Here is a 54766-nt window from a genome sequence, read left to right as displayed (position 1 = left end):
GCGCGACGGCACGTCCGTGGCGGGCAGCGCCCAGGTCTCGACCTCGATCCCCGTGCGCTCCGACCACTCGATGAGGCAGGCCTCCAGCGCCTCGGCCAGGCTCTGCCCCCCGCGCATCCGCGTCTCTTCCGACAATGGTCTCGCCTCTCTTGGCACCCCGGGCTCGCGCCGCACCCCAACTCCGGCGCTCCCAACCGCGCGGCACGCAATCCCCCCTCAAGGTTGCGTATGCCAGCGAATGAGGTTATGCCCGTCTCCCCTGGAAGTCAGGCTACCCGGCGGTCCTGTGGCGCGGACGGAGAAGATAGAAGGCCGTGTCCGAACGGCTACTCGCCCTTGTCAGCACGGTTGAGACGGGCGAGATAGGCGTTGTAGGAGTCGAGCTCCGGGTCTCCGGCGCCGGAGCGGTCGGCCCTGCGGTCGGTGCGCCGTGCCTGCCGGTCGTCGTCCTGATACCACTGCACCGCGATGGCCAGCAGCACGATCAGCGTCGGGATCTCGCCGAACCCCCACGCGATGGCCCCGCCGTCGCGCTGCGTCTGCAGCAGCGTGTCGCCCCAGGGGCGGCCGAGCTGTTCGTACCATCCGGAGGCGATCACCGCGCCCATCATCATCAGCGCGATGCCGAAGAACGCGTGGAACGGCATGGTGACGAAGAGCATCAGCAGCCGCCAGACGTGCGGGAGCCGGTGGGGCCCCGGATCGACCCCGACGATCACCCAGAAGAACAGGCACCCGCTGATGAGGAAGTGCAGGGTCATCCAGATGTGCCCGAGATGCTCCTGCATGGCCGACTCGAACAGCGGCGTGAAGTAGAGCGCGTACGTCGACGCCACGAAGATGGAGGTCGCCACCAGAGGGTGCGTGACGACCTTGGTGAACCGGCTGTGCAGGATCGTGGTGATCCACTCCCGCGGCCCGCGATCGCCCCTCTTCGATGCGGGCTTGAGCGCGCGCAGGGCCAGCGTGACCGGCCCGCCGAGCACGAGGAAGATCGGCACGACCATGGAGAGCGTCATGTGCTCGATCATGTGCACGTCGAACATGACCTTGGCGTAGCGGGCCAGCCCGCTCTGCGTGGCGAACACCAGCAGCGCCACGCCGAAGAACCAGGACGCGGTGCGGCCCCACGACCAGGCGACACCGCGCCGTGCCAGCCGGTAGACGCCGGCTCCGTAGAGCCCGGCCAGGACCGCGGCGACCACGGCGAAGAACAGGTCGAGCCACCACAGCGTGAACACGTTCGCCAGCGACAGCTCCGGCGGCATGGGGAAGCCCAGCAGCTCGAACGCCCGGTCGGCGGGCACGACGACCTCGGGCGGCCGCGTGCGCGACAGCGCCACGGCCAGCCCGACGGTGGCGAGCATGAGCAGCGTCTCGCCGCCCGCCAGCCGGGTGAACGCCCGGGGCCGGCCGGCCGCGAGGTCGGCCAGCGTGCGCTGCCTGTGCCAGTAGCCCACGTAGCCGAGCAGCACGAACGCCACGATCTTGGCCACGGCCAGCAGGCCGTATTCGGACGTCCACAGGTCGGAGACCGCGCCCAGCCGCGCCACCAGGCTGAACAGCCCGGACAACCCCACGCCGACGTAGCACCACACCGCCATCCGGGAGAACCTGGCGGCGGCCACCTCCAGCTGCGGCTGACGGCGCAGCGCGTGCGCGGCCAGCACGACGAGCCCGCCCACCCACAGGGCGAGGGCGAGCAGGTGGAGCGCCACCGACGAGGTGGCCAGGTCGTGGTTGGGCGAGGAGGCGCTGTGCCCGGTCAGCGGCGCGGGCAACATCGTCGCCAGCGCGAACACCAGCAGTCCCGCGGCGGCTCCCGCGGTGATGGCGCCGCGGGAGAACAGCGCGATCGCCACCCCGAACAGCACCACGAGCGTCAGCGCCACACCCTGCGTGGTCTGGGTGGCGTAGCTGGTCAGGATGGTGCGCTCGAGGATCTGCGGCACGGTCCTGCCGATGGACTCCGCGGCCCCGAAGAGGATCGCGAGGAACGCCGACCCGGCCCATGCCAGCGCCGACCACGAGCTGGCCTTGACGTAGTCGACGGCGGTCCCGCCGAGCACGCCCTTGTCGTTGGGCAGCAGCGCGGCGGCCATCAGCAGCAGGCCGACGGTGAGCACTCCGGACGCGTCCATGAGGAGCTTGGACAGCGGCAGCCCCCACCTGACGACCGCGCCGGCGTCGGGCAGCCCGGGAATGATCTTGGGGAAGGCGCTGCCTCCGGCCATCATGCCGATCACCAGGGCGGCGATCGCGGCCCCCGCGCCGGCGAGCGCGAGACGCGCCGCCCGGCTCATGGCTTCTTCTTCCGCGCGCTGAGCAGGAAGCCGATGCCGATGCCGACGAGCGCGCCGATCACGATGATCAGCCAGACGGGGAACATGGCGTCCTGCCCGGCCGACGCCTGCTCGGCGTCCGGCGACGAGGCCGCGGGCGCGGCGGGCTCGGACGCGACGCTGCTCGCGGGCGCCTGGCTCGTCGCCGCCTCCTGGCTGGGGCTGGGACCGGGGGACGGCGTCTGCGCCCCCTCGACCCGGAACGGGATCTCCCCTTCGATCGGATGGCCGTCGGAGGACACGACGCGATAGGCGATCGTGTATTTCCCGTCGGGCAGCGGACCCTTGACCGCCTGGCGCACGACCGCGCCGTCCAGCTCGGGCTTGCCGAGCTGGTGCTGGTCGTCACCGGGCCCCCGCACGATCACGAACGGCATGCGCACCTTGGCGGTGAACTCGAGCTCGACCTCGTCGAGGGCCTTGACCTCGGCGCCCTTGGCCGGCGAGCTGCTCTTGAGCGCGTCGTGGGCCAGGGCGGGAGCGGCGCCGGACACGAGCAGGGCGGCGGTGAGAATCGCGGCGAGCGCCGCGAACGAGGATCTCTTCATGGCACCTTCAAGGCTACCGACGCCGCTGCCCGGTCCGGACCCCGATGTATGGGCCCGCTGGACGGGCCGGTGCCGCCTACAGACCCGCGCAGGCCAGCGCCCGCTGGTAGGCCTCGACGGCCCCCTCCGCGTCGCCCAGCTCTTCGATCGTCTCGGCCGTGGCCAGCCAGGTGGAGGCGGAGCGGCGGGAGTCGGGCAGCGGGGTCAGCCAGTCGCGCACCGACGCCACGTGACCTGCGGCCTCGGCGGAGCGCCCGACGGAGCCGTAGGCCCGGCCGAGCAGGAGGTTGGCCTCGGCGCCCAGCACGTGCCCGTACTCGGGGACCAGGCCTCTGCCGATCTTGGCGTGCTCGACGGCCTTGTCGAGGTCGCCGGTCATGTATTCGGCGTAGGCCAGTTCCACGTGGACCCGGGCCTTGTCGATCGTGCTGGTGGAGGTCTGCTCGAACTCGGCGACCGTCGCGCGCAGCTCGTCGCGCACGGCGCCGGCCTCGGCGGGCCGTGCCTTGAGCCGCTGCTGCAGGAGCGCGAGGCGCATCCTGGCGACGCTGCGCGGATGGCCGTTCTCCAGTTGCACCGCCATGGCCCGTTCGGCGAAGGACAGCGCCTCCTCGTTGTGGCCGGTGTTGTAGGCGACGTTGGACGCCATCCAGTTGGCGGCCACGATGGAGCGTGGCGTGCCGAGCGCGTCGGCCGCGTTGAGCAGCTCGGCCGCGAACTGGCGGGCGCGGAGCAGGTCGCCCCGGTGCATGTAGGCCGACAGCAGGGTCGCGGCCAGCTCGACGAGCGGATCGGTCCACGGCAGGCGGGCGCTCCCGCCCAGCATCTGCTCCCCCACCGTGACGGCTTCGGTCAGCCGCTCGCTGTCGCGGTAGGCGCGGCACAGCACCATGGCGACCTCGATGCGCCGCTCGGGCGACAGCTCCTCCTCGCGGAGCCCGAGGAGGATGGAGATCGCCTCGTCGAGGTCGCCGGCCGCCTCGGTGGCGAGGGCCAGCCCGAATTCGGTGTCTTGACGAAGTGTGGGCAATCCTGTCAGGTTGCTGTTGGCCAGCAGCTCGCGGAACCGGGTGCGGGCCTCGGCGACCTCGCCGTTCTCGAGCGCCAACCGTGCGTAACCGAGAGCCAGCTCGATGTCCTCCATCTGCTCGGCGGTCACACCGTTGATCAGATAGGACAACGAACACTCCAGTTTCTGGGCCAAGAGCTCCAGAACGGCAGGAGTCGGGGTACGCTTGCCACTCTCGATCAACGAGACGTAGCTGTCCGACAACTCGGGATGCGCCAGCTGTGCCTGTGACAGGCCGCGTTGTCGCCGAACTGTCTTGATGCGGAGTCCGACCAGGTCAGATGTGGTCACAGTCGTCGCTCCCTGAGAAGATATAGTCCGAGCAACCCCCACATAGGCGAGGGAGAACCCCCATGCGTATGCGTATTGCCCTGTCGGCACTGGTCACCGCGATGATGGTCGCTGCGGCCCTTGCGGGCAATGTTACGGCCGCGAGTGCCGAAATGTCCCCCGTCGGAGCCAATCAGGATTCCAGCGACTGCTGCTGAGGTCGCCCGGCCAGAGGGGCACACTCCCGGCGTCGGGGGCGCGTACACCGCACCTCGCTCCCGACAACTCCCCGGGACCATGAGGCACGCCCTCGTCATGTGTGCCCCTCGACCCCGCTCCGAAGTGTTCCTCCAGCCCGGCCTTGATCCAGGATTTTATCCGGCGCCGTCTACATTTGATCTACAGTGATCGCTTCGACGACGCCGGCTCGGGGCGATCAAGGAGCGGGGAGGTCGCGTGAGCGAAGAGATCTACATCCGCCTGCTCGGCGCGGTCACCGGTGAGCGGCAGGCCGAACTCCATCGATCTCGGCCCCGCCCGGCAACAGGTCACACTCGCACTGCTCGCCTCCGTCCCCGCCAGGCCCGTCCCGATGCACCGGCTCGTCTCCGGCATCTGGGGCGACGACGCCCCGCGCAACGCCGAGCAGAGCGTCTACACCTACATCTCCGGCTTGCGCCGCGCCTTCGAGCCCTCGCGCGGCCGCCGCGAGCCCTCGCGGTTGTTGTCGGGCACGTCCGCCGGATACGTGCTTCGACTGCGGCCAGGGCAGGTGGACGCGGTGCTGTTCGGCGAGCGCGTCGCCGAGGCACGCAAGGCGCAGCGGAGCGGCGACGACCTGCAGGCCGTGCGCGCTCTCGACCAGGCCCTGCGGATGTGGCGCGGCATCGCGCTGAGCGGCCTGTCGGGCCCGTTCGTGGAGCAGGAACGCGACCGCCTGGAGCAGCTCAGGGTGTCGGCGATCGAGCAGCGCGCGGAGAGCCTGCTGCGCCTCGACCGCCACGCGGAGATCATCGAGGAGCTGCGCGACCTGACCCGCCAGCGCCCTCTGCGCGAGCGGGCCCGCGAGCTGCTCATGACGGCGCTCTTCCGCTCGGGGCGCCAGGCGGAGGCCCTGGAGACCTTCGAGGAGGGCCGCGCCGTCCTCGCCGAGGAGCTGGGCCTGTCCCCCGGCGAGGGGCTGCGCAGGTGCCACGAGATGGTGCTGCGCGCCGACACGGCCCCGCTCTCGCCGCCGGCGCCGCACCAGCTGCCCCGGCGGCTGGCGGTGTTCGTGGGCAGGGCGGATGAGACCGGCCGGCTGAAGGAGCGGCTGGCGCCCGGGCACGACGCGCCGCCCGCTCCCCTGGTGATCATCACGGGCTCGCCGGGCGTCGGCAAGTCGGCGCTGGCGGTGCAGGTCGCCCACCTGGTGGAGGAGCGGTTCCCCGACGGCCAGCTCTACGTCAACTGCCGGGCCGCCACGCCCGAACTGCCCGCGCTCACCGCCCTGGAGGTGCTCGGCCGCTTCCTGCGCGCGCTCGGCGTGCCGCCCCACGCCGTGCCCTCCGACCTCGACGAGGCGGCCGCCGTGTGGCGCAGCCGCCTGCACGGCCGGCGGGTGCTGGCGCTGCTCGACGACGCCGGGGACCTGGCGCAGATCCGGCCGCTGCTGGCCACGCCGTTCGGCAACTCGCTGCTGGTGACCAGCCGCGAGACCATGACGTGGGGCGACGACTACTTCCAGCTGGAGCTGGACCGCATGTCCCACGCGGAGTCGGCCACGATGCTGGCCGGGCTCGCCGGCGCGGGCCGGGTGGCGGCGGACGCTGGGCAGACGGCGAGCCTGGTCCGGTTGTGCGAGGGCCTACCGCTGGCCCTGAAGATCGCGGGCGCGCGCCTGGCCGCCCGTGCCGACTGGACCGTGGCGACGCTGGCCGCCCGGCTCAGCGACGAGCGGCGGCGCCTGCACGAGCTCGCCGTGGGCGACCTGGCGGTGCGGTCCAGCCTGGCGGCCGGCCACACCGCGCTCGAACGCGGCCGCCGGGCCGTCGACCGGCAGGCCGCGCGCATCCTCGCGCTGCTCGGCCTGCTGCACGTACCGGAAGCGACCGCCGAGGTGGCGGGCGCGCTGCTCGGCGTGCCGCCCGCCGAGGCGGAGCCGGGGCTGGAACGCCTGGTCGACGCCCACCTGCTCGACCGCGCCGGCCACGGCCGCTACCAGCTGCACGACCTCGTCCGCCTCTTCGCGGGCGAGCTGCGGCCGGACGGCGCCACGGACGCGCTCATCCGCGTGTTCTCCTACTACGCGGCCTCAGCGCGGCTGGCGAGCAGCGTCATCGACCCGCACCGCGTGCAGACCGCCGCCCCCGTGGACGCGGTTCCCCATCAGGTCTCCGGCTTCGAGGAGGCCAAGGCGTGGCTCTACGAGGAGGAGCCCATCCTGGTCGCCGCGGCCGCCCAGGCCATGGGCTCTCCCGACGAGGCGATCGCCAGGCTGGGGATCAACCTCGCGTTCGGCCTCGCCTGGCACCAGCAGCGGACCTACGACATGACGACGATGCTCGCGCTGAACACGCAGGCCCTGCGGGTCAGCGAGCGGCTCGGCGACGAGACGAACGCGCAGCTCGCCCACGACCACGTCGCCAACGCCCTGCGCATGACGGGCCGCACCGACGAGGCCGTCGCCCATCTGCGGGCCTCGCTGGCGATCGCCAGGCGCCGCGGCGACGCCTTCGGCGAGCAGCGCGCGATGGGCAACCTCGCCGTCGTGAACATCTCGGGCGAGCGCTTCGACGAGGCGCTCCCGTGGGCGGAACGCCAGCTCGCCCTGGCCAGGAGCATCGGCTCGCGGGTGGGCATCCGCTACGCGCTGCTGATGACGGGCAACGCCCACTGCGGCGCAGGGCGTCCCGAGAAGGCGTGCGAGCCCCTCCACGCGGCGCTCGACGACGCCCAGGAGGCAGGCGACCTCACCCATGAGGCGCAGATCCGCATGGGGCTCGGGGAGACCCATCTCGCCATGGGCCGGCCGGAGGAGGCGCTGGAGCAGCTCGTACGAGCCTCCGAGCTCATGACGCTGGTCGGCTACCGGATCGGGAAACTGCGCTGCCTGGTCGGGCTGTCGTACACGCACCGGGTCATGGGGCGGCCGGACCGGGCGCTGGCCTGCGTGACCGAGGCCGCAGGCTTCGGCGGCGCGCTCGGCAACCCGCGCTGGGAGCGGCGGCTCGCGGAGGAGCAGGCGGCCGTGCACGAGGCGCTGCACCAGGTCTGATCCGCTAGCGCGGCGGGCCCGTGTCCCTGAGCGCGAGGAAGAAGTCGACCCGGTCCGCCATCGCCGACAGGTCCCTGCCGGTCAGCTCCTCGATCCTGCGGACGCGGTAGCGGACGGTGTTGACGTGCACGTGCAGCCGCTCGGCGCAGGCGTTCCACGAGCCGGCGCAGTCGAGGTAGACGCGCAGGGTGCGCACCAGCTCCGACTGGTGCGTGCGGTCGTAGTCGAGCAGCGGCGCCAGCAGCCGGGCGGTGAACGAGCGGCGCACGTCGGCCGGCACGGTGGCCAGCAGCAGCGCGTGCGTGTAGATCTCGTCGCTGGTCACCACGCCGCCGGCGCGGGCCTCGGCCAGCCGTCTGGCGTGCCGGGCCTCCTCGACGCCGCCCTTGACGGCTGCGGCACCGGTCAGGGCGCCGCTCAGCCCGACGCTGACGCGCGTGTCCGGCAGGGCGGACAGCACCCGGACGCCGGCGCGCAGCCGGCCGGCGACCTCGGAGGCGGTGCGCTCGCGCAGCGGCACCACGGCGACCGCGCCCTCCGCCCGCGCCGCAGGATCCACCGCTGGGTCCACTCCCGGGTCCGCCTCCGGGCCCACCCCTGGTTCCGCCCCCGGGTCCACCGCAGGAACCACCGCCGCGACCGCCTCGCGGCCGAGCAGCTCCTCGACGACCCGGCCGCCGAGCGCGGACGGGCCGGGGACGCCCCGCCCGGACACGGTGGCGTTCACGATCGTGTACGGCTCCGCCGCGCCGATGCCGCACGTCCGCAGCCTGGCGTTCAGCTCCGGCAGGCCGGCCCCGGCGAGCGCGGCGGCGACGAGCTGCTCGACCAGGCGACGCTCCACCCTGCGCCCCTCCTCCATCCGGCTGCGTTCGAGCGCCACGCAGGCGGCCAGCTCGTAGCCGACGTCGGCCCGGCCGAGCAGGTCGCCGTCGCAGGCCAGCGCCCAGCCCGCGGCCCGGTGGCCGCGCCCGACCGCGAAGACCGTGGTGGCGCCGGCGAGCGCGGGCAGCCGGGGCGCCGTCAGGTACGCCGTCGCGAGGCGCACCGGGTCGTCGGCCGCGCCGACGAGGACCTCGCCCGACGCGGACACGACGGCGCCGGTGACGCCCAGCTCGGCGGCGGTCAGCCGGAACAGCTCGGGCAGGTCCGCGCCCTCGGCCATGGCCGCGACGAGCCTGCGGTGGCTGCCGAGCGCCTCGCGGACGTCCCCGGACAGGCGGGGCACGACCAGCTCGGCCAGCGTGCGGAAGGACACCTCGGTCGGCACCTCCACCAGGGGCAGCCCGGCGGCCCTGCAGGCGGTCACCAGGTCGCCGGGCACGTGGCCGAGCCAGGCCTGCCCGGCCCCGAGCGCGGCGACGCCGGCCTCGGCCAGCGCGGCCACGAAACGCGCCGAGTCGCCGGGCTCGTGCCACCACATGAGCCCGGTCAGGACCAGCTCGCCGCCGCCCAGGTAGCGCCCGGGCTCGGGCAGGTCGGTGATGTGCACGGTGCTGAACTCGCGGGCGGGGTCGCCGGCGAGCAGCGTGAGGCGCAGCTCCTCGATGGCCAGCAGGTCAGAGATCCGCATTTGGAGGAATATACAAGCAGGTGTGCACAACCGCTGACCCGGATTTGACGCCGGGCGCATAGGACGGAACCGGCGGCGGTGCTCTACTCGGAAGATGACGGAGACGGCGAGCACCACCACCGCGGGACAGGGCGTCGGTGAGAGCGCGCGGCGGCCGGACGCCGTGCTCAAGGTGACCGGCGAGTTCGCCTACGCCTCTGACCTGTGGCTGGACGGCATGGTGTGGGGCGTGACGCTGCGCAGCCCGCACCCGTCGGCGTGGATCCGCTCGATCGACGCGGGCCCGGCGCTGAAGATCGACGGGGTGCTGGCGGTGCTCACGCACGAGGACGTGCCGGGCGCCAGGTTCTTCGGGCTGGACCGCAGGGACCAGCCGGTGCTGGCCATCGACCAGGTCCGCTACCAGGGGGAGCCGGTGGCGCTGGTGGCCGCCGACCATCCGGAGACGGCCCGCAGGGCGGCTGCGGCGATCGTGGTGGACTACGAGGTACGCGAGGCGGTCACCGACCCTCGCCAGGCCAGGGACGTGGTCCGCCACCAGCCGGTACGCCGGGGCGACACGTTCGAGGCGGAGGTCGTCGTCTCCGGCGAGTACGAGGTCGGCATGCAGGACCAGGCCTTCCTCGGCCCGGAGTCGGGGCTGGCGGTGCCCGCCGAGGACGGCGGCGTCGACCTGTACATCGCCACCCAGTGGCTGCACGTGGACCGCGACCAGCTCGCCCCCTGCCTCGGCCTGCCGCACGACAAGGTACGCCTGACGCTGTCGGGAGTCGGCGGGGCGTTCGGCGCGCGCGAGGACCTTTCCATGCAGGTGCACGCCTGCATGCTGGCCCTGCGGCTGAACCGCCCCGTGAAGATCGTCTACGGGCGCGAGGAGTCGTTCTTCGGCCACGTGCACCGCCACCCGGCCCTGATGCGCTACGAGCACGGCGCCACCCGCGACGGCCGGCTCGTCTACGTCAAGGCGGACATCCTGCTGGACGGCGGCGCCTACTGCTCGTCCTCACCCGCGGTCGTGGGCAACGCCGCCTCGCTGGGCGTGGGGCCGTACGAGGTGCCGAACGTGCGTGTGGACGCCACCGGCGTCTACACCAACAACCCGCCGTGCGGCGCGATGCGCGGGTTCGGCGCGGTGCAGGCGTGTTACGCGTACGAGTCGCAGATGGACCGCCTGGCGGAGGCGTGCGGCCTGTCGCCGGTCGAGATCCGCGTCCGCAACGCCGTCGCGCAGGGCTCGCGCCTCATCACCGGCCAGCTGATCGACGCTCCGGCCCCGCTGGCCGCGATGTTGCGCGACCTGGAGTCGATGCCGCTGCCGCAGGGGCCGCCCGCCACGGACCTGCGGGCGCTGCCGGGCGGCGTCTCGCAGACGACCCACGGCGAGGCGGTGCGCCGGGGCGTCGGCTACGGCGTCGGGATCAAGAACATCTGCTTCTCGGAGGGCTTCGACGACTATTCCACGGCCCGCGTGCGTGCCGAGCTGGTCGGGGGCGAGCCGCACGTCACCGTGCACACGGCGGCGGCCGAGGTGGGCCAGGGCCTGGTGACGCTCCAGGCGCAGATCGCCCGCACGGAGCTGGGCATCGAGAACGTCACCGTGGCCACCGCCGACACCGCGGTCGGCTCGGCCGGCTCGTCGTCGGCCTCCCGGCAGTCGTACGTCACCGGGGGCGCGGTGCGGGCGGCCTGCGAGGCCGTGCGGGAACGGTTCGGCGGCCGGCCCGCCCGGGAGGCGCTGGAGAGGTCCGGGCCGATCGAGGAGACGCGTGAGTACCGGCACCGCCTTACGTACCCGATGGATCCGGTCACGGGGCAGGGCGACTCGCACACGCAGCTCGCGCTCTGCGTGCACCGGGCGGTCGTGGACGTGGACGTGGAGCTGGGCCTGGTCAAGGTGGTCGAGCTGGCGGCCGTGCAGGACGTGGGCCGGGTGCTGAACCCGCAGGCGCTGGAGGGCCAGATCCACGGCGGGTCCGCGCAGGGGCTGGGGCTGGCGCTGATGGAGGAGATCCAGGTCCGCGACGGCCTCGTGCTGAACCCGTCCTTCACCGACTACCTGATCCCCACCATCCTCGACATGCCGCCCATGCAGATGAAAATCCTGGAAAATCCAGACCCTGCGGCCCCGTACGGATTGCGCGGCGCCGGCGAGCCTCCGACCCTCTCCTCCACCCCGGCCATCGCGGCGGCGGTGCGCGCGGCGACCGGCCTCCGGTTGACTCGCGTTCCGATTAGGCCAGAAGATATCGCCTTGTTCGACAACGGGGAGGTTTCTCATGGCAAGCGCACGTGAGGCGGCCGAGGCGGAGTTCCGGCGTTTCGACGCCGACGGCGACGGCCTGCTGACCGCCGCCGAGATCCGCCAGGCCAACGAGGCTCTGGGCGGGCTGGGCGCGTCCGAGAGCGAGATCGAGGCGTTCATCGCGTCCGCCGACAACGACGGCGACGGGACGATCGGGCTCGACGAGTTCGTCGGCCTGGTAGGCCACGGGCGGCACGAGAAGGCGTGATCTCGTCCCCCGCCGGGTAATGGCCCGGCATGCCCCCTGATCGTTGGGGGGATGGCGTGCTCGACAGGTTCTTCGAGCTCACCGGGCGGGGGACCACCGTCGGCCGTGAGGTGCGTGGCGGGCTCACGACGTTCATGGCCATGGCCTACATCATCCTGCTCAACCCCATCATCCTGGCCGGCGCCAGGGACGTCACGGGCGCCCGGCTCTCGATCGCCGAGCTGACCACCTCGACCGCCCTGGCCGCGGCCGTCTCCACGCTGCTGATGGCCGTCGTCGGCAACGCCCCCTTCGGCCTGGCCGCCGGGCTCGGGCTGAACGCGGTCGTCGCCTACCAGGCCGCGCCGCACATGACGTGGGCGCAGGCCATGGGCCTGGTGGTGCTGGAAGGCCTGGTGATCATCGTGCTGGCCGTGACCGGCCTGCGCACGCTGATCATGAACGCGATCCCGCTCGCGCTCAAGCACGCCATCAGCGTGGGGATCGGGCTGTTCATCGCTCTGATCGGCCTGGTGGACGCCGGGTTCGTGGCGGCGGGCGAGGGCACGCCCGTGCAGCTCGGCGCGACCGGCCACCTCGCGGGCTGGCCGGTCACGTTGTTCTGCTTCGGCCTGCTCCTGATGATCGTCCTGTACGTCCGCAGGACCCCGGCCGCGATCCTCATCAGCATCGCCGTCACCGCCGTCCTCGCCATCGTGGTGAATTCGCTGGCCACCATCCCCCCGCAGGCGTGGGGCGTGGTCGCGCCGCGTGTGCCCGAGTCGCTGGTCTCGGCGCCGGACTTCGGGCTCGTCGGCGCGTTCGACCTGTTCGGCGGCTTCGCCAGGGCAGGGGCGCTGACGGCGACCGTGGTGCTGTTCACGCTGGTGTTGTCCGGCTTCTTCGACGCCATGGGCACGATCATCGGCGTCAGCGACGAGGCCGGGCTGATCGACGAGCGCGGGCAGGTGCCCCGGCTGGGCCGGATCCTGACCGTGGACGGCGTGGCCGGCATGGTGGGCGGCTCGGCCAGCGCCTCGGCGAACACCGTCTTCGTGGAGTCGGCCGCCGGCGTCGGCGAGGGCGCGAGGACCGGCCTGGCCAGCGTGGTGACCGGGGCGCTGCTGGGCGTGACGCTGCTGTTCACGCCGCTGGCCGGGGTGGTGCCCGCCGCGGCGGCCGCACCCGCGCTGGTGCTGGTCGGGGCGCTGATGATGATGCAGAGCAGGAACGTGCCCTGGGACGATCCGGACCTCGCCGTGCCGGCGTTCCTGACGATCGCGCTGATGCCGTTCACCTATTCGATCACGAACGGCGTGGGCGCCGGAGTGATCGTCTACACCCTCATCAAGGCGGCCAGGGGCCGCTTCTCGGAGATCCCGTGGCTGCTCTGGATCGTCTCGCTGGTCTTCCTGGCCTACTTCGCCATCGACGGGCTGGAGCAGCTGTTCACCTAACGGATGTCGGCGCTGTTGCAGGCCACGCCGTTGCGGTCGACGTCGGTGTACCAGCCGTATTCGGCGTGCGTGCCCTGGTAGTAGGGGCCGTCGCCGGCGGCCACGGCTTCCTTGCAGCTCGCGTAGCGGCGGTCGGTGGAGCGCGCTGCGCCGGTCTGCGTCGTGCCGGTGCCGCCGGTCTGGGTCGTCCGCGGAACGCCGGTGGAGGTGGGCCCAGTGGAGGTCGGCCCGGTGGAGGTGGACCCGGTGGAGGTCGGCCCGGTGGAGGTGGGGCCCGTGGACGCGGGGCCGGTCGGAACGGGATCGCTGGAGGCGGGGCCGGACGGGGTCGCGCTCGGCGTGCCGCCCAGCAGGCGCGCCACCAGCGCGTCGGCATCCTCCTTCGTGTATCCCGCGATGCTCATGCTGTCGCCGTCCATGTGCTGCGTGACGATGGGCGCGGCCAGCACGGTCTTGGGCACCTCGGGCTTCTCCGGCGCCAGCACGACGGCGACCTGCCGCTGCTCGGGCACCTGCTCGTCGATGAGCTGGACCAGCCGCTCCTTGAACGCCGGCGCGATCGCGATGCGCACGGAGTACTGGCCGTCCCTCTCGCGCACCGGCTCGATCTTCTGCACGGCGCCGACCGTGACGCCGTCCTCAAGGAGGTAGCAGGTGGTCTGCTCGGCGTCGAGCACGGCGGGGTCGCCGGGGCAGGGGGCGGGCTTGGCCTCCCTGACGGGGGCGAAGTGGATCGGCACGGACAGCCGCGTGGGCGGCGTGCCGCCTAACAGCGGGGTGTCGGGACTGCGGGTCATCAGGACCGCGACCGTGCCGAGCACACCTGCCACGAGCACGACGAGGACGAGCGAGACGATCAGCACGATGGTGGTGAGCCTGCTGGCCTGCGGCTCTCCCGGGTCCGCGTGTGGCGGCTCTTCGGGTTTGTCCATCGATGGCGACCTCATCCTGATGTTCGGGATGCGGGTGAGCTTATCGAGGACGGGCGGCACGCAGGTAATCAGCCGAACAATCCTCACTTCTCATCGCTATAGAAGGAAGACTGAGGGTAAATCACCATATTGGCGAAAAGAGTTGTCTTATGAAGGTCGGTGTACCCCGAGAGGTCAAGAACAGCGAATATCGCGTGGCCCTGACGCCCGCCGGGGTGCACGAGCTCGTCCGTCACGGCCACCAGGTCTACGTCGAGCGCGACGCGGGCGCCGGCTCGTCCATCCCCGACGCCGACTTCGCCGCGGCGGGCGCCGTGCTGGTCCCCGAGGCCGACGAGCTCTGGTCCGCGGCCGACCTGGTCATGAAGGTCAAGGAGCCGATGCCGGAGGAGTACCACCGGCTGCGCAAGGGCCAGGTGCTGTTCACGTACCTGCATCTGGCGGCGAACAAGGAGTGCACGCGAGCCCTGATCGACTCGGGCTGCACCGCGGTCGCCTACGAGACCGTGCAGACGCCCGGCGGCGCGCTGCCGCTGCTCGCGCCCATGTCAGAGGTCGCGGGCCGGCTGGCGCCGCAGGTCGGCGCCTACCACCTGATGCGCTCGGAGGGCGGCAGAGGCGTGCTGATGGGCGGCGTCTCCGGCGTGCGGGCGGCACACGTCGTGGTGCTCGGCGCCGGGGTGTCCGGCATGAACGCGGCCGCCATCGTCCTCGGCATGCAGGCCGAGGTGGTGCTGCTGGACAAGAACATCGACAAGCTGCGCCAGGCCGACCTGATCTATCAGGGCCACTGCCAGACGATCGCCTCCAACACGCTGGAGGTCGAGCGCGCGGTGCTGGAGGCGGACCTCGTCATCGGCGCCGTGCTGGTGCCCGGCGCGAAGGCGCCGACGCTGGTGAGCGACGACCTGGTCAGCCGGATGAAGCCGGGCTCGGTGCTGGTGGACATCTCGATCGACCAGGGCGGCTGCTTCGCCGGCTCCCGCCCGACCACGCACGAGCGGCCCACCTACCGGGTGCACGACTCGATCTTCTACTGCGTGGCCAACATGCCGGGCGCGATGCCGCACACCTCGACGTTCGCGCTCACGAACGTCACGCTGCCGTACGCGCTGGCCGTCGCCGACCGGGGCTGGCAGCGGGCCATGCGCGAGGACCCGGCGCTGGCGCTCGGCCTGAGCACCCACGAGGGCCGGCTGACCAGCCGGCCCGTGGCCGAGGCGCACGCGCTGGAGTGGACGCCGCCGGAGGACGTGCTCGCCTGAGCGCTCCTACTGCTGGGACTCGCCGGGCGTCGGGGAGGTGGTCTCCATCGGCGACTGCTGCTGGCCCGTGGGCTCGGGCGGCAGGGGCGCCTGGTCGGCCGTGGTGGTGACGGCGGCCTCGCCGCCGCAGGTGGCGCCGAGCTCGGGAGTGTCGGGCCCGTTCTGGTATTTCTTGATGAACGCCCCGAGCTTCGGGTCGCCCGCGTCGGTCAGCTTCAGCTGGTGACCCCACGACGAGACGACGATCGGCGACGGCAGGTTGGGGAACGGGCTCATCAGCATGTAGTCCTGCTGGCCCGTGGAGGAGGCGACCTCCGTCAGCGCGTCGAGCTGCGCCTTCGGCAGGTCGGGCCGGTAGGTGATCCAGATCGCCCCGTGTTCCAGCGAGTGCACCGCGTGCTCGCTGTGGATCGGCTTGTCGTAGATCGCGCACTGCTGCCAGTTGTTGTGGTGCTGGCCGCCCACCGGCGGCGTCTCCTTGTAGGCGACCTTGGCCCACACGTGCTGGCCGCCTTCGTACTTCGCGCTGGTCACCGCGTCGAGCGAGGTCTCACGGGCCTGTTTGACGAGGTAGAAGCCCACCACGCCGACGAGCACCACGACGATGAGACCGCCGGTGCCCCACATGAGCAGCGCTGCGCGGCGCTGTTTGCGCCGCTGCTCGGCCCGCATCCTGTCCAGATGCTCGCGCCGTGCCTGCGCCTTCTCCTTGGCCATCGTTCCTCCATCGGCGTACCAAACTCCGGTCACCCTATGCCCTCCGGGCGTATGGGGGTAATAAGAGCTCCATACGGGTCCGATCACGGGCGCTGCCCCAGGTGGGTACGCTGTACTGACCATGGAAACGCCCGCGCGGAAATCGTTGCTCGCCATCGCCGGCGTGCTGGTGCTGGCCGTGGCGGCGTTCCTGCTGTTCGGCCGCGGCGGCACCCCCGGCGACACCTCCCCTGAGGCCGGTTTCGCCCGCGACATGGCCACCCATCACGCGCAGGCCGTCGACATGGCGTTCAAGATCAGGGACAAGGGCCCCGCCCCCGAGATCGACAGCCTCGCCTTCGACATCATCAACACCCAGGCCAACCAGCGCGGCATGTTCCTGGGGTGGTTGCAGCAGTGGGAGCTCACGCAGTCGACCGACCAGCCCGCGATGACCTGGATGCGCGGTCACGGACACGGCGGCGCGTCACCCGCTCCCGGCGCCCCCGGGACCATGCCCGGCATGGCGAGCCCGCAGGAGCTGACCAAGCTCAGGCAGGCGCAGGGCAAGGACGCCGAGGTGTTCTTCCTGCAGCTGATGATCCGCCACCACGAGGGCGGCGTGGAGATGGCCGAGGGCCTGCTCAAGCTCTCCACGCGGGCCGAGGTGGTCAACATGGCCCAGAAGATCGTCGCCAGCCAGAGCGGTGAGATCGAGCTCATGACCAAGCTGCTCGAGAAGCGGGGCGCGCGGCCCTACCCGTCGATCCTGACCCCCCGATAGGGCCATGAGCCCCGACGTCGCCGTCGTGGGGTCCGGGCCCAACGGGCTCGTCGCCGCCGTCCTGCTGGCCCGCGCCGGGCGCAGGGTGCTGCTGCTCGAAGCCGCCGACCGGTTCGGCGGCGGGCTGCGCTCCGGCGAGCTGACGCTCCCCGGCCGGGTGCACGACCTCGGCGCGACGGTGATGGCCATGACCCTGGCCTCCCCCGCCTTCCGCGAGCTCCGGCTCCAGGGCGTCGAGTTCGCCCATCCGCCGGTCGCCGCCGCCCATCCGTTCGACGACCGTCCCGCCGTACTCGTGCACCGCGACGCCCGCCGCACCGCCGAAGGGCTCGGGCGCGACGCGGGCGCGTGGCTGGCGACCGCGGGGGCGACCGCCAGGGCCGGGCTTCCCCTGGTGGAGCTGCTGCTCAAACCGCTCGGGCCGTGGACGGTCCCGCCGTCCACGTTCGCGCGGGCGGCCAGGTTCGGGACGATGGCGGCGCTGCCCGCGACGACCTTCGCCAGGCGCGCGTTCAGCACCGTGGAAGGACGGGCGGTGATCGCCGGCATGGCCGCCCACTCCGTGCTCGACCTGCGCTCACCCATCACCGCCGGCTACGGCCTGCTGCTGGCGTCCCTGGCCCACCTGGTGGGCTGGCCGCTCGTACGGGGCGGGTCGCAGGTCCTCGCCGACGCCCTCGTCGCCGAGCTGCGCTCCCTCGGCGGGCAGGCCGTCACCGGCCACCGCGTGCACCGGCTCGCGGAGCTGGACGCGCCCGCGATCGTGCTCGACGTGACGCCCCGGCAGCTCATGTCGATGGCCGACCTCCCCGGCGGCTACCTGCGGCGCCTGCGCCGCTTCCGTCACGGGCCCGGGGTGTTCAAGCTGGACTGGGCGCTGGACGGGCCCGTGCCGTGGCGGGATCCCGCGGTGGCGGGCGCGGGCACGGTGCACCTGGGCGGGACGCTGGAGGAGATCGTGCTCAGCGAGGCGGAGACGGCCGCCGGGCGGCACTCGCCGCGGCCGTACGTGCTGCTCGTCCAGCCGTACGCGGCCGACCCCACGCGGGGCGGGCACACGCTGTGGGCCTACTGCCACGTCCCCCACGGCTCGGACGTCGACATGACGGACGCCGTCGAGAGCCAGATCGAACGGTACGCCCCGGGCTTCCGTGACCGCGTCCTCGCCCGCCACGCCATGGGGCCCGCGGCGCTGGAGGCGGCCAACCCCAACCTGGTCGGAGGCGACATCAGCGGCGGCCTGGCGAGCCTGGGGCAGTTCGTCAGGCGCCCGGTCTGGTCGCCCGCGCCCTGGCGTACACCGCTGCCCGGGGTGTTCCTCTGCTCCTCGTCGACGCCGCCGGGGCCGGGCGCGCACGGCATGGGAGGCTGGCAGGCGGCCCGCCTCGCCCTCCGCCCCTGACCTCCGCGCCCGACCGGCGTCGACGTTCCGGACCGGACCCCGCGCGCGCCGGGGCGGGTCCGGAACAGTGTGGTGTCAGGTGGTGGGCCGGGAGGAGGAGGCGGCGGTCATCTCCTCGGCGACCGCGGCGGCGAAGGCGTCGACGTCCGCCTCCGTCGTGTCGAACGCGCACATCCAGCGCACCTCGCCCACGGCTTCGTTCCACATGTAGAAACGGAACCGCTTCTGCAGCCGCAGGACGACGTCCTTGGGCAGGACGGCGAACACGGCGTTGGCCTCGACGGGGCGCGGCACCCGCACCCCCGGGATGGGGCGCACGGCCTCGGCGAGCCGCCGGCCCATGGCGTTGGCCTGGCGGGCGTTGCGCAGCCACAGGTCGCCGTCCAGCAGCGCCTCGAACTGCGCCGAGACGAACCGCATCTTCGACGACAGCTGCATGAAGGTCTTGCGGATGTAGTCGACGCCCCGCGCCGCGTCGGGGTTGAGCACCACGACCGCCTCGCCGTACAAGAGGCCGATCTTGGTCCCGCCGAACGACAGCACGTCGACCCCGGCGTCCGTGGTGAGGGCCCGCATCGGTACGTCGAGGGCGGCGGCGGCGTTGGTGAGCCGGGAGCCGTCGAGGTGGACGAGCAGGCCGAGGTCGTGGGCGTGGGCGCAGAGGGCGGCGATCTCGTCGGGGGTGTAGACGGTGCCGAGCTCCGTGGTGTTGGACAGGGACACGACGCGCGGCTGGGCGCGGTGCACGTCGCCGAACCCCCACGCCTGCCGGTCGATCAGCTCGGGGGTGAGCTTGCCGTCGGGTGTGGGGACGGTCAGCAGCTTGATGCCGCCGGCCACCTCGGGCGCCCCGCCCTCGTCGGTGTTGATGTGGGCGCTCTCGGCGCAGATGACCGCTTCCCAGTGGGCGGTCATGGCGCGCAGGGAGACGACGTTCGCGGCCGTGCCGTTGAACACCGGCCAGGCCTGCGCGCGCTCGCCGAAGTGCCGCCGGAAGGTGTCCTGCAGGGCCTCGGTGTAGACGTCGTCGCCGTAGGAGATCTGGTGCCCGCCGTTGGCCGCCGCGACGGCTTCGAGGATCTCGGGGTGCACGCCGGCGTAGTTGTCGCTGGCGAACGAGATGAGCTGGGGGTCGTGCCGGGGAATCAAGAAGTCAGGTCCCATCGCGTGCCGTTGATCTCCGCCGCGGGCCGGTCGTAGAGGCTGCCGACCGCCGCGGCCAGGTCGTCGACGTCGGTGAAGCCGGCGAACGCGGCGTCCGGCCTGGCCGCGCGCATGGCGTCGTTCACCAGGGCTCTGACCACCAGGATGGTGGCCGCGCTCGAGGTGCCGCGGAGCGCGTCGGCCAGGGAGAGCGTCCAGGCCTCCGACGCGGCCTTGGCCGCCGCGTAGGCGGCGCCGCCCGCCTCCGGGTTCTGGGCCGCCTTGGCCGAGACGATCACGAAGCGGCCGTTGTCGCTGCGGCGCAGCAGCGGCTCGAAGGCCAGCGACACGTGCTGCAGCGTGCGGATCAGCAGGTCGTGCAGCACGTCCCAGTCGGCGAGGTCGGTGTCGGCGAACGAGCCGCCCCCGCGCCACCCGCCGACCAGGTGCACCACGCCGTCGACGCGCCCGTGCTCACGGTCGATCCGGCCGGCCAGGTCGTGGACGGCGGCGCGGTCGAGCAGGTCGACGTCCTGCTTGTCCACGCCGATCACGGTGTGCCCATTCTTCCGGAAATATCCGGTAACTGCCTCGCCGGTGGGCCCGCCGGCCCCGGTCACCAGAATGATCATGCTCGGAGTCCCTTAGTCGATTCGACCACGTCGGCCAGCTTACGGCGGAGCGCCTCGTAGAACATGCTCAGGGGGAACTCGTCCGGCAGCACCGCGTCCACCTTGGCCTTCTGCTCCTCGGGCAGCGCCTGGATCCCCTGCGCCCAGGTCGAGGCGGGGTGCGGCGGCACGTACGCGCTCACCAGCTCGTACGCCGCCAGCCAGTGCGCCAGCTTGGACCTGTCGATGCTGTCGCGGTACAACTTCTCGACCTCGCCCCGCAGGTCGGCCACGCCGTCGGCGACCCGCTCCCAGTCGATGGTGAGCCGGTTGTCGGTCCACCGCACGATGTCGTTGCGGTGCAGGTACGCGAAGAGCAGCTGCCCGCCGAGCCCGTCGTAGTTCCGCACCCGCTCCCCCGTGATCGGGAACCTGAACAGCCGGTCGAACAGGATCGCGAGCTGCACGTACCGGGCGTACGGAACTCCCCGCGCCTGCAGCTTCACCGCCTCCCCGAACGCGGTCAGGTCGCAGCGCAGCTCCTCCAGCGAGTACAGCCAGTACGGCATCCGCTGCTTGATCATGAACGGGTCGAACGGCAGGTCGCCGTGGCTGTGGGTGCGGTCGTGCACCAGGTCCCACAGCACGAACGTGTCCTGCGCGAGCCGCTGCGACTCCAGCAGCCTGGCGGCGTCGGGCGGCAGGTCCAGCCGGAGCGTCTCGGTCGCGGCCCTGGACACCCGCCGGAACCTGGCGGCCTCCCGGTCGGCGAAGATGCCGCCCCAGGTGAACCGCTCGGGCGCCGTCCGCACCGCGACCGTCTCGGGGAACAGCACGGCGGAGTGGGTGTCGTAGCCGGAGGTGAAGTCCTCGAACGCGATCGGCACGAACATCGGGTTGTCGTAGCCGTCCGCCTCCAGTTCGGCCAGCCATCCCGGCCAGATCGTGCGGATCCAGACGGCTTCGAGGTTGCGGTTCGGGTTGCCGTTCTGGGTGTACATGGGGAAGACGACGACGTGTTCCAGACCGTCCTCGCGCTGGCGGTCGGGGTGGAACAGGTCGAGCGAGTCGAGGAAGTCGGGCACGCCGAGGCCCTGCTCGGCCCACGTGGCCAGGTCGGCCTGGACGGCCCGCAGGTAGGCGGCGTCATGCGGGAAGTACGGCGAAAGCTCGCCCAGGTGCCCCGCGATCGCCTCCACCAGCTCGCCGGCCCTGCCCTTCGACTGCTCCGGCACCGAGCCGTCCTTGACCTGCAGCGGCCTGAGCTCCTCGACGGCCTCCTTGAGCCTGCCGAACACCGCCGCCCTTCCGCCACGGGCCTCCTCACGCGCGGATCCCGCACCGGGAGCCGGGACGCGGGCGGCCCAGGTGACGACGTTCCCCCAGAGCGTGCGGTGGTCGTAGTCGTCGATGGAGTCGTCACCGAACAGGTCGGAGTCGGCGAACACGACGACGCGGCCCTGGCCGTAGCGGAGCGCGAGGGCCAGCGGCGCGCCCGCGGGGTCGGCGCTCGGCGAGCTAGCGAACAACACGGTCGCGCCCCCCGCGAGCCCGCCCTCGGCGGTCACGGTGAGCGCGCCGGAACGGTAGAAGCAGGCGGTCCCGACGCCGGCGAGCAGCCCGCCCGAGGTGGCGGGCTCGGCCAGCACCCACGTGGCCACGTCCCGGTGGGCGCGCTTCGGGTCGCGCACGGTGGTGTGCTCGACGCCCGCCCCGAACCGTGCGAGCAGCTCGTTCAGGTTGTTGCCGTACTTGTCCTGCTCCTCCTCGGCCAGCACCACCAGGCCGCCGCCCGCCGCGACGAAGGACTGGACGGCGTCCAGCTCGGCGGCGGTGAGGACGGGGCTGCCCTGGCCGGTCGTCCGCTCCCACCGCTCCCCGGACGGGTGCGCGATGACCAGGACGTCCTGGTCCGCCAGCACCTCGGGGCCGAGCGCTCCGGCCGTGTGCGCCGCGACCGTGTGCCCCAGGTGCCGCAGCAGTCCGGCCGCGCGGGCGTAGCTGTTGTCGTCGGGATGGGCCGGGTTGATGGCCTCGGCCACCTCGCGCCGGACGGTCCACGACTCGTTGTGGGCCTCGTCGAACAACACCCGGGGGAACGCATGCATGAAAGATCTCCTGCTTCTACCGCTTTCAGGCGCAAAATATACACACAGATCCGGCATACTTCGCCAAAGCCTCCCGAATGATGAGACAGGCCGGCCGTCAGGACACGTGGACGCTCTGCCTGATGCGCGCCTGGGTGGCGTCGTCACAGGTGGCCTTGGCGCAGAAGTACATGACGAGCATGGTCTTCGGCTCGCGGTCGATCACGTAGCTGACGAAACCCAGCCTGGTGCCGGTGACCGGGTCGCGCAGCGCGCCGTCGAAGCGGGTCGCGGGGCTGTTGCCGGCCTGGTCCGGCACGGGCCTGCCGACGTCGACCTGGCCGGGCAGCAGGGCGTCCATCTTGGCCTTCATCTGCTCGGAGGTGCCGCCGGCGTCGAGCGTGTCGGAGACCTGGACGTACAGACCGGAGGCGCTCTCGGGCTCGTCGGCGACGATCTCCGAGACCGTCGACCAGTCGGCGGCGGGGCCGGCGACGAACAACTTCTCGAACTCGGTGGCATGCGGCGAGGCCACCGCGAACAGGTCCTGATGGGTGCGTACGGCCCAGTCGCCGGGGTACTCGAACGTGAGCGGCGCGGCGGAGCTGGTCTTGTAACGGGACCAGGTCTCCCCCTGGTGGTTCACGACGATCATCACGACCAGGGCGAGCGCCGCGGCGGCGGCGACCAGCGTGGCCACCACGATCGGGACGCGTCCGGGACGCCTCGGCGCGGACGGCTGCGTGGGCGCGGCACCGCCCGGAGAACCCGCGGGCGCACCGGAGTAGGGGTCCGCCTGCGGCCCGGAACGGAGATCCGCGGGCGAACCGGAGTAGGGATCCACCGGCGAACCAGAACGAGGGCCCCCAGGCGAACCGGAGCGGAGATCCCCGTGCGGTCCAGGGTGGGGGTCGGCGTGCGAACCGGACTGCTGGCCCGGGTGCGGGCCCGGGTGGGCGGCGTGCCGCCCTGGCCGGAGTACGGGGTGCGGGCCCGAGCCCGGTGTGGGGCGGGGCACGAGATGCGGCCCCGAGGACCCTCCCGGCGAAGGCTCCCCCTGGCGCCCGCTCATCGCCCCGCGCAGCGCGGTCACGAACTCCGCGCAGGTCGCGTAGCGCTGCTCGGGCGCCTTGGCCAGCGCCCGCATCATCACGGCGTCGACCTGCGGCGGCAGGTCGGGCCTGAGCTGCGACAGCGGCGTCGGCTGCTCGGCCAGGTGGGCCCAGAGCAGCGCGATGTCGTTCTCACGCTGGAACGGCAGCCGCGCCGACAGCGCCTCGTAGACGACGCAGGCCAGCGCGTACTGGTCGCAGCGGCCGTCGATGGTCTCCTTGTTGATCTGCTCGGGCGACATGTAGCGGGGCGTGCCGATGAACTGGTCGGTCTGGGTCAGCCCGGAGATCGACGAGCGGTGCTTGGTGATGCCGAAGTCGGTGAGGTAGACGTGGTCGCCGGCCAGCAGGATGTTGGCCGGCTTGACGTCGCGGTGGATCAGGTCGTGCGCGTGGGCGGCGTCGAGCGCGGCGGCGACCTGGGCGAAGATGTGGTTGGCCGGGCCGAGCGGCAGCGGCCCGCGGTCGTAGATGAGGCGGCGCAGGTCGAGGCCGTCGACGTAGCGCATGGCGATGTAGAGCACGCCGTCGGCGTCGGCGTTGGCCTCGTAGATCGGGATGATGTTGGGGTGCTCGATGCTGGCGACCGTCCTGGACTCCAGGATGAACCGCTGCCTGAACCGGTCGTCGACGCTGAGCACCGGGTTGAGGATCTTCAGCGCCACGCGGCGGCTCAACCGGGGGTCGAGCGCCAGGTAGACGACGGCCATGCCGCCCTTGCCGACGATGTCCTCGATGTAGTATCCGGCCACCTCCTGGCCGATGAGCGATCTTTCGTTCACGTGCATCACGTCTCGATGGGGTGGCCGCAGTAGCCGCAGAAACGATGCGCGGGGCCGAGCTTCATACCGCACGAGGTGCAGTACGTGATCGCCGGGTCCGGCGCGGTCATCACCTGCTGCTGCCGCGGGGCCACGTGGAACGGCTGGGAGCGCCGTACGACCACGGTCTGGTGGGCGCCGTCGTCGGGCGGTGGACCGGCCGCGAGCGGCTGCGCCGGTGTGGTCGGTTCTTCGGGAGCGCGGCGGCGCCACAGCAGATAGGCTCCGCCGCCCGCAGCCAGGAAGAGGATCCCCGCCGCCAGGAGGAACGGCCACAGCGGTGTGGAGCCGGCCGGTTCGGCCGCCGCCTGCCGCGTGCCCTGGTCCTCGGGGCCGCCCCGCTTGGCCAGCGAGGTCTTGAGCAGTTCCGCGGCCACCACGTTGCCCGGGTAGAGCTCGAGCACCCGCTGGAAGCCCGGCGCCGCCTCGGTGAAGTATTTCGTGTGGTAGCGGGTCAGCGCCGCCTCGAACGCCGTGTCGATCGCGCCCCTGCGCGGCTCCACGCCGGCCTCCGTGAGGGCCTTGGTGATCTCCCTGACGCCGATCATCCTGGCGTCGTCGCCGCCGCCGGCGAGCAGGCCGATGACGTGGCCGTCCTTGTCGCCGATGACCGGCGCGCCGATCATGCCCCTGTCGGCCAGGCCGCCGAGCTTCACCGGCTCGTTCACCTTCTTGTCGGGGTCGGTGAAGGGCCTGCCGGCGTCGCCCGACGTGCCGCCCCGGCCCAGGTGGGCGATCTCGACCGTGTGGGTGGTCTTCGGTCCGGGACGGCCCAGGAATCCGGCCACGCTGGTGGGCGCGCCCTGCTGGTCGGGCACCTTGTCCGCGAGCGGCGCGGTGGGCATGCCGACGCTTCCCGCCACGGGGTCGAGCGGCACCAGCACGGCGGGGCTGTCGGCCTTCCCGCCCGCCTTGGCGAGCTTGAGCTGGTAGCCGTCGGCGCTGGCCGGCGACACGTTGGGGAAGGCGGTGATCTCCGTGGTCACGTTGATGATGCAGGTGGCCGTGTCGCTCCTGGGCGGGTAGCAGTCCTGCAGGTGCCGGTCGAGCAGCTCGTTCGAGAGCTCGTGCTTCTTGTCGTCGGCCGGGATCTCGACGTCGTGGTGCTCGGCGAAGATCTTGTTCGCGGCGCGTACGGCGACGTCGTCGTCGTTCACCGCCAGGCGGCGGAGCGCGACGACGCTCCCGTCGGGGTTGACGACGGTCCCCGTTCCCTCGGCGAACGGGAAGTCGTAGGACCGCTCCACATGTTTGAGCCGGCCGACGTGGTCGAGCAGGGTGATCTCCACGTGGGACACGGCCTCCAGCCGTACCACGGCGGGGCTCACCAGGTCGGTGATCCCGCTCGGATGCTCGTGTGCGGCGACCGGCATCGCGACCAGCACGAGCGCCGCCGCGACGCCACTGGCAAGTGCTCTGAGGCGCGCCATCTCTCCGCTCCCAAAGGCTGGATTAAGACCAGGGTCCCAATCGGGTGCCGTAAGTCAATAGACGACTACGTAGACAAGCGCTTGCTAGGGGACGTGACGTACGCGGATGGGGTTCGTGATCGGCGTCGATGTCGGTGGCACCTTCACCGACGTGGTCCTTCGCGCCAAGGAGACCCGGCGCGGCACGCTGGCCGTGGCCAAAGTATTGAGCACCCACTACGACCCCATCGCGGGAATCCTCGCCGGCGTTACGCGCGCGCTCGGCGACCGCGACCCCGCTCAGGTCGAACGGGTGGTGCACGCCACCACGCCGGCGACCAACGCGGTGCTCGAACGCACAGGCGTACGGGTGGCTCTCGTCACCACCCAGGGCTTTCGCGCCACCGTCCCGCTCGGCCGGTACGCCCGGGTCGAGGAGGACCGCTACGACCTCCGCTTCACGCCGCCTCCCCCGCCGGTGGCCCCGGGCGACTGTTTCGAGGTGGTGGAGCGCATGTCCGCGCGCGGCGCCGTGCTGACGCCGCTGGACCCGGAGTCCGTACGAGCGGCCGCCGCCGGGATCGTCCGGCGCGGCATCGGGTCGGCGGCGGTGTGCCTGCTGCATGCGTACGCCAATCCTGCGCACGAGCGGCAGGTGGCGGCGATCCTGCGCGAATCGGTGCCGAACGTGGTGACGTCCTCGGACGTCTGGCCGGAGATCCGGGAGTACGAGCGCGCCACCACCACCATCAGAGTCTCCCGAGGGGACCGTCGCCTTGAGGCGACGGGTGAATCGGGAGCGGGAGGGCCGTCAAGGCCCGAGCGTGCCCTGACCTGTCAGGTCCGCGCATCACAAATGTCCTTCCTCGTTTTGTCGGCGCCAGCCGATATCGTGGCGTTGTCGTTACCGAACGTGACGGGAGGTGGGGTGTGCGCAGGTCGTTCCGATTCCTGCTGCGTCCCACCGCCCGGCAGGCGGCGGCGCTGGCGGCGTGCCTGGAGGACCACCGGCAGCTGTACAACGCCGCTCTGGAGCACCGCCGCACCGCCTATGCCAGGGCGGGGGTGAGCGTCCGGTACGGCGAGCAGTCGGCCGAGCTGAAACACATCCGCGCCGACGATGCGGACGGGCAGGGGCGTTGGTCGTTCTCCTCCCAGCAGGCCACCCTGCGACGGCTCGACAAGGCGTTTCGCGCGTTCTTCGACCGCGTCAAGGCAGGGAGCACGCCGGGCTTCCCGCGTTTCAAGGGGCGCGGCCGGTTCGACACGGTCGAATGGCCGAAGGACGGTGACGGCTGCCGGTGGGACTCCCAGCCCGAGCACCCGACCGTCACCTACGTGCGGCTCCAAGGGGTCGGGCACGTCCGCGTCCACCGGCACCGGCCCGTGCGCGGCCAGGTGAAGACGATCAGCGTCAAGCGCGAGGGCTCCCGCTGGTTCGTGGTGCTGTCGTGCGACGACGTGCCCGCCGAACCGCTGCCTGGCACCGGCGTGGCGACCGGGATCGACATGGGCGTGGCCTCGCTCGTCACCACCTCCGACGGTGACCGGGTGGCCAACCCCCGCCACCTGGCCGCCACCGCCGGCCGTCTGGCCGACGCCCAGCGAGACCTCGCCCGCAAGAAACGGGGCTCCAAACGGCGGCGCATCGCGGTGGCCCGCGTGGCCGCGCTGCACGCCAAGGTGCGCAGGCAACGTCTGGACGGCGCGCACAAGGCCGCGCTCGCCCTGGTCCGCACCTATGACGTGATCGTGCACGAGGACCTGCGGATCACGAACATGACCCGCTCGGCGTCCAGCACGACCGAAGCTCCCGGCCGCAACGTCGCCGCCAAGTCCGGCCTCAACCGGAGCATCCTGGACGCGGGCTGGGGGGTGTTCCTGACGATCCTCGCGCACAAGGCTGAAAGCGCCGGTCGCAAGCTGATCGCGGTGAACCCCGCCGGCACCTCCCGCACCTGCGCCCGCTGCGGGCACAGCGCGAAGGAGAACCGCGTCACCCAGGCCGGGTTCGCCTGCACGGCGTGCGGTCATACCGCGCACGCCGACGTCAACGCGGCGATCAACATCCTCAGGGCAGGGCTTGCCCTTCGCGAACCTGCGGAAGCGGCTTAGCGAGAAGCCGCTCCCTTCAGGGAGCGGAGGAGTCACTGCGGTCACCCACTCAGTATCTGTATCTGGAGTCACGCCCTCGCCCACATGCTACTTCCCCGGAGAACATCACTTTGAGTGATGGCGGCGCCACGCTTCGGCTCCGCTCAGGACCGCCTGGTGCACCGCGCGCGCCACGCGCGCCCCCCACTCCGAGCGCGGCCCGCCGAACACCTCGCGCGGCCCGCCGGCGGGCACATCGGCGGGCACCACCACGCAGACCGCGTCGGAAGCCGTGCCCGTGCAGGGGAACCCGGCCTCGATGAGCGCCTGCGTCTTCGCCTCGGTGACCGTCATGACCGTGTTGACCAGCGCGGCGTCCGTCATCGCCACCGGCAGCACGGTGACGATGTTGACCGTGCCCACCCGCATGGGCGCGAGCTCGGGATCCTCGGTGCCTTCCGGCGCGGCGGCCCACGTGGGCACCCGCAGCCCGACGGTGGCCACCGCCTCCACTCCACCGTCCGCGGCGCGCGTGTAGCGGTCGACGGACGCGGCGGTCATCATCCCGACCCCGTCACCCGGGGGGCCTAACGACCGCAGGTGCTCGGCCGGGTCCATCCGCGCGTAGCCGGCCACGACCTGCGCGTTCAGCACCCACGCGCGGGTCCCGATCCCGCCGCCCAGCATCGCGGAGGAGATCATCCGCCACCCGGGCCCGAACTCCCACAGCAGCGACCCGAGCCGGTCGTCCTCCTCCACGCGGTACGTCAGCTTCACGGTCCTCCCCTGACCAGATGCACGACGGGCCGCCCGTCGGGCCCGGGCTCGATCTTGACCTGGGCGTCGAAGTGCCGTCCCACCAGCGCCTCGGTCAGCACCTGGGCGGGCTTGCCCGCGGCCACCGCGCGGCCCCCGGCCATGAGGAGCAGGGAGTCGGCGTAGAGCCCCGCCACGGTCAGGTCGTGCAGGGTGGTGACGACGGTCAGCCCGTCGGCCCTGCGCAGGCGGTCGACCAGCTCCAGCACCTGCTGCTGGTGCCCGAGGTCGAGCGCCGTCGTCGGCTCGTCGAGCAGCAGCACGGGCGCCTCCTGGGCGAGCGCCCTGGCCAGCACGACGCGCTGCCGCTCCCCGCCGGACAGCTCGCCGACGCGGCGGGTGGCCAGCCCCGTCAGGTCGAGCCGGTCGAGCACGGAGGCGGTGACCCGCCGGTCGTGCCCGCTCTCCCTCCCGAGGTAGGGGATGTACGGGGTGCGCCCGAGCAGCGCGTAGTCGAAGACCGACATGTCGGGCGGCAGGGCCGGCGACTGCGGCGCGTACGCCACCAGCCTGGCCCGCGCGCGGGGCTTGAGCGCGGCGGCCGGCCGGGAGTCGATCGTGACCTCGCCCCGGTGCGCGACCAGTCCCATGACCGCTTTGAGCAGCGTGGACTTGCCGGCGCCGTTGGGCCCGATGATGGCCAGCCATTCGCCGCGGCGCACGTCGAGGCCGACGTCCGCGACGACGTCGCGCCCGCCGAGCAGCACGGAGACGGCGCTGACCCCGATCATGTGGCCGCCCGCCTGGTCACGCGCAGGATGCCGACGAAGAACGGCGCTCCCACGAACATGGTCACCACGCCGATCGGCAGCTCGGCGGGCGCCAGCACGGTGCGCGCGACCAGGTCGGCCAGCACCAGGAAGGCCGCGCCGCCGATCAGCGAGAGCGGCAGCACGCTCCGGTACGAGCCGCCCGCCAGCCGTCTCACGACGTGCGGGACGACGATGCCCACGAACCCGATCAGCCCGCTCACCGCCACGGCCGATGCGGTGGCCAGCGACGCCGCCAGCAACACCGTGAAACGCACCCTCGCCGCGCGCACCCCGAGGCTGGTGGCCTCCTCGTCGCCCACCGACAACACGTCGAGCATCCTCCCGTGCAGCAGGAGCAGGACGGCGGAGACGGCGCCGTACGGCAGGACCAGCCAGAGCTGGTCCCACCCGCCGCCGACGTCGCCGAGGATCCAGGAGTAGATGCGCTGCAGCTCCTCGACATTGAGCTGCTGGACGAACGTCTGGATCGCGGTCAGGAACGACGTGACCGCCACTCCGGCCAGCACCAGCGTGGCGGTGCCGCCCGCGCGCCCGGCGGCGTTGCCAAGCGTGTACGCCAGGAAGACGCCGCCCACGGCCCCGGCGAAGGCCGCGATCGGCACGCTGCCCTCCGCGGCGGGAAGCAGCACGATGGCCGCGGTCGCCGCGAGCCCCGCGCCGGCGGCCGCGCCCAGCAGGTAGGGGTCCGCGAGCGGGTTGCGGAACACGCCCTGGTACCCCGCCCCCGCCATGGCCAGCAGCCCGCCGACCACGGCGGCGACCAGGACCCGGGGCAGCCGCAGCTCGAACAGCAGCCCCTGCTCGACGGGGGCGAGCCCGGAGTCGACGCGGACGAGCGGCAGCCAGTCCGCGACCTGCAGCACGACCTGCCACGGCGAGATGTCGGCGGCACCGTCGAGCAGCCCGGCGACCATGGTGGCGGCCAGCACGCCCAGGGCGCTCGCCACCCAGGCGGGTCTGGCCCTGGACGGGCGGGCCTGCGTGGTCACGGTCAGCTCGTGCCGTTCCCCGCGCCCGCTTCGGTCACGGCTGCGCCGATCGCCTCGGCCAGGTCGACGACGCGTGGCCCCCAGCGGGAGGCGATGTCGTCGTCGAGCTGGATCACCTGGTCGTTCTTGAGCGCCGCCAGGTTCTTCCATCCGGGCCGCTTGGCCAGCGTCTCCTTGCTCTGCCCGCAACACTTGACGTCCGCCAGGAAGATCAGGTCAGGATCGGCCTGGGCGACGAACTCGGCGGAGAGCTTGGGGTAGCCGCCCGCGGACGCGGGCGCCTTGTCGGCGATGTTGGTGAGGCCGAAGATGCCGTAGATCTGGCCGATGAACGTCTTCGACGTCGCGGCGTACGGCGTCTGGTCAAGCTCGTGGTAGTAGGTGAGCTTCGTGTCCTTCGGCGCCTCGGCGGCCAGCTTGTCCATGGCCGTCTTCATGCCGGAGACGACCTCCTCGGCCTTGGCCTCGTTGCCGGTGGCGGCGCCGAGCTCGAGGATCTCCTCGTACGTGTCGTCGAGCTCGGTGGCCGCGGGCTGCACCAGGACGGGCACGTTCACCTTGCCCAGCTCGGCGACGATCTTGTTGAGGTCGTCGGAGACGACGACCAGGTCGGGCTTCTCGGCCACGATGGCCTCGACGTTGGGCTCGAAGCCCGACAGGTCGGTCTTGGGGGCCTCCGGCGGGTAGTTCGACTGGTTGTCCACGGCGACGACCTGGGGGCCCGCGCCGATGGCGAAGAGCGTCTCGGTGTGGGTGGCCGACAGCGAGACGATGCGCTCCGGCTTCTTGCCGATGGTGACCTGGCCGTTGCCGGCCTCGATCGTGACGGGGAACTCTCCCGAGGGGGCGGCGGGGGCCGAGGACGCGGGGGTGGCTGTCGTGCCGGCCTGGCCGCAGCCGGCCAGGACGAGCGTTCCCAGCAGCGCGCCCGCGAAGGCCGTTCGTACGGGCCTCACGAGTAGTCCTTTCACACTGTCGGAACCGAGAGACCCGCATGGAGCGACGGATCACCCTTTTCCACGAGGGCTGATGACGTCGGCGCAGCGGCAGGCGACCTGGCTATGACAGTTGCGGGACAGCGCCGGATTCGCACCGGACTTCGCTGCAACGCTGCGCGTCGGACAAACGCTATCAATCCCCCGATGGCGCCGGGCGTCAAGGGGCCAGTTGGGCCTCCGCCTCGGCGATGATCCGCTGGAGCCGGAGCCCGTGGGCGGCGTCGAGCGGGTGCCCGCCGCCGTCGCGCACGGTCTCCGCGAACTCCGCGGCCACGTTCTCGAGGGGGTCGTCGTCGAACGGCAGCAGCACGGCGTTGCCGGTGCGGCCGTACACGGCGAACGACGACGGGGGCAGGTCGCCGACGGCGGTCATGCACAGGGACGCCTCGCTGACGGCGCCGTTCTCGTGCTCCAGCAGCAGCCCGGTCCAGCCGAGGGGGTGGCCGTGCGCGCGCACGCCGGTCACCCGGCCGAGCGCGGCGTCCAGCAGGTCGATGACGTGCGGACCGACGTCCAGGAGCGCGCCGCGTTCGAGCCGCCACGGGGTGGCGAAGTGGTGGTCGCCGAGGAGGGCGCCGGAGATGTTGGCGGCGTGGCCGCCGAACGCCTCGATCTCGGCGCACCGGGCGAGGAAGATGCGGGTCTGGGTGGCGTACCGCATGGTGAGCACCATCTGGGAGGCGACGCCCGCCTCCGCCACGGCGCCGGCCAGACGCTCGGCGGCTTCGAGCGAGTCGGCCAGCGGCTTCTCCAGCAGCAGCGCCTTGCCCGCGCGGGCCGCGCGGACGCCGATCTCGGCCTGGACGGCGGGCGGCACGCAGAACGCGACGGCCTCGCAGGCGTCGAACAGGTCCTCCACCCGCTCGAACACCGGCGCGCCGAACCTGGCCGCCGCTTCCGGCCTGCGGGCCCACACCCCGGCCAGCCGCGTGTGCGGCCCTCTGGCCAGCATCGGCGCGTGCGCCAGCTCCGCCCACGGCCCCGCTCCGACCAGCCCGACCGCCACCGGCTCCATGCGCCCCTCCTTGACCTCTACAACCCGCGATATTGGACATCTAACCCTCTAGTAGCGCTCTTACGCTCCCATATCACCCCGAAAACGACGCTTGCCGCTATATCCGGACACCACAACCGTGCCCGCGCGCGCTCGCCACCTGGCGGCGGGCCGCGACGGGCCGTACCGGATGATGGACAGCATGGACGAGATGTTGCTGCTCCGGCACGGCGCGACAGAGTGGAGCCAGGCAGGCAAGCACACCGGCCGCACCGACCTGCCGCTGACCGGCGACGGCGAGGAGCAGGCCAGGGCGCTGGCGCCGCTGGTCAAGGGGCGCGAGTTCGGCCTCGTGCTGGTCTCGCCCGCCCAGCGCGCGCGGCGCACGGCAGACCTGGCCGGGCTCGACGGCTACCAGGTGGACGCCGACCTGTGGGAGTGGGACTACGGCGGCTACGAGGGCATCACCACGCCCGAGATCCGCGAGAGCCGCCCCGGGTGGTACCTGTGGCGCGACGGCGTGATCCCCGGCGACGCCGAGCACCCGGGGGAGAGCGCCGAGGAGGTCGCCGCCCGCGCCGACCGGGTGATCGAACGGGCGCGCGCCGCGGAGGGACGGGTGGCGCTGGTGGCGCACGGCCACTTCCTGCGCGTCCTGGCCGCCCGCTGGCTGGGGCTCGGCCCCGCGGAGGGGCGGCTGTTCAGGCTCGACACGGGCACCTACTCGCGGCTCGGCTTCGAGCACGCCGAGCCGGTGCTCATGACGTGGAACGCCCCGGCCGACTGCCTCCAGGCGTCCTGACCGCGCCCGGTCCGGCGTCGGCCGGCGCCGGGGAAGGTCGCGGGCCACGCCCGGTGAGCCACTCCAGGACCCTGCGGTGCCCGGCGGCGGCGTCCTCGAAGTGACCCCAGTGCCAGTACCGCGGCTGGTCGCGGATGCCGGTCACCCAGGTCCGGTAGGAGACGGAGGCGCCCGCGGTGGCGGGAGCCACGCCGTAGGTGCGGATCACGACCTTGCCGCCCGGCGCGAACAACACGTCGTCGGCGATCGGGTACCACGTCATCTGGTCGAGCATGACCCCGATCCTCACCCCGGCGGGAGGCGGGGCGGTTACACCTCCGGCTCGCCCCCGTTAAGCGGGCGAGCCGCAGGTGAACACGGTGTTACACGAGCAGTCCGTCGAACTCTCCGTCCTTAACCCCGAGCACCAGGGCCCGGATCTCGTCGCGGGTATAGATGAGGGCAGGGCCGTCGGGGAACCGCGAGTTGCGCACCGCGATCCCTCCATCGGGAAGCTCCGCGAGCTCCACGCAGTTGCCCTGCGAGTTGCTGTAGCGGCTCTTGCGCCAGGCGACCTGGGTCAGGTCCGCCGCGGGCATGCCGTTGTAGGTCTGGTTCATCTACATCTTTCTGAGAAGACCGCCGATGAGCTCGACGGTGCCCCCTGGCGTGGTGCTCTCCACGCACAGTTGCTCCATAGCCGTGAGATACGGATCGATGTCCTCACGCTTGTCCAGGTACAGGGCACCCCAGAGCTGCTCGACGTAGACAACGTCCGACAAGTCGGACTCGGGAAACCGCAAGATGCTGAACGCGCCCCCTTCAGCGGCATGCTTGCCGAACCTGAAGGGCATCACCTGAAGGGTGATGTTGGGAAGGGCAGCGACTTCCAGCAGATGCTGGAGCTGCTCGGCCATGACCTCCCGCCCGCCGATGGTCCTCTTGAGCGCCGCCTCGTCGACGACGGCCCACAGACGGGGCCCGTCCTTCTGCGTGAAGCGCTCCTGGCGCTGCATGCGCATGTGCACGCGGCGCTCGATTCTCTCCGGACTCGCGTCGGGGTTGCCGAGCTGGAAGACCGAACGCGCATACGCGGCCGTCTGCAGCAGGCCCGGCACGAACTGCACCTCATAGGTGCGGATCACGCTGGCGGCCTCCTCCAGGCCCACGTACGTGGTGAACCACGTCGGCAACTCCGCCGAGTACTTGTGCCACCACCCGGGGGTGTTGGCCTCGCGAACCATCTCCAGCAGGGCACGGCGCTCGGCATCGTCGACGACGCCGTACAGGGTGAGCAGGTCTTCCACGTCACGTGTCTTGAAGCCGACGCGCCCGAGCTCCATGCGGCTGATCTTGGACTCGGACGCCCGGATGTGAAATCCGGCCTGAGCACGGTCCAGGCCGCTGGTTTCACGCAGGCGCCTGAGACTCGCCCCCAGCATGATGCGCCGAACGGTCGAGCCGGAACCGGGCGGATCAATGGACACGTGCCGCTCCTTGGTCGTTTCCTTGCGACTCAGTCTGTCACTTCACGGCCCAAAGATCATGGGCCGCGGACAAGATCCCCTTTCCCCCATATTGACCTTTTGGGGGAAACCGTAGCGCGTGCACGCGTTGTCTGCACGTGCATTCGCTCTTGCAGTTGCACGAGAGTTTGACGCAGAATGATCTACGTGCAATCCACCACGGCGCCCGGCCAGTGGACGACGTTCGATTGGTGGCCTCCGGTCGGCTGGTGGCCGGAGGCGGCCCGCGATCTGCTGGCCCCCGGCCCGTCGACGAGCGCCACGTTCGTGCTGCCGCCCACCGCCTCCTCGGTCCACTCGGCCCGCTGCTTCGGCGCCGGCGTCCTGACCGGCTGGGGGCTGACCGAACTCGTCGAGAACATGGAACTGGTGGTCTCCGAGCTGGCCACCAACGCCCTCCGCCACGGCCTCTGCCTCGACGACCCACGCCGCGAACGCGCCGTCCACATGTCCCTGGTGCGCCGCGGGCCGCTCGTGACCAGCGCCTTCACCGATCCAGGGTCATCGGTGCCGGTGCTGCGATACCCTGGCCCCCTTGACACCGGTGGCCTCGGACTCCACATCGTCGAATCACTCAGCCTCCGCTGGGGCTGGTCCGCACTCGCACCTCACGGAAAGATCGTCTGGGCAGTCCTCTCCTGACCGGGGGTGATCTGCATTACCGTGGATGGTCATGGCTCACGGTGAGTCCCTTGCGCGCGACCCCATGAGAGTGCTGACAGATGGAAGATCACCTGCTCGGCTGGCTGCGAACACTAGAGGAAGACCGGCTCGGCCGCGTCCTGGCCAACAGGCCTGACGCCATCGCCGCGCCCTGGCCCCGGCGGCTCGACACCCTGGCCCAGCGACTGGGCAACGGCTTCGCCGTCATGGAGACCCTGCGAAGGCTCCCGCTCCCCTGCCTGCAACTGGCCGAGGCGGCCCTGGCCATGAGCCGTCCCACGGCCGACCGGCTGGCGACATTCGTCGACGCCCGGGTCGACGACGTGACCCCCTGGCTCGAACACCTCTACGACCACGCGCTGGCCTGGCCCGGCGACGACGGCGTGATCCATCTGGCCGAGGGCGTGACGCGCTGGTGGTCGGCGCCGCTGAGCCTGGGCGAGCCGCTCGACCACTACCTCAACTCCTGGACGATCAGCAACGACGCGCTGCACGCCCTGGCCCGCAACCTCGGCCTGCCCGCGCAGGGCAACAAACGCCGCGCGATCGCCCGCGTCACCGAGGCGCTCGGCGACGGCGAGCGGGTGCGGGCGATGTTGCCCGAGGCCCCCGAGGGCACCGTCCCGCTGCTCGACCGGTTCGCGTGGGAGGGCCCCACGCTCAACGTCGACGGAGGCCGCTTCGTCATCCCCGGCACGCCGGAGAAGTGGTGCGCCGACCACGGCTTGTTGTTCCGGCCGAGCTGGCACGTCGCCGAGATCCCCCGCGAGGTGGCGATCTGCCTGCGCGGCCCCGGCTACCACCCGCCCTACATGCCCGAGTCGCCCGAGGTCGCCACCATCCCGGTCGACCCCGAAGAGGTCGACCACCTGATGACGCTGGCCGCGCCGCACGTGGTGGAGCGGTGCGCGGCCCTGCTGGACAACACCGCGAAGACGCCGCTGCCGCTGCTCAAGACCGGCGGCGTGGGCGTGCGCGAGGTGCGCAGGATCGCCAAGGAGACCGGCTGCGACGAGGACGAGACGCGGCTGCTGCTGGAGATCTGCGCGGTCGCCAGGCTGCTGGCCTGGGACGAGCAGTCCGGCGGCATGATCCCCACCGAACGCTACGACCGGTGGCGGCTCGACGAGGGCTCGGCCAGGCTCAGGGTGCTGCTGTCGGCGTGGTGGCGCATGGAGCGCTCGTCGCTGCGCAGGGTCGACGGCAAGTACGGCACCGTGCTCGGCGACGACCCCACCGGCAGCGCGGTGGCCAGGGTTCGCCGGGCCGTGCTGTCGGTGCTGGCCCACCTGCCCGCCGGCACGGCGTTCGCCGGCCGCGACAGCCTCATGGGCAGCGTGCACTGGCACGCGCCGCTGATCGACCTGGAGTTGCTGCGGGAGTGCGCCCCCGCCGTGCTCGACGAGGCCAGGCTGCTGGGGCTGCTGGCCAACAACGCGCTCACCGACCTGGGCCGCGCGCTGGCGGGCCTGACCGCCAGGCCGGGCGACGAGAACGACGCCGCCGTGCCCATGGTCGAGCACGACCCGGTGCTGTCCGAGGCGGCCACGAGAGCGCTGGCGAGCGTCCGCAGGAGCGCCCTGTTCGGCCCCGACCTCACCGCGGTCGTGACCGGCCCGCCGTCGGCCGAGCTGGCGGAGCTGCTCGACCGGACCGCCGAGCGCGAGTCGCGGGGCGCCGCCTCGGTGTGGCGGTTCACCACGGAGAGCGTGCGCCGCGCGCTCGACCGCGGCCACGAGCCCGACGAACTGCTCGACGAGCTGGCCGGGGTCGGCACCATCCCCCAGCCGCTGGAATACCTCGTGCGCGACACCGCGCGCCGGCACGGCGAGGTGACGGTCACCACGGTCGGCTGCGTCGTCCAGGCCGCCGACCCGACGCTGCTGGCCGAGATCGCCGCCCACCGGCGGCTGGGCAAGCTGGGCCTGCGGCTGCTCGCCCCCACGGTGCTCGTCAGCGCCGCACCCGCCGAGCGCACCCTCGCCGCGCTGCGCGAGGTCGGCTACTCCCCCGTGCCCGTGGCCGACACCGGCGAGATCACCATCCACCGGGCCAGGTCCACCCACCTGGACGAGCCGCACAACGGCAAGCTGATCCTGCTGCCCGGCGGCCAGGTGGCCGAGCTGTCCGACTTCACCGGCATCACCGAACTCGAAGCGCCCCCCTACATGCTGGCCGAGCCGCCGCCCGACCCCTTCGAGCACGCCCGCCGCCTGATCGTCGCCAGCCGGGCCGACGCCGGCTCGGGCGGCCGCACCTGGGCGGTCATCGGCCGGATGGCCACCAGGCTGCCGACGGCCCAGCAGTCGTTGCTCGGCTTCGTGGTCGACCGCGGCGTGCGCGCCGGCATCACCCTCACCGACGGGCTGACCGCCACGATCAGCCACGGCGAGCTCAAGGGCGGCGCGCTCGACGCGTGGTGCGAGGAGGCGGGCGACTACCTGGAGTTCCCCCTCGCCGAGATCGTCGAGGTCAGAGGCGCGCACTGACGCTGCGCGCCTCTGAGGCCGCCGGCGCGCCGGGCAGAGGCGGTGCAGAGGCGGTGCAGAGGCGGTGGCGAAAGGCGGCGCGCCTGGTGGAGGCGGCGGCCGAAGGCGCCTGTCAGGCGGAGGCGGTGACGCGGCGGCGGGCCTCCGGGACGATCAGCGGCGTGGCCGTCTGCGGGTCCTGGATGATCTCGCAGCGCAGGTCGAACACCTGCCGCACCAGCTCCGGCGTGACGACGTCGCCCGGCTCCCCCTCGGCGACGATCTCGCCGCCGCGCATCACGATCAGGTGGGTCGCGTAGCGGCAGGCCTGGTTCAGGTCGTGCAGCACGGCCACCATGGTCCGCCCGGCCTCGTGCAGGTCGGCGCAGAGGTCGAGCACCTCGATCTGGTGAGAGATGTCCAGGAACGTGGTCGGCTCGTCCAGCAGCAGGATCGGCGTCTCCTGCGCCAGCGCCATGGCCAGCCACACCCGCTGCCGCTGGCCTCCCGACAGCTCGTCCACGATCCGGTCGCCTAGCTCGGTCACGTCGGTGGCGCGCATGGCCTCGGTCACCGCCCTCTCGTCGGCCTTCGACCACTGCCGCATGAGCCGCTGGTGCGGGTAGCGGCCGCGGGCCACCAGGTCGGCCACGGTGATGCCGTCGGGCACGATCGAGGTCTGCGGCAGCAGGCCGAGCCGCCTGGCCACCTCCTTCGACGGCAGGGAGGTGATGACGCTCCCGTCGAGGTGCACGGCGCCCGTCCTGGGCTTGAGCATCCTGGCCAGCGCCCGTAGCAGGGTGGACTTGCCGCAGGCGTTCGGACCGATGATCACGGTGAAGGACTCGTCGGGGATCGACACGTCCAGGCCCGTGGCCACGACGCGCTGGTCGTACGCGAGGGTGAGGCTGGTGCCGGACAGGCGGGAGGCCATCAGCGGAGATCCTTTCGCCGGGGCGGTGGCCATCAGTGGCGGTCCTTTCGCAGGAGCAGGACGAGGTAGGTGCCGCCGATGGCGGCGGTCAGCACGCCGACGGGCAGCTGCGTGGGCGCCAGCAGCCGCTGCGCGGCCAGGTCGGCGGCGGTCAGCAGGACGGCGCCGGTCAGCGCCGAGGCGCCCATCGTCACGCCCGGCGAGCGGGTGAGCCGCCGGGCGAGCTGGGGCGCGGCGAGCGCGACGAAGATGACGGGGCCCGCCGCGGCCGTGGCCACCCCGGACAGCAGCACCCCCGCGGCGATGGCCACCGCGCGCACGGCCTCGACCCTGATCCCCATGGCCCTGGCCGCGTCGTCGCCCATCTCGATCATCCGCATGGGCCGCGACACGTACGCGCTCACGGGCAGCAGCACGGCCAGCGCCAGCGCCACGGGCCCCGCGTGGTCCCAGCCGCGCCCGCTCAGGCTGCCCGTCAGCCAGGCGCCCGCGGTGGCGGCGTCGTTGATGTTCGCCCGGGTCAGCAGGTACGAGTTGACCGCGAGCAGCAACGCGTTCGCCCCGATGCCGACCAGCACCAGCCGGTAGCCCTGCACGCCGCCCCGGTAGGCCAGCGCGTAGACCAGCACGGCGGTGACCACGCACCCCGCCAGGGCGCCGCCGGCGATCGTCATGGCGGAGCCGCCGGCGACCACCGCGATGATGCCGCCGGTCGACGCCCCGGCCGTGAAGCCGATGAAGTCGGGGCTGCCCAGCGGGTTCCTGGTGAGGCTCTGGAAGATCGCGCCGCTCAGCCCGAACGCCGCCCCCACCAGCAGCCCCGTCACCACCCGCGGGGCGCGGAGCTTGCCGACGATCAGCTCGGCGACGGGTGTGCCCTGGCCGAAGACCGCGGTGACGATGTCCGGTACGGGCACCGTGTACTCGCCCGTCGCCAGGGCCGCCACGCTCACCGCGCAGGCGAGCACGACCAGCGCGGCGCCGACGAGCAGGGCGCGGGGCGCGAGCCGTACGGACCAGGATCCGACGCGGATGGTCACAGCGCCGCCACCCGCCTCCGCCTGGCCAGCATGATGAAGATCGGCGCGCCGATCACCGCCCACACGATGCCCACCTGGACCTCTCCCGGCCGCGCGATGAGCCGGCCCGCCACGTCGGCGGCCAGCAGCAGCACGGGCGCGGCCAGCGCCGAGTACGGCAGCACCCACCGCTGGTCGGGCCCCACCACCGCGCGCACGGCGTGCGGCACGATCAGCCCGACGAACCACAGCGGCCCCGCGGCGGCGGTGGCCGCGCCGCACAGCAGCGTGACGGCGACCCCGGTGAGGATCCTGGTGCGGTTGACGGCGACGCCGAGCGCCCTGCCCGCGTCGTCGCCGAGGGCGAGCGTGTTGAGCGGCCGGGCCAGCATCAGGCCGAGCACCAGGCCGGCGGCCATAAACGGCGCCAGCCGCGCCAGCGTGTCGGCCGTCTGCCCGGCCAGCGAGCCGGTCAGCCAGAAGCGCATGCGGTCGAAGGTCTGGGAGTCCATGCGCAGGATGGCCGAGGCGATCGCCGTGCACACCATGCCGAACGCGACGCCCGCGAGCGTCAGGCGTACCGGGCTGGAGCCCGAGCGGCCGGAGGAGGCGAGGGCGTAGACGGCGGCGGAGGCCAGCGCCGCCCCGCCGAACGCGAACCACACGTAGACGGCGGGGTCGGAGAGCCCGAACAGGCCGAGCGCCAGCGTGACGCCGAGCGCGGCGCCTTCGTTGATGCCCAGGAGCCCGGGGTCGGCGAGCGGGTTGCGGGTCAGGCTCTGCATGAGCGCGCCCGCCAGCCCCAGGGTGGCGCCCACGCCGATGCCGAGCAGCGTGCGCGGGACGCGCAGCTCGCGGATGACCGTGTGGTCGTTGGAACCGTCGGGGGCCAGGAAGGCGTCGATCACGGTGCCGAACGACACGCCGCGCGCTCCCAGTGCCACGCTGGCCATCGCCATCAGTGCGAGCGCCCCCACCGCGACGACCAGCCCGGTGGCCAGGATCGCGGGCCGCCCTTTGCGGTCGCGGGCGGCGCTCGCCTCCTCACCGGCCCCGGCGACCGGTACGGCCGTGTCTTCAGCCGGACGCACCCGGCCCCCTCTCGTAGCGGTCAAACTTAGGCAAGGCTAATCTAATGGCCTGTAAACAAGGCAAGCCTAACCACGGAGGAGATGCAGATGTCGGGACCCGTACTGCCGCGCAGGGGTTTCCTGTCGGCCACGGCAGGCCTCGCGGCGGCCCTGACACTCGCGGCGTGCGGAGGCGGCACGGAGACGGCCCCCACCGCGGCGGGCTCCTCCGCGCCGTCCGGCCAGGGCTGGTCGTTCACCGACGACCGCGGCAAGAAGCTGGAGCTGGCCCGGCCACCTGCCAGGATCGTCGCCCAGGTGGGCTCGGCCGCGGCTCTGTGGGACTTCGGCGTGCGCCCCATCGCCGTCTTCGGCCCGCACAAGCTCAAGGACGGCACCAAGGACCCGCAGGTCGGCAACGTCGACATCACCAAGGTCGAGGGCCTGGGCAACGTGTGGGACGAGTTCAACGTCGAGAAGTACATCTCCCTCCAGCCCGAACTCCTGGTCAGCAGCATGTACGTCAAGGGCACCCTCTGGTACGTGCCCGAGAAGTCCAAGGACACCGTCGAGCAGGTCGCCCCGACCGCGGGCATCATGCTCACCGGCAGGAGCGCCACCGAGGTGATCGGCACGTACGAGGAGCTGGCCACGTCGCTCGGCGCGGACATGTCGGGCGTGCCCGAGGCCAAGGCCCGCATGGAGGCCGCCACCGAGGAGCTCGCGCGGTTCAAGGACCTCAAGATCCTCATGATGTCCGGCGGCCCCGACCAGATGTGGGTGGTCAACCCGCCCGAATATCCGGACATCGTGCACCTCACCGCGGCCGGGCTCGACGTCGTCACGCCGTCGAAGGTGGACGACGGCGGCTTCTTCCAGACCTTGAGCTGGGAGAACGCCGACACCTACGACGCCGACGTGATCCTCTACGACACGCGCACCCAGTCGCTCAAGCCGGAGGAGATGCTGAAGAAGCCCACCTTCGCCAAGCTGCCCGCGGTCGAGGCGGGCCAGTTCTACCCGTGGCGCGCGGAGGTGCCCTTCAGTTACCAGGGCTATGCGGCGTTCCTCGAGGAGCTGGTGGCCAACCTGAAGAAGGCCCGCCCGCTCGGCTAGCCCCGCCGGGGGTCAGCGCGCTCCGCAGCGGCGCACCGCGAGCAGGGCCAGCGCGCGCGTGACGTCCAGCAGCTCGCCCAGCGCGACCTGCTCCCTGGGGGCGTGCGCGAACCGCACGTCTCCGGGTCCGTAGTGCAGCGTCGGGATGCCGCCCGCCGCGTAGAGACGCAGGTCGCTGCCGTACGGCGCCGCCGACTCCACCGGCACGGCGCCCGTCGTGTCGGCGACCGCCCGGCTCACCTCGCCGAGCAGCTCGTGCCCCGCGGGCAGCCGGCCGCTGGCGAACTGCCCGCCCGGCCACGTCACCACCGGCGGGTTGGCCCGCAGCCAGGGGTGCGCGACCCGCGCGACCGTCTCCTCGAACACCGCCCGCGCCGCGGCCGGGTCCTCGTCCAGCCGCACCCCGAGCCGCCCCTCCGCGACCAGCAGGTCGGGCACGGTGCTGGCCCAGTCTCCCGCGCGCACGGTGCCGATCTCGATCGGGTACGGCAGCGCGGTGCCGCGGAACAGCCCGGGCACGTCGTTGTTGCGCGCCGCCTCCAGCCGCCTGATCGCCTCGAACACCGGCCAGAACACCTCGACCGCGTTGACGCCCTCCTGGCGGGTGGCGCCGTGGGCGGCCAGCCCGGCGATCTCCAGCCGGAACGTCAGCGCGCCCGCGTTGGCGGTGATGACCGCGCCGCTGGTCGGCTCGCTGATGACCGCGGCCTCGGCCGTGTGACCCCTGGCCAGGGTGGCGAACGCGCCCAGCCCGCCGTCCTCCTCGCTGATCACGCAGTGCACGGCCAGCGGCCTGACCAGCCGGATCCCGGCCCGGTGGATCGCCCTGGCCACGGCCAGGTTGGCGACGAGCCCGGCCTTCATGTCGCACGCGCCCCTGCCGTGCAGCACGTCACCGCTGATCCTGGCGGCGAACGGGTCGCTGCCCTCCCACTTGGCGAGGTCGCCGGTGGGGACCACGTCGACGTGACCTTGGAGCGCCAGCGCGGGGACGCCCTCCCCCTCGGTCACGGCCACGACGCCGTACCCCTCGGTTCGCGGGGCCTCGGTGCCGGGGAAACCGGGGCGGTCGCCGAGCTCGGCGAGGTCCAGCTTCCACACGTCCACGTCCATGCCCGTGCCGGCGAGCAGGCGGGCGTAGTGGTGCTGCAGGTCCGACTCGGCGTCGGTGCCCGTGACGCTGGGGACCCTGACGGCTTCCGCCAGCAGGTTGACCGTCTCCGCCGTGTCGATGGCGTCGAGTACGCGGGCTTCTACGTCGTGCACGCTGCATTGTCGCATGCCGCCCGTGTTGTCTCGTTCGGGGTGTTCGTCTGCGGGCGGCGTTCAGCAGCCCTCGGCCCGCACGTCGCTGAAGCGCACGGCGAAGCCCTCGCCCGCGGGGGCGGCGGCCATGGCGCCGGCCATCGCGGGCCGGCCGGGCGGGAAGTGCGCCAGGCGGAGCATGGTCTCCGGCGGGTCGCCGTCGAGACCGTAACGCACGGTGACCGCGTCGCCTGCGCGCTCGAGCGTGACCGTCACCCGCTGCGCCGCGCGTCCGAGCGGGAGCACCGACCAGTCGGAGAACTCCCTGGTCACGACCGTGCTGAGGTGGAAGCCGCCGTCGACGTATTCCACGCCGGCCTTGATCCAGTGCTGCTCGTCGATCCGCAGCACGGCGCCCGCCTGGTCGTACTGCTCGGCGTAGTCACCGGTGAACGTGACGGAGAGCAGCAGGTCGCCGGGCGCCACGATCCGGGCGCCCCGGTAAGCGCCCCCGTGGCGGGCGGCGGCCGACCTGGAAATCGGGCGTCCGGCGGATCGTAAACTTGGGCCTGTGGAAGAGCCCAAGTTCGAGATTCAGATGCTGCACGACCGGGTCATGATCAGCATGGAGCAGGAGGCCGGGGAGCGGCGCAGCGGCTCCGGGATCGTCATCCCCGCGACGGTCAAGATGGCCAACCGCCTGGCCTGGGGCGAGGTCTGCGGCGTCGGCACGAACGTGCGCTCGGTCAAGGTCGGCGACAAGGTGCTGTTCAACCCGGAGGACCAGTCCGAGGTCGAGGTGCACGCGCGGGTCTACCTGGTGATGCGCGAGCGCGACCTGCACGCGGTGGCCACCCAGGAGACCGACCACGGCACCGGCCTCTATCTATGACGCCGGCGACGTCCTGACGAAGGAGAGCCAGAGGTCGGCGTCCCACGTCCTCGCGGGCACGTCGGCCAGCACGCGGGTGACCTTGCCCTTGAGGTCGAGCACCGCCAGGCGATAGGCGTCCTCGTGCGCGAGGACGGCGATGACATGCTCGTCGTCCCACCAGCCCCACACCGCGCGCGGCGCCGCGCCGACCCGTGCGGCGACCTTTCCCGTGGCGGAGTCGATCAGGCAGAGCTGCTCCCGGAAACGCTCGGGGCACCACGTGGCCAGCCGCTTGCCGGATGGGGAGAAGGCGTCCTCAGGGCCGGTCGGCGGGCCCGCGTCCGCGTACGTGCGCATGACCGCGCCGTCGGACGCCCGATAGACGCGCAGGCCGGCGCCGTGCCTGGACACGAGCCGGCCGTCGGGGCTCCACCAGAAGCCGGCGTTCGCGCTCAGGCCCGCGATCCTGACCGTGCGGGCGGTCTTGGCGGCCACGTCCACGACCGCGAAGCCGAGCACCCGCCACGTGCCGCTCACCTTCTGCTCGACCGTGAGCGCGACCTGCCTGCCGTCGCGGGACCAGGAGGCGTAGGAGGCGGTCATGGGTTTCTTGACCGTGCGGATCGTGGTGGTCTCGCCGGTGGCGCGGTCGGTGACGAGGAGCGCGTCGTGGCCGGATCGGTACGCCCTGGGCACCCCCGCCGCCAGCCGTCCGCCGGGCGAGACCGACACCTCGGAGAGGGTCTTCTGCCGGGCGAAGGCGTTGCCGGTGGCGGATCTCAGATAGGTGTCCCGGGTGCCGAGGCCGTAGGCGGTGAGCCGTACGGGATCGCCCGCTTTTTCGCGATAATTCATGCCGCCTGTGCCGGGAAGCTCCAGGTCTGCCCGTACGGCTGCCGGTGCGGGCAGGGACGCGGCCGGCGTGGGCGGCGCCGCGATGGGGGTGGGAAGCGTCAGGGACAGCGCGATGGCGATGGTGGCGATCACGCCCGCAGAATAGGCACGAATCCGCGGGAATTCCGGCGTGATGCCGACTAGGTATGCACGTAGTTCAGCGCGAACCCGATGACGTCGAAGCCGACCGTGCGCAGGCCGAGATAGACGATCAGACCCGCTGCGGCCAGGGTCACGGCGAGCACCACGATGCGCACCGTCCAGCCCTGCCGTTTGTACCACTCCGTCCAGGCGTGCAACACGCGCTTGCCGAACTCCAGCAGCTTGTGCGCCCAGTGGAACTCCGTGGCCAGCACCGCCAGCCCGGCGAACACGACCAGCCACCCCGGCCCGGGGAACGGCACCATGATCAGCCCCCCGACCACCATGACCGTCCCGATCACGCCGACCACGATCTTCAGCGTCAGCGCGCCCGTACGGGTCGAGCGGATGCCGTCCAGCCAGCCGTGGATCCCCCTGCGCCGACCAGGCATGCCGGACCGATCGGCGGCCCTCCGCTTGATCACGTCGGCGTCGCCGGTGTCGGAGCTCTGAATCGTCACATTTCCCCCCGGCAGTCGGTGTGCCCCCCAGGATACGGTGCTGCCCTCAGCCACACTTGCAGACGGCTAGCAAATCACCAAACCCGCAAACGGGTAAAATCTCCTGCTAGAGCAGGCTCTCACCGGCAAATATCGGTTAATGTCTGCTATGCCCGACGTATTGCTCCGCACTGTCACCGGCCCTGTACGCGCGGCCTCCATCGAGGGCGCCGTGCTCCCCCATGAACACCTGCGCACCGACATGCGCTGGGCGGTCGGCATCGACTCCGACCCGCACCGGTGGCTCGACGAGGAGGCCACCGTCACCGCGGAGCTGCGCGAGCTGCGGCAGTCCGGCGGGCTCTCCCTGGCGGTCGACCTGACGTGCCTGGGCATGGGCCGCGACGCCGGCACCCTGGCCCGGGTCGCGGCGGGCAGCCGGGTGGCCGTGATCGCCTCGACCGGCCTGTTCGCCGAGCCGTACACGACCGTCGGCGACGCCGACGTGGACGCGCTCACCGGCCTGCTCATGGAGGAGATCTCCAGCGGCGTGGACGGCACGGGCGTCTTCCCCGGCGTGATCGGCGAGGTCGGCTGCTGGGGCGCCGAACCCACCCCCCGGGAGGAACGGTTCCTGGTCGCCGCGGCCCGCGCCTCGCTCCGCTCGCGCCTGCCGGTCGCCACGCACGGCAGGAACGCCCTGTCGGTGCTGGAGATCCTGCTCGGCCAGAACCTGCCGGGTTCCCGGGTCGCCGTCGGTTACGCGGGCGCCGAGCCGGCCGCCGCCAGGAAGATCGCCGAAGCGGGCGCGTACGTGAGCCTCGGCACTCTCGGGCTCGCCCGGCGGCACGGCCCCGACCAGGCGGCCAGGATCGCGCTCGGCCTGATCGAGGACGGACTCGCGGACCGCCTCCTCCTCAGCACCGGGCTGAGCCGGGTGGCGCAGACGCGCAAGTACGGCGGGCCCGGCTACGCCCACCTCTTCCACGACCTGCTGCCGCGCCTGCGCGACGCGGGCACCGGCGAGGACACCCTCCGCCTGATCACCCACGACAACCCGCTGCGCTGGCTGACCTCCGGGCTTACTTGACCTCCACCTATGTCAAGGTTGCAGACTGATGTGCATGATCTTCACGCAAGCGGAACTCGACTACCTGTCCACCCAGCACCTCGGCCGCCTGGCCACGGTCGCGCCCGACGGGCAGGTGCAGAACAGCCCGACCGGGTTCTTCGTCGACGCGGCCACCGGAACGATCACCATCGGCGGGCACGCCCTCGGGAAGTCGAAGAAGTTCAGGAACATCCAGGCGGGCAGCACGGTCGCGTTCGTCGTGGACGACCTGGCCACGGTGGATCCCTGGGTGCCGCGGGGCATCGAGATCCGCGGCACCGCCGAGGCCCTGACGGACCACGAGCCCCCCGTGGCGTTCTTCTCGAGGGAGATCATCCGGATCACTCCCACCAAGATCATCTCGTGGGGTGTGGACGGGGCGCGGAAGAGCCGTACGGTGCGCCCCTAAGCTGATCGTATGGCTTCGGTGTGGGTGGTCAGCGGGCCGCCGGGCGCGGGCAAGTCCTCGGTGGCCGCCGCGCTGCTCGCCCGGCTCGACCCGGTGCCCGCCCTGCTCGACAAGGACACCGTCTACGGCGACTTCGTGGCGCGGGTCCTGCGCGGCCACGGCAGGCCCGACGGCGAGCGCGAGGGCCCCTGGTACGACGAGAACGTCAAGCGCTTCGAATACGCCGGCCTGACCAGGACCGCCAGGCAGATCCGCGGTCACGGCTGCCCGGTGCTGCTCGACGGCCCGTTCACCACGCAGGTGCACGACGCGGCGCGGTGGGCGGAGTGGGTGGCGGAGCTGGGCGGGCCGCCGGTGCGGCTGCTGTGGGTCCGGTCCGACGGCGCGACGCTGCGCGAGCGCCTCACGGCCCGGGGGTTCGCGCGCGACGCGGGCAAGCTGGCGGCGTTCGACGCCTACCTGCGCGACATCCGGGTGGACGAGCCGCCCGTCGTGCCCCACCTGGAGATCGACAACCGCCGGGGCGCGCCGCCGATCGCCGAACAGCTCGCGGCGGCGGGGATATCGGCGTCGCGTTCCGGAGATCACGGGGTCACCCGATGGCGGACGGAGGGGGATCAGGAGGCGACCCGATAGTCGTCGTCCCGCGCGTCCATGATCGCCATGTGCCCCGGCAGGTGGCCGATCGCGTACTCGACCCCGCTGGCCATCACCACCGCCTGGGGCGTCACGCCGCACGCCCAGAACACCGGCGTCTCCCCCGCCCGCACCTCCACGGGGTCGCCGAAGTCGGGGCTGGCCAGGTCGCCGATCCCGAGCGCCGCGGGATCGCCCACGTGCACGGGCCCGCCGTGCACCATCGGATAGCGGCCGCTCACCTCGACGGCGGTCCTCACCCGATCCTCCGGCACCGGACGCATCGAGACGACCAGCGGCCCGGACAGGCTGCCGACGGCCTGGCAGGGGATGCCGGTGACGTACATCGGCACGTTCGTCCCCAGCTCCAGGTGCCGCACCGGCACCCCGGCGGCCAGCAGCGCCCGTTCGAAGGTGAAGCTGCAGCCGATGAGGAACGGCACCAGGTCGTCGCGCCACTCGGCCACCACGTCGTCGAGGTCGGCGACCGCCGCGCCGTCGCGGTAGAGCCGGTAGCCGGGCAGGTCGGTACGCAGGTCCCCGGGGAACAGGCGGGTGGACCAGGCCCCCGGCTCACCCACGTCGAGGACCGGGCACGCCTGCGGGTTGAGGTGGGCGAACAGCAGCAGGTCGTAGCCCAGCCGCTCGGGCACGGCGATGAGGTTGGCCTGCGTCCAGCCCCGGCACCAGCCCGCGGTGGGCACCCGCTCGCCGGCGCGGAAGCGCTCTCGCGCCTGCTCGGGACTCAGGTCGGCGACGTCCACCTCTTGACGTTATGACCCCCGCGCACCTCGGTCCATCACCGCGCTCGCCACGTGATGTTGTGATTTCCGGGGTACCGGGTGGCGGCGCGGCCAGATGTGTCCCTGGCCGCCGGTGCGCGCGGGGCCCCGTCAGTATTCGACCTCGAAGGTGTGCGGGCCCAGCGCGTACCCTTCGCCCTTGGGCACCACGTAACCGTGCTCGATGAGCCTGGTCAGGCTCCCCCGCACGGCGTCCTCGTCCAGGCCGGCCGTCCGTACCAGCCTGGCGAGCCCCGCGCCGCCGTGCTCCACCGCCTCGGCGGCCACGGCCTCGTACACGTGGATGTCCACGTCCGACAGGGACTGGACATCGTGGCCTTCTGTCATGATCGCTGCCTCGCTCCCTCCCTCAGCCGCATCGGATCGATCTCGCGCTCGGGGTAACGGCGGAGGTATTCGGTCTCCAGCTCGTCGGTACGCGACGTGTGCGTCGCGAGAGCGTCGTCCGACCCGTGGAAGAACGTCTCACTCCGGGTGGCGTGCAGTTGCCGCAGCTCACGAAGCAGATCGTCGTCGCTGAGCTCGCCCGCGTCTATTCCCATCGTCGTCATGGGCTCCCTCTACCCCGGAAGACCAGCAACAATATCTGTCACATTTCCTGACATTTAGGCATTGTTTGTAAGACATCGCCGCCTTACCTTCCCGTTATGGACCTCGAGCTCAGGCACCTCAGGATCGTCCGCGCGGTCGCGGACGCGGGAAGTGTGAGCAAGGCCGCGTCCCTGCTCGGGCTGGCACAACCGGCCCTCACCGCCCAGCTCAAGCGCATCGAGAGGGTGCTCGGCGGCGCCCTGTTCGAGCGCGACCGCCGCGGCGCCCGGCCCACCCGGCTCGGCGAGCTGGTGCTCGCCAGGGCACGCGTGCTGCTACCCGCAGCCAAGGAACTCCAGGACGAAGCGCTGCGTTTCGCCCAGGCTCCCTCCCCCGGCTTCCGCATCGGCTCCACCAACGGCCCCATACTCGGCGGCCTGGTCGACCGCCTCGCCGCGGAGCGCACGATCAGCACGTTCACCTCCTGGTCGGCGCACGAGCTGAACAGCATGGCCGAGCTCGGCCGCCTCGACTACGTGCTGACCGGCGCCTGCGGCGACTCCGGCACCCCCACCGGCTCGCTGCTGTGGGAGACGATCAGCGTCGACCCCGTCTTCTGCCTGGTGGCCGAGAACCATCCCGCCGCCAAGGAGAAAGAGATCGAGCTGGCCGAGCTCGCCGAGGAGCAGTGGGCGGTCACGCCGGGAGACGGCTGCTTCGCCGACTGCTTCGCGATGGCCTGCGCCAGGGCCGGTTTCACGCCCGGCACGATCTACGAGACGGACGTGCCGACGTGCACGCACCTCGCGCAGGTCGGCCGCGCCGCGGTGTTGTGCCAGGCCACCCACCAGCCCGCCCAGGGCCTGGTCATGGTGCCGCTGGCCGGCGCGCCGCTGCGCTGGCGGCAACTCCTCGGCCGCCACCCCACCGCCCCCGACGCCGCCTGGGTGGCGGCGCAGGCGAAACAGGCCCACATGGACGCCGTGCGCAAGAGCCCGGTCTACAACGACTGGCTCGTACGTAACCCGGGATATGGAACAGCTCCATAACGCCGCGATAGGGGCAAGCTAGTACTCCTCCGCTTCTGAGTTCGCCGTTACCTTTACGGCACCCCCAGCAGCAAGGAGATCCCCATGCTCCGAGCCCCCGCGCTGATCGCCGTCGCGATCGGCGCCTTGGTCGTGACCGCGACCCCAGCGGCAGCGGCGAAACCCCCCTCCGGCGTGGTCGACGCCATCCAGCGTGACCTCGGCATCACCAAGGAACAGGCGATCAACCGCCTCGCCAACGAGTCCCGCGGCAATGCCGCGACGCCCACCCTGCGCAAGAGGCTCGGCGACGACTACGCCGGCATCTGGTACGAAGGGGCCGAAAGCGCCCTCGTCGTCGCCAGCGTCGACCCCTCCGACACCGCCGAAATCACCCGCGCGGGAGCGCGAGCACGCATCGTCACCCGTACGTTCGCCCAGCTCACCCAGGCCAAGGAGAGCCTCGACAAGGCCGCACCGCCCGCCACCGTGCACAGCTGGGCCGTCTCGCCCCAGGACAACGCGGTCGTCGTCCAGACCAGCGACGAAGCGGCGGCGCGATCGTGGATCGCCTCCAGCGGCGTGGACGCGGAAACCGTGAAGTTCGAACGGTCCACCGAACGCCCGCGCCCGTTCTACGACATCCGCGGCGGCGACGCGTACTACACCTCGGAAGGCTACCGGTGCTCGATCGGCTTCGCGGCCAGGCGCGGCAGCCAGCTCGGCTTCACCACGGCCGGCCACTGCGGCGGCACCGGCGTCACCACCACCGGGTACAACCGGGTCGCGCAGGGAACCTTCCAGATCTCGTCGTTCCCGGGCAACGACTACGCCTGGGTGGCGACGAACTCCAACTGGACCGCGCCCGGCGTGGTCAACGGCTACAGTGCCGGCACCCTCCCCGTACGCGGCTCGACCGTCACCCAGCCCCAAGGCTCCGTGTGCCGCTCCGGCTCCACCACCCAGTGGCACTGCGGCACCGTCACCGCGCTGAACGCCACCGTCAACTACCCGGAGGGCACCGTGTCCGGACTGACCCGGACGAACGTGTGCGCCGAAGGCGGCGACTCGGGCGGCTCGTTCATCTCCGGCGACCAGGCCCAGGGCATGACCTCAGGCGGCTCCGGGAACTGCAGCTTCGGCGGCACCACGTACTTCCAGCCCCTCGGCGAACTTCTCTCCGTGGGCGGCCTCACCCTGATCACGTCCGGCGGCGACCCGGACCCGCCGGAGGGCTGCCAGAGCTACGAGGACACCTACACGGGATCGCTGAGCGGGAACCAGAGCGCGTACCAGCCGAACGGCTCCTACTACCAGGCCACGACCTCCGGCACCCACGCCGCCTGCCTGGACGCGCCCGACGGCACGGACTTCGACGTGTACCTGCAGAAGTGGAACGGCTTCTCCTGGACCGTGGTGGCCAGCGGCGACAGCCCGAACGCCGACGAGACCGTCACCTACAACGGGACCGCGGGCTACTACCGGTACCGCGTGCACGCCTACAGCGGGTCCGGCGCGTACACGCTGGGCCTGAACCGGCCGTGAGCACCACCCCCGAGGCCGCGGGCCGGCGAGCGCCGGACACCGACACCTGAGACCCGAGGGCCGGCGAGTGCCGAGCAGCACCCGACACTCGCCGGCCCTCCCCCTCTCCCCGGCGCTCGGGCGCGAACGTTCTAGGCCAGCTCGAACTCCCACCCCGGCCGCCACTCGAAAGAGCCGACCAGATCCTCCAGCGACGTGCCGTGCAGCAGGTTCCGCAACGCCCAGAGATTCGCGGTGTGCGCCACCACCAGCACCGTCCGCCCCTGCCACTCCGCCATCACGTCCCGCAGGAACGCCGCCGTCTCGGCGACCACCTGCCGGTAGCTCTGCCCGCCGGGCCACGGGGTGTCGATGTGCCTGCTCCGCAACGCCGCCACCTCGTTCACCGGCCGCCCGTTGTAGATCCCGTAGTCGCATTCCCTGAGCCTCCGGTCGAGCCTGAGCTCCTTGCCGTCCCCGAAGGCGATCTCCGCCGTCTGCACGGACCGCCGCAGGTCAGACGAGTAGACGACGTCGACCTTCCGCCGCCGCGCCCCCAGCTCCACCGCCTGAGCACGCCCGAGCGCCGACAGCTCACCCGGCAACCATCCGGTGGCGATGCCCGTCTCGTTGTCCACGGTGGTGGAGTGGGTCTCGTAGATCAGTCTGACAACCACGCCCAGACCGTACCGGGCTTACCTGCGTACCTGCTGGGAAAGCCCGCCCGGCCCGCGGTCGCGGTGCTGGAGGGCCCGGCCGGGACCCGAATATGATCGCCTCAGGCTCCACCGACACGTCCGGGCGTGGAATGATGTGTGCGGGGATGTCTCCCGTCCGGCCGGGCACCACAAGCGGTTCCCATGCTCTAGCCTTAGCATGCGCGAGGCGGCGGCATGATCCTCTCGGCGCCCACCGCACGTCACACAACTGAATCCAGGGGCGGTAGCTCAGCCGGTCAGAGCATCGGACTCATAATCCGTGGGTCGTGGGTTCAAGTCCCACCCGCCCTACTCTTGTCGACCAGCCCGAACCCCCGCTTGACCTGCGCTGTTGCGCCCGGGGTGGGGGTTCTTCATGTCCGACTGTCTACGGCTTTCGCCGATCGATTGCGGGTGGCTCTCCCCAATGCGCCCCCACGATCATGGATAACAGTCGCCCTTCAGCGCCTAACCGCGGAGGGTGTCTAGGCTTAGGGACACTGTGCCTGCCGAAAATTACATCCATGCAGTTCAAGCGGCGTGTGAGTACTCGTGGAGGACCCCGCCAAGTCGGTCCCGTCTGCGTACGCTCAGCTCGGTGATTCGCGTCGGATCCATGATCGGGTCTGGGCCGGTGCGCAGCGGGGCTGCCTGATCCAGGGCTTGGTGAGCGCGGTGCTCGTTATAGAACCGCTCGTACTCACGCAGGGCGTGACGCAGGTGGTGCTCGTTCCACAGCAGGCAGCGGTCGAGCAGCTCGCGGCGGCACGACTGCACCCACCGCTCCATGACCGCGTTCATCCGCGGCACCCGGATCCCAGTGAGCACGGTCCGGATGCCGGCCTCGGCGAGAATCTCGTCCATGAGCGCGGGGAACTTCCCGTCTCGGTCGCGGATCAGGTAGCGGGCCCGGCAGCCGGCCTCTTCCAGGTCCATCACGAGGTTCTTCATCGCCTGGACGACCCAGACCGCAGTCGGGCGGGCGGTGGTGCCCAGCACGCGGACGCGCCTGCTGGCGTGCTCGATGACGGCCAGGATGTACTGGCGCTGCCCGGTGAGGGTGACGGTCTCGATGAAGTCGCAGGCCAGCAGCGCATCGGCCTGGGAACGCAGGAAGTCGCCCCAGGTGGCCGACGCCCGCTCAGGAGCAGGATCAACGCCTTCCTGCTTGAGGATCTCCCACACAGTGGAGGGCGCGACCGTGATACCGAGCGTGGTCAGCTCACCGTGCACCCGCCGATATCCCCAGGACGGGTTCTCCCGGACCAGGCACAGGATGAGAGCACGGATGGAGCGGCCCGTGGGCGGGCGCCCCGGTCGCTTGGGCTTACTGATACGGGCGTGCCGTCGCCTGACGAGATCGCGGTGCCAACGCAGGACAGTGTCCGGGCGGACGATGAGCCGCAGCTGGTGCAGCACCTCGCGGGGTAGGGAGGTCAGCAGGGCGGCGAGGAAGGCACGGTCCTCGGGGTCGAATCTCACCCTGATGCCGGCGCCGAGCTGCCGTTCAAGAACGGTGATCTGGTGGCGGAGAGCGAGGATCTCGACGTCCTTGTTCCGATCGCCCATCGGCAGCAGCCGCAGTGCGGCGAAGATGTTGGTGACAGCGAGATAGGCCAGACGAAAGAGCACAGGCGATCATCATGCCGCACTCCGAGCGGCTGGGGATCACATGCATCAGGTAATCTCCAGCAAGGCCATGACCCGGCCGGATGACATTATCGGCAGGCGCAGGGTTCTCCACGCACACAACGGGGCCAGGATCGCCGATGCGGCGGTGAACCCCGGCCCTGCCCTCTCGGGGCAGGGCAGCCTCGGGACGCCCCAACTCGAACCACTTGACGCCGCCCGGGAGAAATCCTCAGCGTCGCTTCGCGAGCAACTCAAACAAACTCGAAAAGCCCTGTTCGCCGTGGCCGCCGGCGATTCGGTTATCCATCAGTTCCTTGACCTGCCGCATCCGCACGGCTTCCACGCCGAGGGAATCCCGATGGCTGATCATGTCGTCCATCACTGCGGCCTGGACATTGAGCGAACCAAGATCTGGCGGGTATTCGCCACTCTTGACCGCCTTGCCCATCGAGAGCAACAACGGCGGGTAAGCGACCACCGAGCCGGCGATGCGCTCGGCGAACTCCGCCACGTCGACCCCTTCGGCCTGCACCAGCCTGAGCGCGTGCAGAAAGCCGATAAGCAGCTCGTAGGCCACCGCGACCTGGGCCATGAATTCCACGGCGGCCAAGCCGGCGTCTTCGCCGTGGTACGCGATGCTGCCCAGCACCTGCAGCGTCGACTCGTGGGCTTCGAACGCACTGCGGGAACCGCTGAACGGGAACATGATGTTCGGCGTGCCCACATACGGAGGGTCTCCCATGATCTTGCCGTCGAGGTACTCGGCGCCGCGCTCACGTGCCCAGCGCTCGTTCGCCCGCGCCTGACCGGGGGAGCAACTGGTGAGGTTCACCAGCACCTTGCCTGCGACCGCGGCATCGACGGAACCCAGCACTTCGTCAACCGCTGTGCTGTCGAGCAGACAGACCACAACGAGCGGGCTCGCCGCCACCGCTTCCACGGTCGTCGCGGCCGCTGTGGCACCGGCGTCAGCGAGCGGCGCACTCTTGCTCGCGGTCCGGTTCCAGACCGTCGTGCGATATCCACGGTCGACCAACGTCCTGGCGATCGCCGAGCCCATGTCACCGAGACCGAGCACGGTGACCTGACCGGCCGCGGCAGTTGGGCCGTCGGTTGTCGTTGTTGTCATGATGTTCCTTTCCTTGCCGAGCGAATACGTTTCTCGGTGCTGGTCGTTTGCCTGCTCAAGGGCTCTCGGCGGGCTGGAGCGGCTTGTCTCCCCGAGAGGGCTGCCCGCTGCTGTCGGTGACCGCCCTGCGCAGCGCGGTCAGGGCGATGAGCGCGGTGGCGGCG

At 71.7% G+C, this 54766-nt stretch carries 54 protein-coding genes, 1 tRNA gene and 1 riboswitch (2 of these 56 only partly in view); of the genes, 21 read left to right on the top strand and 34 right to left on the bottom strand.

What is annotated here, in order from left to right; translation table 11 throughout:
- From ABGB14_RS05965 to ABGB14_RS05950, 4 genes are all read right to left on the bottom strand, one after another.
- On the bottom strand, positions 1-117 hold the 5' end (the start) of the coding sequence (locus tag ABGB14_RS05965) for an ATP-binding protein (protein WP_347642515.1). It extends 273 nt beyond the left edge of the window; only the first 117 of its 390 coding nucleotides appear in the window; its start codon is at positions 115-117; its stop codon lies beyond the left edge, outside the window.
- A gap of 209 nt (positions 118-326) precedes the next feature.
- Positions 327-2303, bottom strand: coding sequence for a cytochrome c oxidase assembly protein (locus ABGB14_RS05960; RefSeq protein WP_347642514.1), 1977 nt, complete (start codon positions 2301-2303; stop codon positions 327-329).
- Positions 2300-2890, bottom strand: a complete 591-nt coding sequence (locus tag ABGB14_RS05955; RefSeq protein ID WP_347642513.1) for a copper resistance CopC family protein — start codon at positions 2888-2890, stop codon at positions 2300-2302. Before ABGB14_RS05955 ends, ABGB14_RS05960 begins: the two co-directional genes overlap by 4 nt.
- 76 nt (positions 2891-2966) lie before the next feature.
- Positions 2967-4250, bottom strand: coding sequence for a helix-turn-helix domain-containing protein (locus tag ABGB14_RS05950; RefSeq protein ID WP_347642512.1), 1284 nt, complete (start codon positions 4248-4250; stop codon positions 2967-2969).
- A gap of 62 nt (positions 4251-4312) precedes the next feature.
- Between ABGB14_RS05950 and ABGB14_RS05945 the strand changes: the two genes are divergently transcribed.
- Both ABGB14_RS05945 and ABGB14_RS05940 read left to right on the top strand, forming a co-directional pair.
- A complete protein-coding gene (locus ABGB14_RS05945) occupies positions 4313-4447 on the top strand; it encodes a hypothetical protein (RefSeq protein ID WP_347642511.1) in 135 nt (44 codons plus the stop codon).
- 281 nt (positions 4448-4728) lie between these two features.
- Positions 4729-7485, top strand: coding sequence for a BTAD domain-containing putative transcriptional regulator (locus ABGB14_RS05940; RefSeq protein ID WP_347642510.1), 2757 nt, complete (start codon positions 4729-4731; stop codon positions 7483-7485).
- Between the two features lie 4 nt (positions 7486-7489).
- Here ABGB14_RS05940 and ABGB14_RS05935 read toward each other — a convergent pair whose 3' ends face one another.
- On the bottom strand, positions 7490-9058 hold the full coding sequence (locus tag ABGB14_RS05935; RefSeq protein WP_347642509.1) for a helix-turn-helix domain-containing protein: 1569 nt from the start codon (positions 9056-9058) through the stop codon (positions 7490-7492).
- A 94-nt stretch (positions 9059-9152) separates the two neighbouring features.
- Here ABGB14_RS05935 and ABGB14_RS05930 point away from each other — a divergent pair, with 94 nt between their 5' ends.
- From ABGB14_RS05930 to ABGB14_RS05920, 3 genes are read left to right on the top strand one after another with little or no spacing between them, the layout of a single operon-like run.
- Positions 9153-11351 (top strand): molybdopterin cofactor-binding domain-containing protein, encoded by a 2199-nt coding sequence (locus ABGB14_RS05930; protein WP_347642508.1) that lies wholly within the window; start codon positions 9153-9155, stop codon positions 11349-11351.
- Complete coding sequence (locus tag ABGB14_RS05925) at positions 11335-11568, top strand: EF-hand domain-containing protein (RefSeq protein ID WP_347642507.1); 234 nt, start codon at positions 11335-11337, stop codon at positions 11566-11568. The genes ABGB14_RS05930 and ABGB14_RS05925 overlap by 17 nt, the downstream gene beginning before the upstream one ends.
- A gap of 29 nt (positions 11569-11597) precedes the next feature.
- Positions 11598-13004, top strand: coding sequence for an NCS2 family permease (locus ABGB14_RS05920; protein WP_347642506.1), 1407 nt, complete (start codon positions 11598-11600; stop codon positions 13002-13004).
- Here the strand turns inward: ABGB14_RS05920 and ABGB14_RS05915 are convergent.
- Positions 13001-13936 carry an excalibur calcium-binding domain-containing protein gene (locus ABGB14_RS05915; protein ID WP_347642505.1) on the bottom strand — a complete coding sequence of 312 codons (936 nt, stop codon included), beginning with the start codon at positions 13934-13936 and terminating at the stop codon, positions 13001-13003. The two genes, ABGB14_RS05920 and ABGB14_RS05915, sit on opposite strands and share 4 nt — an antisense overlap.
- Before the next feature lie 149 nt (positions 13937-14085).
- On the opposite strand from ABGB14_RS05915, the gene ald reads away from it, so the two are divergent.
- Positions 14086-15201: an alanine dehydrogenase gene (ald, locus tag ABGB14_RS05910; protein ID WP_347642504.1), complete on the top strand. Its 1116-nt coding sequence runs from the start codon at positions 14086-14088 to the stop codon at positions 15199-15201.
- 6 nt (positions 15202-15207) lie between these two features.
- Here ald and ABGB14_RS05905 read toward each other — a convergent pair whose 3' ends face one another.
- A complete protein-coding gene (locus ABGB14_RS05905) occupies positions 15208-15918 on the bottom strand; it encodes a DUF3105 domain-containing protein (protein ID WP_347642503.1) in 711 nt (236 codons plus the stop codon).
- A gap of 121 nt (positions 15919-16039) precedes the next feature.
- Between ABGB14_RS05905 and ABGB14_RS05900 the strand changes: the two genes are divergently transcribed.
- Together ABGB14_RS05900 and ABGB14_RS05895 are read left to right on the top strand one after the other, a co-directional pair.
- On the top strand, positions 16040-16681 hold the full coding sequence (locus ABGB14_RS05900; RefSeq protein ID WP_347642502.1) for a DUF305 domain-containing protein: 642 nt from the start codon (positions 16040-16042) through the stop codon (positions 16679-16681).
- Between the two features lie 4 nt (positions 16682-16685).
- Entirely contained in the window at positions 16686-18083 is a 1398-nt protein-coding gene (locus ABGB14_RS05895) for an NAD(P)/FAD-dependent oxidoreductase (RefSeq protein ID WP_347642501.1), read from the top strand.
- A gap of 75 nt (positions 18084-18158) precedes the next feature.
- On the opposite strand, the gene ABGB14_RS05890 is transcribed toward ABGB14_RS05895, so the two are convergent.
- The 5 genes from ABGB14_RS05890 to ABGB14_RS05870 form a co-directional block, all read right to left on the bottom strand.
- Positions 18159-19247, bottom strand: a complete 1089-nt coding sequence (locus ABGB14_RS05890) for a low specificity L-threonine aldolase (protein WP_347642500.1) — start codon at positions 19245-19247, stop codon at positions 18159-18161.
- On the bottom strand, positions 19229-19858 hold the full coding sequence (locus tag ABGB14_RS05885) for an SDR family NAD(P)-dependent oxidoreductase (protein ID WP_347642499.1): 630 nt from the start codon (positions 19856-19858) through the stop codon (positions 19229-19231). The genes ABGB14_RS05890 and ABGB14_RS05885 overlap by 19 nt, the downstream gene beginning before the upstream one ends.
- Entirely contained in the window at positions 19855-21945 is a 2091-nt protein-coding gene (locus ABGB14_RS05880; RefSeq protein ID WP_347642498.1) for a DUF6421 family protein, read from the bottom strand. The genes ABGB14_RS05885 and ABGB14_RS05880 overlap by 4 nt, the downstream gene beginning before the upstream one ends.
- Before the next feature lie 97 nt (positions 21946-22042).
- Entirely contained in the window at positions 22043-23824 is a 1782-nt protein-coding gene (locus ABGB14_RS05875) for a protein kinase (protein ID WP_347642497.1), read from the bottom strand.
- Positions 23824-25287 carry a zinc ribbon domain-containing protein gene (locus tag ABGB14_RS05870; protein ID WP_347642496.1) on the bottom strand — a complete coding sequence of 488 codons (1464 nt, stop codon included), beginning with the start codon at positions 25285-25287 and terminating at the stop codon, positions 23824-23826. The genes ABGB14_RS05875 and ABGB14_RS05870 overlap by 1 nt, the downstream gene beginning before the upstream one ends.
- Positions 25288-25393: 106 nt before the next feature.
- Between ABGB14_RS05870 and ABGB14_RS05865 the strand changes: the two genes are divergently transcribed.
- Both ABGB14_RS05865 and ABGB14_RS05860 read left to right on the top strand, forming a co-directional pair.
- Entirely contained in the window at positions 25394-26335 is a 942-nt protein-coding gene (locus ABGB14_RS05865; protein ID WP_347642495.1) for a hydantoinase/oxoprolinase N-terminal domain-containing protein, read from the top strand.
- Positions 26218-27381: a transposase gene (locus ABGB14_RS05860; RefSeq protein ID WP_347643129.1), complete on the top strand. Its 1164-nt coding sequence runs from the start codon at positions 26218-26220 to the stop codon at positions 27379-27381. The genes ABGB14_RS05865 and ABGB14_RS05860 overlap by 118 nt, the downstream gene beginning before the upstream one ends.
- 105 nt (positions 27382-27486) lie before the next feature.
- On the opposite strand, the gene ABGB14_RS05855 is transcribed toward ABGB14_RS05860, so the two are convergent.
- From ABGB14_RS05855 to ABGB14_RS05835, 5 genes are all read right to left on the bottom strand, one after another.
- On the bottom strand, positions 27487-28137 hold the full coding sequence (locus tag ABGB14_RS05855; RefSeq protein ID WP_347642494.1) for an adenosylcobinamide amidohydrolase: 651 nt from the start codon (positions 28135-28137) through the stop codon (positions 27487-27489).
- Positions 28134-28907 (bottom strand): ABC transporter ATP-binding protein, encoded by a 774-nt coding sequence (locus tag ABGB14_RS05850; protein ID WP_347642493.1) that lies wholly within the window; start codon positions 28905-28907, stop codon positions 28134-28136. Before ABGB14_RS05850 ends, ABGB14_RS05855 begins: the two co-directional genes overlap by 4 nt.
- The gene (locus ABGB14_RS05845; RefSeq protein ID WP_347642492.1) at positions 28904-29938 is read right to left on the bottom strand and encodes an iron ABC transporter permease; all 1035 of its coding nucleotides are present in this window, start codon (positions 29936-29938) and stop codon (positions 28904-28906) included. Before ABGB14_RS05845 ends, ABGB14_RS05850 begins: the two co-directional genes overlap by 4 nt.
- A 2-nt stretch (positions 29939-29940) precedes the next feature.
- Positions 29941-30894, bottom strand: a complete 954-nt coding sequence (locus ABGB14_RS05840; protein WP_347642491.1) for an ABC transporter substrate-binding protein — start codon at positions 30892-30894, stop codon at positions 29941-29943.
- 71 nt (positions 30895-30965) lie between these two features.
- Positions 30966-31083, bottom strand: a riboswitch (cobalamin riboswitch).
- A 10-nt stretch (positions 31084-31093) separates the two neighbouring features.
- Positions 31094-31951: a Gfo/Idh/MocA family oxidoreductase gene (locus tag ABGB14_RS05835; protein ID WP_347642490.1), complete on the bottom strand. Its 858-nt coding sequence runs from the start codon at positions 31949-31951 to the stop codon at positions 31094-31096.
- Between the two features lie 181 nt (positions 31952-32132).
- Here ABGB14_RS05835 and ABGB14_RS05830 point away from each other — a divergent pair, with 181 nt between their 5' ends.
- Complete coding sequence (locus tag ABGB14_RS05830; protein WP_347643128.1) at positions 32133-32732, top strand: histidine phosphatase family protein; 600 nt, start codon at positions 32133-32135, stop codon at positions 32730-32732.
- Here ABGB14_RS05830 and ABGB14_RS05825 read toward each other — a convergent pair.
- The 3 genes from ABGB14_RS05825 to ABGB14_RS05815 all read right to left on the bottom strand — a co-directional run bounded on the left by ABGB14_RS05825 (position 32689) and on the right by ABGB14_RS05815 (position 34153).
- The gene (locus ABGB14_RS05825) at positions 32689-33006 is read right to left on the bottom strand and encodes a hypothetical protein (RefSeq protein ID WP_347642489.1); all 318 of its coding nucleotides are present in this window, start codon (positions 33004-33006) and stop codon (positions 32689-32691) included. The two genes, ABGB14_RS05830 and ABGB14_RS05825, sit on opposite strands and share 44 nt — an antisense overlap.
- An 88-nt stretch (positions 33007-33094) precedes the next feature.
- Positions 33095-33331: a DUF397 domain-containing protein gene (locus tag ABGB14_RS05820; RefSeq protein ID WP_043632079.1), complete on the bottom strand. Its 237-nt coding sequence runs from the start codon at positions 33329-33331 to the stop codon at positions 33095-33097.
- On the bottom strand, positions 33332-34153 hold the full coding sequence (locus ABGB14_RS05815; RefSeq protein WP_347643127.1) for a helix-turn-helix transcriptional regulator: 822 nt from the start codon (positions 34151-34153) through the stop codon (positions 33332-33334).
- A gap of 222 nt (positions 34154-34375) precedes the next feature.
- On the opposite strand from ABGB14_RS05815, the gene ABGB14_RS05810 reads away from it, so the two are divergent.
- A complete protein-coding gene (locus ABGB14_RS05810) occupies positions 34376-34879 on the top strand; it encodes an ATP-binding protein (RefSeq protein WP_347642488.1) in 504 nt (167 codons plus the stop codon).
- An 80-nt stretch (positions 34880-34959) separates the two neighbouring features.
- Positions 34960-37389, top strand: coding sequence for a helicase-associated domain-containing protein (locus ABGB14_RS05805; protein ID WP_347642487.1), 2430 nt, complete (start codon positions 34960-34962; stop codon positions 37387-37389).
- A 112-nt stretch (positions 37390-37501) separates the two neighbouring features.
- Here ABGB14_RS05805 and ABGB14_RS05800 read toward each other — a convergent pair whose 3' ends face one another.
- Genes ABGB14_RS05800 through ABGB14_RS05790 form a run of 3 tightly spaced genes read right to left on the bottom strand, consistent with a single transcriptional unit; the run spans position 37502 to position 40412 of the window.
- Positions 37502-38302: an ABC transporter ATP-binding protein gene (locus ABGB14_RS05800; protein WP_347642486.1), complete on the bottom strand. Its 801-nt coding sequence runs from the start codon at positions 38300-38302 to the stop codon at positions 37502-37504.
- 32 nt (positions 38303-38334) lie between these two features.
- A complete protein-coding gene (locus tag ABGB14_RS05795; RefSeq protein WP_347642485.1) occupies positions 38335-39342 on the bottom strand; it encodes an iron chelate uptake ABC transporter family permease subunit in 1008 nt (335 codons plus the stop codon).
- Positions 39339-40412, bottom strand: coding sequence for an iron chelate uptake ABC transporter family permease subunit (locus tag ABGB14_RS05790; RefSeq protein WP_347642484.1), 1074 nt, complete (start codon positions 40410-40412; stop codon positions 39339-39341). Before ABGB14_RS05790 ends, ABGB14_RS05795 begins: the two co-directional genes overlap by 4 nt.
- An 87-nt stretch (positions 40413-40499) precedes the next feature.
- On the opposite strand from ABGB14_RS05790, the gene ABGB14_RS05785 reads away from it, so the two are divergent.
- On the top strand, positions 40500-41507 hold the full coding sequence (locus ABGB14_RS05785) for an ABC transporter substrate-binding protein (protein ID WP_347642483.1): 1008 nt from the start codon (positions 40500-40502) through the stop codon (positions 41505-41507).
- Positions 41508-41519: 12 nt separating this feature from the next.
- Here ABGB14_RS05785 and ABGB14_RS05780 read toward each other — a convergent pair whose 3' ends face one another.
- Positions 41520-42773 (bottom strand): ArgE/DapE family deacylase, encoded by a 1254-nt coding sequence (locus ABGB14_RS05780; RefSeq protein ID WP_347642482.1) that lies wholly within the window; start codon positions 42771-42773, stop codon positions 41520-41522.
- Positions 42774-42833: 60 nt separating this feature from the next.
- Positions 42834-43238: a DUF1349 domain-containing protein gene (locus ABGB14_RS05775; protein WP_347642481.1), complete on the bottom strand. Its 405-nt coding sequence runs from the start codon at positions 43236-43238 to the stop codon at positions 42834-42836.
- An 85-nt stretch (positions 43239-43323) separates the two neighbouring features.
- Between ABGB14_RS05775 and ABGB14_RS05770 the strand changes: the two genes are divergently transcribed.
- Positions 43324-43644: a co-chaperone GroES gene (locus ABGB14_RS05770; protein ID WP_181958388.1), complete on the top strand. Its 321-nt coding sequence runs from the start codon at positions 43324-43326 to the stop codon at positions 43642-43644.
- On the opposite strand, the gene ABGB14_RS05765 is transcribed toward ABGB14_RS05770, so the two are convergent.
- Complete coding sequence (locus ABGB14_RS05765) at positions 43639-44613, bottom strand: hypothetical protein (RefSeq protein ID WP_347642480.1); 975 nt, start codon at positions 44611-44613, stop codon at positions 43639-43641. The genes ABGB14_RS05770 and ABGB14_RS05765 overlap by 6 nt on opposite strands.
- Before the next feature lie 47 nt (positions 44614-44660).
- On the bottom strand, positions 44661-45122 hold the full coding sequence (locus ABGB14_RS05760) for a TIGR02611 family protein (protein WP_347642479.1): 462 nt from the start codon (positions 45120-45122) through the stop codon (positions 44661-44663).
- A 148-nt stretch (positions 45123-45270) separates the two neighbouring features.
- On the opposite strand from ABGB14_RS05760, the gene ABGB14_RS05755 reads away from it, so the two are divergent.
- The 3 genes from ABGB14_RS05755 to ABGB14_RS05745 are packed head-to-tail and all read left to right on the top strand — an operon-like array spanning position 45271 to position 47257.
- A complete protein-coding gene (locus tag ABGB14_RS05755; protein ID WP_347642478.1) occupies positions 45271-46191 on the top strand; it encodes an aryldialkylphosphatase in 921 nt (306 codons plus the stop codon).
- A 34-nt stretch (positions 46192-46225) separates the two neighbouring features.
- Entirely contained in the window at positions 46226-46621 is a 396-nt protein-coding gene (locus tag ABGB14_RS05750; protein WP_347642477.1) for a PPOX class F420-dependent oxidoreductase, read from the top strand.
- A 9-nt stretch (positions 46622-46630) separates the two neighbouring features.
- Positions 46631-47257, top strand: a complete 627-nt coding sequence (locus tag ABGB14_RS05745) for an ATP-binding protein (RefSeq protein ID WP_347642476.1) — start codon at positions 46631-46633, stop codon at positions 47255-47257.
- Here the strand turns inward: ABGB14_RS05745 and ABGB14_RS05740 are convergent.
- The 3 genes from ABGB14_RS05740 to ABGB14_RS05730 all read right to left on the bottom strand — a co-directional run bounded on the left by ABGB14_RS05740 (position 47239) and on the right by ABGB14_RS05730 (position 48611).
- Positions 47239-48021 carry a putative hydro-lyase gene (locus ABGB14_RS05740; protein WP_347642475.1) on the bottom strand — a complete coding sequence of 261 codons (783 nt, stop codon included), beginning with the start codon at positions 48019-48021 and terminating at the stop codon, positions 47239-47241. The two genes, ABGB14_RS05745 and ABGB14_RS05740, sit on opposite strands and share 19 nt — an antisense overlap.
- A gap of 129 nt (positions 48022-48150) precedes the next feature.
- Positions 48151-48387, bottom strand: a complete 237-nt coding sequence (locus ABGB14_RS05735) for a hypothetical protein (RefSeq protein ID WP_347642474.1) — start codon at positions 48385-48387, stop codon at positions 48151-48153.
- Entirely contained in the window at positions 48384-48611 is a 228-nt protein-coding gene (locus ABGB14_RS05730) for a DUF6158 family protein (RefSeq protein WP_347642473.1), read from the bottom strand. Before ABGB14_RS05730 ends, ABGB14_RS05735 begins: the two co-directional genes overlap by 4 nt.
- Positions 48612-48707: 96 nt before the next feature.
- Here ABGB14_RS05730 and ABGB14_RS05725 point away from each other — a divergent pair, with 96 nt between their 5' ends.
- Complete coding sequence (locus ABGB14_RS05725; RefSeq protein ID WP_347642472.1) at positions 48708-49640, top strand: LysR family transcriptional regulator; 933 nt, start codon at positions 48708-48710, stop codon at positions 49638-49640.
- Positions 49641-49724: 84 nt separating this feature from the next.
- A complete protein-coding gene (locus ABGB14_RS05720) occupies positions 49725-51164 on the top strand; it encodes a S1 family peptidase (protein ID WP_347642471.1) in 1440 nt (479 codons plus the stop codon).
- A 131-nt stretch (positions 51165-51295) separates the two neighbouring features.
- Here the strand turns inward: ABGB14_RS05720 and ABGB14_RS05715 are convergent, their stop codons facing one another.
- On the bottom strand, positions 51296-51820 hold the full coding sequence (locus ABGB14_RS05715; RefSeq protein ID WP_347642470.1) for a histidine phosphatase family protein: 525 nt from the start codon (positions 51818-51820) through the stop codon (positions 51296-51298).
- Between the two features lie 259 nt (positions 51821-52079).
- On the opposite strand from ABGB14_RS05715, the gene ABGB14_RS05710 reads away from it, so the two are divergent.
- Positions 52080-52153 (top strand) — tRNA-Ile (locus ABGB14_RS05710).
- A gap of 219 nt (positions 52154-52372) precedes the next feature.
- On the opposite strand, the gene ABGB14_RS05705 is transcribed toward ABGB14_RS05710, so the two are convergent.
- The 3 genes from ABGB14_RS05705 to ABGB14_RS05695 form a co-directional block, all read right to left on the bottom strand.
- Positions 52373-53473: an integrase core domain-containing protein gene (locus ABGB14_RS05705; protein WP_347642469.1), complete on the bottom strand. Its 1101-nt coding sequence runs from the start codon at positions 53471-53473 to the stop codon at positions 52373-52375.
- 229 nt (positions 53474-53702) lie between these two features.
- Entirely contained in the window at positions 53703-54602 is a 900-nt protein-coding gene (locus ABGB14_RS05700) for an NAD(P)-binding domain-containing protein (protein WP_347642468.1), read from the bottom strand.
- A 55-nt stretch (positions 54603-54657) separates the two neighbouring features.
- On the bottom strand, positions 54658-54766 hold the final stretch of the coding sequence (locus tag ABGB14_RS05695; RefSeq protein WP_347642467.1) for an MFS transporter. It continues 1403 nt past the right edge of the window; the window shows 109 of its 1512 coding nt (coding positions 1404-1512); its start codon lies off the right edge, out of view — the gene reads right to left on this strand; it ends in the stop codon at positions 54658-54660.

The sequence above is a fragment of the Nonomuraea sp. B10E15 genome, from assembly GCF_039871615.1.
Lineage (GTDB): Bacteria > Actinomycetota > Actinomycetes > Streptosporangiales > Streptosporangiaceae > Nonomuraea.
The sequence above is the reverse complement of the archived record's forward strand: the minus strand, read 5'-3'. Positions and strand labels throughout refer to the sequence as shown.

What these genes read in the sequence shown, in the direction of transcription:
- ABGB14_RS05875 (WP_347642497.1), bottom strand. Translation starts at nt 23,824, where the DNA reads ATGCACGTGAACGAAAGATCGCTCATCGGCCAGGAGGTGGCCGGATAC.
- ABGB14_RS05915 (WP_347642505.1), bottom strand. Translation starts at nt 13,936, where the DNA reads ATGGACAAACCCGAAGAGCCGCCACACGCGGACCCGGGAGAGCCGCAG.
- ABGB14_RS05900 (WP_347642502.1), top strand. Translation starts at nt 16,040, where the DNA reads ATGGAAACGCCCGCGCGGAAATCGTTGCTCGCCATCGCCGGCGTGCTG.
- ABGB14_RS05935 (WP_347642509.1), bottom strand. Translation starts at nt 9,058, where the DNA reads ATGCGGATCTCTGACCTGCTGGCCATCGAGGAGCTGCGCCTCACGCTG.
- ABGB14_RS05960 (WP_347642514.1), bottom strand. Translation starts at nt 2,303, where the DNA reads ATGAGCCGGGCGGCGCGTCTCGCGCTCGCCGGCGCGGGGGCCGCGATC.
- ABGB14_RS05730 (WP_347642473.1), bottom strand. Translation starts at nt 48,611, where the DNA reads ATGACGACGATGGGAATAGACGCGGGCGAGCTCAGCGACGACGATCTG.
- ABGB14_RS05920 (WP_347642506.1), top strand. Translation starts at nt 11,598, where the DNA reads ATGCCCCCTGATCGTTGGGGGGATGGCGTGCTCGACAGGTTCTTCGAG.
- ABGB14_RS05735 (WP_347642474.1), bottom strand. Translation starts at nt 48,387, where the DNA reads ATGACAGAAGGCCACGATGTCCAGTCCCTGTCGGACGTGGACATCCAC.
- ald (WP_347642504.1), top strand. Translation starts at nt 14,086, where the DNA reads ATGAAGGTCGGTGTACCCCGAGAGGTCAAGAACAGCGAATATCGCGTG.
- ABGB14_RS05865 (WP_347642495.1), top strand. Translation starts at nt 25,394, where the DNA reads ATGGGGTTCGTGATCGGCGTCGATGTCGGTGGCACCTTCACCGACGTG.
- ABGB14_RS05895 (WP_347642501.1), top strand. Translation starts at nt 16,686, where the DNA reads ATGAGCCCCGACGTCGCCGTCGTGGGGTCCGGGCCCAACGGGCTCGTC.
- ABGB14_RS05880 (WP_347642498.1), bottom strand. Translation starts at nt 21,945, where the DNA reads ATGCATGCGTTCCCCCGGGTGTTGTTCGACGAGGCCCACAACGAGTCG.
- ABGB14_RS05745 (WP_347642476.1), top strand. Translation starts at nt 46,631, where the DNA reads ATGGCTTCGGTGTGGGTGGTCAGCGGGCCGCCGGGCGCGGGCAAGTCC.
- ABGB14_RS05830 (WP_347643128.1), top strand. Translation starts at nt 32,133, where the DNA reads ATGGACGAGATGTTGCTGCTCCGGCACGGCGCGACAGAGTGGAGCCAG.
- ABGB14_RS05930 (WP_347642508.1), top strand. Translation starts at nt 9,153, where the DNA reads ATGACGGAGACGGCGAGCACCACCACCGCGGGACAGGGCGTCGGTGAG.
- ABGB14_RS05885 (WP_347642499.1), bottom strand. Translation starts at nt 19,858, where the DNA reads ATGATCATTCTGGTGACCGGGGCCGGCGGGCCCACCGGCGAGGCAGTT.
- ABGB14_RS05755 (WP_347642478.1), top strand. Translation starts at nt 45,271, where the DNA reads ATGCCCGACGTATTGCTCCGCACTGTCACCGGCCCTGTACGCGCGGCC.
- ABGB14_RS05955 (WP_347642513.1), bottom strand. Translation starts at nt 2,890, where the DNA reads ATGAAGAGATCCTCGTTCGCGGCGCTCGCCGCGATTCTCACCGCCGCC.
- ABGB14_RS05945 (WP_347642511.1), top strand. Translation starts at nt 4,313, where the DNA reads ATGCGTATGCGTATTGCCCTGTCGGCACTGGTCACCGCGATGATGGTC.
- ABGB14_RS05750 (WP_347642477.1), top strand. Translation starts at nt 46,226, where the DNA reads ATGATCTTCACGCAAGCGGAACTCGACTACCTGTCCACCCAGCACCTC.
- ABGB14_RS05905 (WP_347642503.1), bottom strand. Translation starts at nt 15,918, where the DNA reads ATGGCCAAGGAGAAGGCGCAGGCACGGCGCGAGCATCTGGACAGGATG.
- ABGB14_RS05805 (WP_347642487.1), top strand. Translation starts at nt 34,960, where the DNA reads ATGGAAGATCACCTGCTCGGCTGGCTGCGAACACTAGAGGAAGACCGG.
- ABGB14_RS05825 (WP_347642489.1), bottom strand. Translation starts at nt 33,006, where the DNA reads ATGCTCGACCAGATGACGTGGTACCCGATCGCCGACGACGTGTTGTTC.
- ABGB14_RS05815 (WP_347643127.1), bottom strand. Translation starts at nt 34,153, where the DNA reads ATGCTGGGGGCGAGTCTCAGGCGCCTGCGTGAAACCAGCGGCCTGGAC.
- ABGB14_RS05785 (WP_347642483.1), top strand. Translation starts at nt 40,500, where the DNA reads ATGTCGGGACCCGTACTGCCGCGCAGGGGTTTCCTGTCGGCCACGGCA.
- ABGB14_RS05725 (WP_347642472.1), top strand. Translation starts at nt 48,708, where the DNA reads ATGGACCTCGAGCTCAGGCACCTCAGGATCGTCCGCGCGGTCGCGGAC.
- ABGB14_RS05720 (WP_347642471.1), top strand. Translation starts at nt 49,725, where the DNA reads ATGCTCCGAGCCCCCGCGCTGATCGCCGTCGCGATCGGCGCCTTGGTC.
- ABGB14_RS05835 (WP_347642490.1), bottom strand. Translation starts at nt 31,951, where the DNA reads ATGGAGCCGGTGGCGGTCGGGCTGGTCGGAGCGGGGCCGTGGGCGGAG.
- ABGB14_RS05820 (WP_043632079.1), bottom strand. Translation starts at nt 33,331, where the DNA reads ATGAACCAGACCTACAACGGCATGCCCGCGGCGGACCTGACCCAGGTC.
- ABGB14_RS05870 (WP_347642496.1), bottom strand. Translation starts at nt 25,287, where the DNA reads ATGGCGCGCCTCAGAGCACTTGCCAGTGGCGTCGCGGCGGCGCTCGTG.
- ABGB14_RS05700 (WP_347642468.1), bottom strand. Translation starts at nt 54,602, where the DNA reads ATGACAACAACGACAACCGACGGCCCAACTGCCGCGGCCGGTCAGGTC.
- ABGB14_RS05850 (WP_347642493.1), bottom strand. Translation starts at nt 28,907, where the DNA reads ATGATCGGGGTCAGCGCCGTCTCCGTGCTGCTCGGCGGGCGCGACGTC.
- ABGB14_RS05925 (WP_347642507.1), top strand. Translation starts at nt 11,335, where the DNA reads ATGGCAAGCGCACGTGAGGCGGCCGAGGCGGAGTTCCGGCGTTTCGAC.
- ABGB14_RS05890 (WP_347642500.1), bottom strand. Translation starts at nt 19,247, where the DNA reads ATGGGACCTGACTTCTTGATTCCCCGGCACGACCCCCAGCTCATCTCG.
- ABGB14_RS05810 (WP_347642488.1), top strand. Translation starts at nt 34,376, where the DNA reads ATGATCTACGTGCAATCCACCACGGCGCCCGGCCAGTGGACGACGTTC.
- ABGB14_RS05800 (WP_347642486.1), bottom strand. Translation starts at nt 38,302, where the DNA reads ATGGCCTCCCGCCTGTCCGGCACCAGCCTCACCCTCGCGTACGACCAG.